The sequence below is a fragment of the Alteromonas macleodii genome, assembly GCF_903772925.1.
Classification (GTDB): domain Bacteria; phylum Pseudomonadota; class Gammaproteobacteria; order Enterobacterales; family Alteromonadaceae; genus Alteromonas; species Alteromonas macleodii_A.
Genome location: NZ_LR812090.1, coordinates 220,593 through 278,263, shown reverse-complemented (window position 1 = coordinate 278,263; position 57,671 = coordinate 220,593). Strand labels below are relative to the sequence as shown.

Below are 57,671 nucleotides of genomic sequence, written 5' to 3'. Positions count from 1 at the left end.
AAAAGCATGCCAGTGACGAAAAGGAACGGCGCCAAATAAGCCGGGTACATGCGCTGTTTTCAGTAGTTGATAAACAGCTACAGTTTGACTGGGATATGAAAAGCTTAAGTGAAAAGGCCCATTACTCTGCCCCCCACCTTCATAGGTTGTGCTTACAATTGTTTGGGCGAAGCCCAAAACAGCACGTTATTCATTTGCGGATGGCACGGGCCAAAAGCTTATTGTTAAGCACGCAGTGGCCCATTTCCTACATTGCAAGCTATGTAGGCTACACAAATGTATTTACTTTCTCAAAACGCTTTAAGAAATCGACAGGTCTCTCTCCTTCAGCGTTTCGAGAAAACGCGAGCTAGCTGCCCGCTATCTTCATTTGGTCGATAAGCACAGAGCCAGTTTGTACACTGCCGCGAACATCTTTTTCAGCACCAATAGCCACAATGCCTTTGAACATATCTTTTAGGTTACCAGCAATGGTTACTTCATGGACTGGGTATTGAATAATGCCATTCTCAACCCAGTAGCCTGCAGCACCGCGCGAGTAATCACCGGTTACACCATTAACGCCCTGCCCCATAAGTTCGGTCACAAATAGCCCTGTGCCCATTTCTTTTAGAAGCTCAGCGTCGCTATGACCTGTATCGCCTACTAGCCAATTGTGAATACCACCAGCATGACCGTTAGACCGAGTATTCAGCTTACGCGAAGAGTACGTCGTATAAAGATATGTAGCTAATTTACCGCCATCGACTATTGTCATATCTGCACAGGCTACACCCTCGTTGTCGAAGCTAGAGCTTGCTAAGCCGCCTTTAATAAACGGGCGTTCTTCAACGTTAAGCCATTCTGGGAAAACCTGTTTGCCAAGGCTATCAAGTAAGAAACTAGAACGACGATAAAGGCTGCCACCGCTGATAGCACCGACATAGTGACCAAACAAGCTAGATGCGATGTCGCGGTGTAAGAGTACAGGTACGTTCGCCGTATTAATCTTACGGGCGCCTAAGCGGTCTACAGTTGCTTTTGCAGCGTCAATGCCTACAGCACTTGCTGATTGCAACAAATCGGCCTTGCGGCTTACCGTGTAGGCATAATCGCGCTGCATGTCGTCATCTTGTGCGCCAATAACCATACAGCTTAAAGAATAGCGGCTACTAGGGTAGCCTGCGTTTATACCATGGGTGTTGCCATAAACGCGCATACCTAAATTTGCGTTATACGACGCGCCATCTGAATTGGTAATGCGCGAGTCGTAATTCATTGCTGCTTTTTCAGCCTCAATGGTAGTTTTAATGGCCTTTTCAGTATCTAATTCTTCGGGGTGATACAGGTCTAAATCTGGGAATTCAGTAGCAATAAGGTCAGCATCGGCCAAACCAGTACAAGGATCTTCACTGGTGTAACGTGCAATATCTACGGCTTTTTCTACCGCTAATGTTAACGCTGCTTTGCTTAAATCAGCAGTAGAAGCACTGCCTTTTCGCTTGCCTACGTATACGCTTATACCTAAGCCACCGTCGTTGGTAAATTCAACGTTTTCAACTTCTTGCATACGTGAAGATACGGCGATGCCCTGCACTTTCGACATGCTGGCTTCAGCTTGCGTTGCGCCTTTTGAAACGGCTAATTTTAGTACATCATCTACGACATTTTGAATGTCGGCTAACTGCTGCTCAATTTGCATAGTAAGTTTCGCTGTCTTAATTCGACTGTGATAGTTACAATTTAGCTAAAGTGTAACACTAATGAGTTTGAAATGAGTGATCAGAAATACAATTCTCCTGAAGATCCTTACTTCGAAGATGCGCAAGCAGATGAGTTCGAAGAGGAAGAGTTTGTCAGTAAAACTGAGCTGAAGCGTCAAGCAAAAGAGCTTCATAAGCTAGGCGAAACCTTGGTTAACTTAACCGATGCACACATTGCCACTATTCCTATGGATGAAGAGTTGGCCGATGCCGTTGCTATTGCCCGTAAAGTTAACAAGAAAAAAGATGGTTATCGACGACAGCTTCAGTTTATTGGTAAAGCTCTGCGTAATCGCGATACTACCGATATAGAAGAAGCGCTAGCAAAACTAACGCATCAACACCAAGCAGCAAACGCGGCTTTTCATGCGCTAGAGAAAGCCAGAGAAGCGGTAATTGAACAGGGCGACCCAGCTATTCAGAAGTTGATTGAAGCGCACCCTGAACTTGATCGCCAGAAGCTGCGTCAATTCCACCGCCAAATTAAGAAAGAGCGCGAAAAGAATGCGCCACCCAAAGCGTTCCGAGAGTTGTTTCAGTATTTGAAAGACGTTATTCACGAAGATTAACAAAAGTGCTTCCACACTAAATTAATGCGGCTTCTCAGCATGGGAAGCCTGCTTTTCGTAAACATTGCAAACGACAAGCAGGAAGTATTAACAGCTATCTACTTATTCCTGATTAAAGTTGCCTTTTACACTTTAATTGCCATCTTTTTGTTGGCAGCTAGCTTTAAAATGTTTGTTTAAAAAAGCAATAGCGTGACCGTGGTATTCGTTTTGAGGCACAAAATGGTCACCATCCGGTGCCATAATATGCTCGTACGGATAAGCAAATTTGTTTTCCACAAGTCGCTTAATGACTTTCTCTGACATTTCTGCAGATGGCCAAACATGATCATTTTCACCAGAAACTAGTAATACTGGGCCCTTTATATCCTCGACGCGAATTACTGCATTAACTATGTCCCTCTTCCCCTCTTCAAGCGCGACTTTATATGCTTCGCGAAAATCTCCGGTAAGCATGCTAGGGATAGCGCTATTTGGTATTTGAACAAAGGGGATGTCACGACCATTGTATTGAAATGAAGCGGTAGATGCTCCAGTCCTAAAAGAGGGGCTTGCAAAAGAAACATGGCTACCTGCGAACGCGACAGCACCGTCGATGTCGGGATATAGTGACGCTAGTAGCAAAGCCAACTCTGCTCCCTTAGAGCCTCCCATCACTGCAACACACTGAGAGTTAATAAAGGGCAATTGCTGGGCCTCTACTACTTTTTCGTAAATTGCATCTAGTGATATACGATCAAGTTCTTCAGGTAAGCCTAGCATCTTGAAATACCCTATCGCGAGAACGGCATACCCCGCATCTAAATATTTATTTCTTTCAGATGAATAAGAAGCCCTCGACATACTATTTCCACCTTCGCTGCCACCAAAATAAACAAGCAGCGGGCGGTTTTGTGACTCATCTGTGAAAAGCTCTGTGTTTACACTGCCATAGTTTACAATAGGTTTTGTGCTATCGAAGGAAAGCTGAATAAAGAGAGCATATCCAACAGCAGAGAGCACTAGTAGCAGTGCTGAGAAACTAAGCCATTTTAATAGGCGGATAATCACCGATAATTCCTTTTATCTAGACCGAAAAACTGTAGTGGCTTACGCTTGTGTAAGCCACTGACATGGCGAAGTTATTATGCCGTACCGCCCACTGTTAGCTCGTCAATTTTAAGTGTAGGCTGACCTACGCCCACCGGTACGCTTTGGCCGTCTTTACCGCATACACCCACGCCTTTATCTAGCGCAGTGTCGTTGCCAATCATTGAGATTTTTTGCATAACCTCAGGGCCGTTACCAATTAAGGTTGCCCCTTTAACTGGTGCAGTAATTTTACCGTTTTCGATAAGGTAAGCTTCAGCGCTAGAGAACACGAATTTACCAGAGGTAATATCTACCTGACCGCCAGCGAAGTTCGGCGCGTAAATCCCTTTGTCGATAGAGGCGATAATTTCTTTCGGATCGTGCTGACCTTCCAGCATGTAAGTATTGGTCATACGAGGCATAGGCAAGTGAGCGTAAGATTCTCGACGGCCATTTCCGGTAGGTGCAACGCCCATTAGCTTGGCATTGTGTTTATCCTGCATGTAGCCCTTTAAAATACCGTCTTCAATTAGCACGTTATGCGCCGTTGGGGTGCCTTCGTCATCCACTGATAACGAACCGCGACGGTCGCTTAATGTACCGTCATCAACAACGGTTACACCTTTGGCAGCTACGCGCTCGCCAATGCGACCGCTGAAAGTTGATGCACCTTTACGGTTAAAATCACCTTCAAGACCGTGACCCACAGCTTCGTGAAGCAATACACCAGGCCAACCGTTACCTAATACCACAGGCATAGCGCCTGCTGGTGAGGCCACTGCCTGCATGTTAACCCGCGCCATATGAAGTGCATCATCGGCTAATTGCTCGTAATAGGGTTTGCCATCTTCATCTTGCTTAAAGAATGAGTAAGCATATCGCCCACCAGCTCCCGCTGAGCCGCGCTCGCGTCTATCACCTTGTTCTAGCAATACTGAGCAGTTTAAGCGCACAAGCGGACGAATATCTGTGGCCAACGTACCGTCGCTACCAGCAACTAAAATTTCTTCATACACGCCGCTTAAACTTACTACCACCTGATTGGCAGACGGCTCTTGCTTACGGATATAAGCATCTACCGCTTTAAGCAATGAAATTTTCTCGGCATCTTGCATCGCAAGAATAGGATTATTTTCGGCGTAGCGCGCTTCAACGCTCTTGTGACCCAAGCCAGCAACTTGTTGGGTTCCGCCGCTTGGCGCAATACCGCGGGCCGCTTTGCACGCTTTAGTTAACGCTTCTTCACTTATTTCATCAGAATAAGCGAAACCCGTTTTTTCACCGCTAATAGCACGTACGCCTACGCCGCGCTCAATGTTATAGCTGCCTTCTTTGATAATACCGTCTTCCAAAACCCAACTTTCGTGTTGGCTCGACTGAAAATACAAATCGGCATAGTCGGTGTCGTGGCGATGAATGGTCGCTAGCGCGCTCTCTAGCTTTGTAATATCTAGGCCTGAGTCAGATAATAAATGACGCTCAACAGATTTAGACAAAGTGACTCCTGAATCGGTTATGTTCGGCAACCGGCATATTCTGTTTAATGGTTTCTCTTGCTGCAATATCTATGTTTGCCGATACCAGCCCTGTTTTTGAGGCTTGTTCGGCTAGGGTTTCGCCCCAAGGCGATAGGATAATACTATGCCCATAGGTTTCGCGGCCGTTAGCATGAACGCCACTTTGATTTGGCGCTACCACGAAGCACTGTTTTTCAATGGCTCTGGCTTGCAACAACGCATGCCAATGGGCCTCTCCAGTACGCTGGGTAAAGGCCGCAGGCAACACCAAAATATCGATATCGCCCATTGCAGTAAATAACCCTGGAAAACGTACATCATAGCACACCGCAAGCCCAATGTTGCCTATTGGCGTTTGAACAGTGACGACTTCGCTTCCTGCTTCCGTGGTAGCCGACTCTTTGTAGCTGCCTGTGTTATCGTTTACCGATACGTCGAACATATGAATTTTACGATAGTCAGCCAAAAGCTCGCCACTTGGACCAAATAACATGCATGCAGCAGAAAACTTAGCGGGGTTTTCGGTTTTAACCGGAAACGTTCCTGACACTATGTAGCATTGGTGCTGCTTAGCAAGTGAGGATAAACGACGCTGTATTGCACCATCACCTTTAACTTCAGCGACTTCAAGTTGACCCTTATCTTTTCCGCCAAAGCAAGCGAAGCACTCTGGCAACACCACTAAACTGTCCTTTTCTATATTGGCCGCCGCCATTTCGCTTGCAACTGTATCGAGATTCTCTTCTACATTTGGCGTAGAAGTCATTTGTAGTGCTACTAAATTAACCATCGATCACCTCCATTTTCAGCCTGCGTACGTCATCATCCGTTAATGGCCTGTCTTGTGGATTCGCTGGAACAGGCGCATTTTGGGCAGGTAAGCTAATGTCTTTACTGTTACGTTCAACTTCATCGAACTTAGGTTCTTTTATGGTACCCGTTACGCGATAGTTCACATTTGAAATGACTTTCGCAGAGGTCAACACTTGGTCAATGGCAAGGGCAGCTAATGCGGTAGGCGGCGTTGCTAAGAAATACACAAGAAACGGAAGGTTCCCGGTTACATTAGGCGCGAACGACACGTTGTAATTTAACCCACCCGTATTCAAGTCGGTGAAGCCGGTAATTTCTATTTCCCCTGCGCCGCCGTCAATTTCTGTATCGTCAGTATATGCTTTGCCGTTAACAATGCTTAAGGTGCCGCCCATGTCGTCATAGAAAAAGCCCTTGGCAAAAACGTCACGAAAATCTAGGCTTAGCTTTCGTACTAACGAATTTAAACTGAACAAGGTAAATATTCGCGACCCCTTGTCACTCAACTCCGTAAGATAACCATCAGACAGTGACCACTCTACATTGCCATTAAGCTGTTCAAACCCAAAGTCCATTGGCGCATTTGGCCAGTTAATGTCGAACTGCACGTTTGCACTGGAATCTTTAATACCCGATTCAACGCCATACTCTTTTAGCATTTGCCCAACATCTGGAGACGTCAAGGTTCCGTTTAACGCGCTTTTAACCTCGCCGCCTACGTGCTTCCAATAGCCCGTTGCGGTTACGTTGCTTTCATCAGACTTCACTAAGAGCTGGCGTATGGCTAGGCCGTCATCTTCTCTCGCTACGTCTAATGTTACTTCACCTAAATCAATACCATGCACGCCGCAAGACTGACAGTAAAAATAAATGGGCGGCAACGTGTTGGGGTCAATATTATACGGTGACTCATCTTCCTCGCTTGCAGCATTGCTAGTAGTGGCTACCACGGCGTCATTATCATTATCTGCTGTCGCAGATGCTTCAGGGTCAATAGGTTTAGCTAACGACAAGTAGTCGGCATTTACTTCAATGCCTTGCTCATCTAAATCACTGTTGATGCGAATGGTCGCCCTGGCCTGAGGGGAAGATAGATCTAAAATCCAATCCTTGTTGCGCTCAGTTGCGTTCAGTTCTGCTTTTTTAATGCTATGTCCAGCGAAATTAAGCATGTCGGCTTTAGCAAATATACGTGATGGCGTGCCGAACAAATTCGTGCGCTTGGCTTCAGGAGCCTTTGAATCGATAGATGGTTGAACATTAGTTTGCGCATAGGTGTTACCCGCATCTTTTCCTTTGCCAGAAAGTAACATATCGATTGTGGTAAACCACTCTTGCACATCGGCTTGAGCCAAATTTGCACTGATACTAAAACCTGTTCCAATATTGGCAATATCGCTTTCACCCAGGGCCAAGTGCGCCCGCGAGAACTGCATTTCTTTGTGAGGAAGCACACCGTCAAAACGGATATTACTGCCAAGGGTGGCTTTGACGTTCGATGCTTTGCCATCGCCAGTACTGATTATCTGTAAAGGTAAGCTACTACCCGCTGAAGTATCGAAGGGAGCAGGTAATATACTTTGTGTTGCGGTTAAATCTGCCGTGAGATTTGCAGAGTATTCAAAGCCGCTTTTAGAAAGAGTTAGGTCTACTTTAGTGTTCCAATCACTTTCACCATCGATATACGTGGTGAGATCCGTGTTTACATAGTTAGCCAGCGGATGTACATGCCAACGCCCACCTAATTCTACATGAAGGTCGTAGGTGTCGCTCTGCCTGCCAGACAGCGACAAATTCACCGGCTGCTGAAGAAATTGCGCAGTAAGATCCCCTGCATCTATATCTCCGTTAGTAAATGACACATCACCCGACGCTTTATCAAACAGCATGTTAGTTTTTGTGATATAGACAGGGTTGTTAGATAAATGCGCGGTACCCGATGCCACCACATCTTGGCCTTTAAAAGGTATATCTAACTTAATGTCAGCAGACAGCGGCCCACTAATTTGCACATCATCGTTCAATACCTTACCTAGCGAATTTTTAAGGGATGAGTCCATCATCAGCGCCGTTAGCGCCTCGCCAGAACCTGTGCCGGTAGCATAGATTGCCAAGCGGGCCCCAGGCTTAAAACTAGGTATAGCAGCCGACATATTGCTTATATTCACATCAGCCAGAGTTGCACTTGGGCTTTCCATCACTAAGGCATTGTTCACAAAATACAAAGACAAATCTAAGTTATTAAGTGCAGGCCAGTCAGGGGCAAAAAGAAAATCCCCTTGTTTGATATCAACATAAGCCTGGAAAACACCGGTATTGTCTTCAAAGGGAAAGTCACTTGTGCGGCCATGCCACAGCACACGCGCATTTGTGATTTGACCTTCGCCGGTAAACGCGCGAGTGAGATATTTGTCGGTATTAGCCCCCATTAAGGAAGCCGGAAACAGGCTACTTACTTCATTTAAAGCCAGCGGGCTCACATCGACATACAGCGACATAAACCCCGTGGCTGTATTCAGTTTAAACTGCGGGTGCAAATTAACAGCATCACTATCTAGCAGCATATCGCTACCTTTTACTATCCAATGCTTTGCTGCTTGGCCTGCTTGTTCTGGATAAATATAAAAACGGGATTTGAACTGGTTTATATGAATGTCTTTTTTGATGACACCATCAGCGCTTAACACGCTATCCTGACTTTCTAAGTAAACGGCGCCATTATTTTTATACCAAAACAGATCGGCGTTGAGGGAAGAAAGGCCTGGCACCTTATCTGTTTTATCCCACTGCACATCTAGCACTTTAGCGGCCAAAGACGGTTGGCCATTGTGCAGCTTTATTTGCAACGTGGCTAACTCGCCTTTCGGATTTAGCCCACGTATTTCCTCTTCACTGGTATCATCCATAAAAAGGGGTAATAACAGTAAAAACGGGTTAATTTGCACGGGCTTCATGGTGTTTATTAGCACATCACCATTTGCACTAATGCTACCAATAAGATCTGTGGTTAGGGTTTCATTACTTGAAGCAAGTACAAGCTGGTCAACTCTAACATTCCACCCGCCTTGTTTACTTCCATTGTTAGGCAACGCCTGTAAGCTACCACCGCTGATGCCGGTTACCGTTTTTGCACGGCCACTTCCCCACTCTAAAAGGCTTTCACTTAGTTCAGCTTGTATACTCGTGATTTCACTTTGAGAAAAGTTCGTCCATACCTCAAAGTTTGCACGGCTTTGGGCTAACGGGCGCTTAGTTTTTATCAGGTCGCTTACCCAAGGAGAAATATCAAGTTCTTCGGCTTTGGCGTAGAACACGCCCTCAAACTCTTCTCGCGTGCCCGTTATATCAATAATGAAAGACGCAGAGTTAGCAGCTAAATCTGCAACTTTCAGTTGTCCTAGCCCTTGGTGCCTCTCTTCATGGTTGTTCCAGGATAAGCTCTCTATATCGAAGGAATTGGTTTCGTTGAGGTGGGTCACGGAAACCACACCGTCTTCTAGCGAGAAGCTTTGCAGTTGCTCTAGGAAAAGTCGCTCAAGAGCCTTCACCACGGGAAAGTTATTTTTGCCGTCACCGGAAAGGCGATCTGCATCAATATCGAGTTTTAAGCCTCGCAGTTCAAAACGGTTGGATGAAATAAGCTGATGGCGTAGCGATTCCCAAAAATCTAGCTCAACGTAGATTTGTCTAATGTCCAACGCCACAGGAGATGCATCGCTTTTAGCCAACGACACAGAATTGAGCACAATGCTGGGGCCGCTGCGCTGCCAAACTGCATGCACACTTTTTATGGATAGATTTACACCATATTGCTCATTTATATAATTTTCCAACAAATGTTTGTTGTGCTCAATATGCGGCAGAGCATAGCGTGCAGCGCTCAATACAAGCGCGAAAAGTACAAGCAATACGGCAATTAGCAGCCAAAACTTCTTGAGTAGATAAGCGGCTACCGACGAAAAATTTGTCACATTTTGCCTTCGTATACGTTAATGCATTACATCATGACGACGTCGTACTTATCCTGATTGTACAGTGTTTCAGTTTGGACCTTGATCTGTTTAGACACAAATACTTCTAGTTCGGCCAGCATATGAGACTCTTCACCCATTAAGGCTTCTGCCACTTTTGGTGAGGCATAAACCACAAACTTATCTGCGTCGTAGGCGCGATTCACCCTTACAATTTCACGCATAATTTCAAAGCAAATGGTTTCAATAGTTTTTACTGTGCCTCGGCCTTTGCACACAGGGCATTCGCCGCACAGTATATGCTCAATGCTTTCACGGGTGCGTTTACGGGTCATTTCAATAAGCCCTAACGCGGTAAAACCGTGAATATTTATTTTGGCTCTGTCCTTGTTCGTCGCCACTTCTAATGAATGTAAGACACGTCGTTTGTGGTCTGGTTCAATCATATCGATGAAGTCGATAAGGATCATACCGCCTAAGTTACGCAATCTTAGTTGACGGGCAATCGCCTGCGTCGCTTCAATATTAGTGTTAAAAATTGTTTCTTCTAAATTTCGGTGACCAACAAAGGCACCAGTATTGATATCGATGGTGGTCATGGCTTCGGTTTGATCGATGATCAAATAGCCGCCAGATTTTAAGTCCACACGACGCTCTAGCGCCCGCTGCGCCTCGTTTTCAACATCATATAAATCAAAAATAGGTCTATCACCAGGGTAATACTCGAGCTTGCCGTTCATTTCCGGCACGTACTCTTTGGTAAACTGGTGTAGTTCGTTAAATGATAGTTTTGAGTCGATTCGAATTCTGTCTAGCTCTGTGCCTACAAAGTCTCGCAGAACCCGTCGTGCAAGCGGTAAATCTTCATAAAGTACGTTCGACTTGCGCTTTTTCATTCGAGACTGAATTTTATCCCACAGTCTTCGCAAAAACGCGGCGTCTGACTGCAACTCATTTTTACCCACGCCTTCTGCGGCAGTACGAAGAATAAAGCCGCCGTTCTCATCGCAAAACTCTTGTACAAGAGATTTTAAACGATCTCTTTCTGACTCTTCTTCAATGCGTTGCGATACACCAACGTGAGTTACCGAAGGCATAAATACGAGATAGCGGCTGGGGATAGTGATATCTGTGGTAAGGCGTGCACCTTTGGTACCGATGGGATCTTTTACCACTTGAACCACAATATCTTGACCATCACGCACCAGCTCGCGAATGTCCTGCTTCTGTATATGACTTGCCGAGACTTCTTCGGCAATTTCATTGTGAATGACAATGTCAGATGCATGTAAAAACGCCGCTTTTTCTAACCCAATATCGACAAATGCCGCCTGCATTCCCGGCAATACACGACTTACTTTTCCACGATAAATATTGCCAACTAAACCCCGTTTAGTATGACGCTCAACGTGAATTTCTTGCAGTATTCCGTTTTCAATAAGCGCTACCCGCGACTCTGACGGGGTAACGTTAATAAGCAGTTCAGCACTCACGACACAACTCCAAATGCATTAAGTAATTGGCGGGTTTCGTACAGTGGTAGGCCTATTACGGCACTTGCACTACCGTTGATAGAGACCACAAATTCACCACCAATACCCTGAATAGCGTAACTCCCTGCTTTATCAGCAGGTTCTCCTGTTTCCCAGTATGCGTCAATTTGCTCATCCGTCAATGCTGCAAAAGTCACGGATGTGGTAATGACTTGGGTCTGTTGCTGAGCGTCATCGAGTACACAAATAGCCGTAAGTACATCATGAGTTTTACCAGAAAGCATGGTAAGAATGCGTTTTGAGTCGGCTTTACCTTCAGGTTTACCCACACTTCGCCCGTTAAAAGATATAAGCGTGTCGCTAGCTAAAATGACTTTGTCTTTCGTCATTGCACGCTTAGTCACTAGCTGTGACTTCACCGCTTGGGCTTTTTCAGTGGCAAGCCTTGCTACAAGCTCCAATGGTGATTCATTTTCACGGGGCGACTCATCAATATCGGCAGGTTGTATTGTATGGGCTATGTTCATTTGCTTGAGCAAAGCAGTGCGTCGTGGTGAGGCCGACGCTAACACTACCGATTTTGTCATTGGCTTACCTTTGGTTTAATCGTGAAGGTGTTTATATTAAGAAATTGATAATTGTCTGCGCGTACGCCTAAGTAGCCAAAACACCCACGGCCAAAGCACCATAGACGTTAAGACTGGCCACAAGTAATCCACTTGGAAATAAATATCCGTTAAGAGGTGTTGAACCCAAAACGTCAATAAATGATATAGCGAAGCAAGTAGACCAATAATAATTGCCTGCTGCCATACAGAGTAATTTCTTAGCCTTTGGTAATTGGCAGCCAATACATAAACACAAATACTTAAACCAAAGCTGTGAATGCCCAAGGTTGTGCCAACCAGCACATCCATCGCAACACCAGTTAAAAAGGCCACACCTACATTTACTCTGTGGGGCAAGGCCATACTCCAGTATGCGAGCACAACTAGCACCCAGTCAGGGCGATACACATCTACTTGAGTGGGCAAAGGGACAATTTGCAGTACCAGCGCCACTAACAGACTCAACCAAATAACGAGGTTACGTTTACGCATCTGAAGACTCTTCCTCGTTGGTAGCAGGTGTTTTTACCTTTTCATCCTTACCAGACTCAGACTTTTGTGGCGAATCATCCGTACGCCATAAAAGTAGAAGATGACGAAGTCTGTCTAAATTCGCCATTGGTGTAACTATCACCCGAGCAAAAGGACGACTTTCATCTCTCACTACCTGTTTAACTGTTGCTACAGGGTAACCTTCTGGAAATACCTTCCCCAGCCCCGATGAAATAAGGGTATCGCCTTCCTGAATGTCTACGCTGTGCGGTACATGTTCAAGATATAACTCGTTAAGTGCGCCGCTGCCGGTGGCAATAAAGCGGATATCATTTCGAAGGGAGCGCACTGGGATGGCGTGTGTCACATCAGCAATCAGCAATACACGACTGTTGGTTGACCCCACTTCCATCACCTGACCGACAATACCTTTTTCATCAAGCACAGGCTGCGACAAATATACCCCATCTATTGCCCCTTTATTAATGACCACCTGCTGGCTATAGGGGTTCTTATCTACCGCCATCAGTTCGGCAACCATTTTTTGTGAAGATAGACGCACGGGAGCTTGCAGCAGCTCGCGAAGCTGAGCATTTTCTTTTGCGATAACATCGTACTGCTGAAGTTTTTCGCTCATTAGTAACAGCTGATTATTCAGCTTTTGATTTTCAGCCAGTAACTGTTCTTTAGAGGTAAGGCGCTGGGCGCTTTCGCTAAGCATTAACCCGGGGAGGTTAGCAATGTATTGAAGTGGGCTCATCAGAGAGTTGAGGTACACCCGCGTAGATTTGAAGCCATCCATTTTATGATCAACAAATATCAGTGTTACTGACAACACAAGCGCCAGCGTAAGCCTGATATTTAGAGAAGGGCCGCGAGTAAAAATAGTATCCATGATACAAATAAGGCAACCTTACGGTTGCCTTTCCTGTTTATTCGTAGCTAAACAGGTCGCCACCGTGAAGGTCAATCATATCGAAAGCCTTACCACCGCCGCGTGCTACACAGGTTAACGGATCATCAGCGATAACCACTGGGATACCCGTTTCTTCCATTAATAGCCTATCTAGATCTTTAAGAAGTGCACCACCGCCGGTAAGTACCATACCGCGCTCAGAAATATCAGAAGCAAGCTCTGGTGGAGACTGCTCTAGCGCCACCATAACGGCAGAAACAATACCCGTTAGCGGTTCTTGAAGCGCTTCAAGAATTTCATTTGAATTTAGCGTGAACCCGCGAGGTACGCCTTCTGCTAGATTGCGACCACGAACTTCGATCTCACGAACCTCTTCGCCTGGATACGCCGCGCCAATTTCGTGCTTAATACGCTCAGCAGTAGCTTCACCAATAAGAGAACCGAAATTACGACGAATATAGTTAATGATAGCTTCGTCGAATTTATCACCACCAATACGAACAGAAGATGAATAAACCACGCCGTTTAGTGAGATGATAGCAACCTCAGTAGTACCACCACCGATATCTACCACCATAGAACCCTGCGCTTCTGATACAGGCAAGCCTGCACCGATTGCCGCAGCCATTGGCTCGTCAATAAGGTAAACTTCTCGTGCACCTGCTCCCAAAGCAGATTCTTTAATCGCTCGGCGTTCTACTTGTGTTGAACCACAAGGTACACATACCAATACACGAGGACTAGGACGCAAGAAATTATTATCATGCACTTGCTTAATAAAGTGCTGAAGCATTTTTTCAGTCACATAAAAGTCAGCGATAACACCGTCTTTCATCGGGCGGATAGCGCGTATATTACCTGGTGTACGACCTAGCATTCGCTTAGCTTCTGCACCTACTGCCGCAACACTTTTCGGCCCGGCTGCGCGCTCTTGACGAATAGCTACTACTGAAGGCTCGTTTAGAACAATACCCTGGTCTTTTACATAAATCAGCGTGTTTGCTGTTCCGAGGTCGATGGACAGATCATTAGAGAACATGCCTCGAAGCTTTTTAAACATGAAGTGTGTATTCCTGTTTCTATGTTAACGCGTATTTGCAAAGGTGAGATGGCGACGCTTTAACGTGAAGTCGATATTTATTCGCACACTTTAACAATGGGGGCAATTTTGGGCAAGTGATGCTGTCACTTAGAGCCAAAATAACTACTTTATTAACAAGCAAATTCGGCGTCTGCCTCATTAAGGCTTAGAACCTACGCGTTAATTGATTGATTCCTACATTAGACTCACTAGTGACCCCATGAAAAATGGAAGGTTCAAAAAAACAATCTACCTATTGGTCCGGTTTTTTTAAGTACTGAGGTCGTGATGGTATTTTTAACGCACGGCGTTACGACCAAACCTCCCCCTTACTTTTCTAATTGTTGATTTGTTCGCGCTTGTAAATGATATTGTCGTTCCCTCTGTAAACACCATAGGTTAGCGTGGCGCTAGGCGGATTGTCAGCTTCGCCATCTCCATCCCAATCCCACAGCAACCATGCATCAGGGGTATAAGTCACAGGATAATTACCAGCCCCGTTTGGCGATGATAAACGCATGCCTTCGCCGGTGGTATACGCACCTTCACTTAGGGTTCCGTCTTCAGAAGAAACTAGCTCACCTGAGGCATCATTTATACTAGCATGTGCAAAATCCGTGCAGCTGTCGTATGTGTTTATGCGCCACGTTTGACCGTCCCAGTATTGGGTGCGAAGTGGTAACAGTAGGGCTTCATCTGCTGCGCCATAGTTGTTTATTAACGTGGCTCGGCCGTAGGCGAACATTAAATCGCTATCGATAGTCGCAACACAATCGCTTGTGCAAGAAATACCATTCACCGTAGCACCGTCAACAAAAGAAGACGCAAACGTTAGCACTAGCGACGTATCCTCAAAAGGTCCGTCTGTATCTGTTGCAGAACTTCCCAAACGCTTAAACGTAACGTCGTTGTCAACCATACTCAATACACCAGTAGCCCCGCTTTGCGGCCACGTGCCTGTATCATCATTAATAAGCCTGTCGAGCCTTATTAGCGGCGTGTCGTAGCCAACCTCAAGCCCCATAGCGTTCAACTTATCAAACCCGGCAAAGTAGTTCTGAGTAACCGAGCCCAAATGATTTGTGGCAGCAAGGGTATAGGTAACGCTTGGAATTGGCTGACCGAAATAAGTAAAGTTTTCATTTATATCGCACGCTGGGGTCACTTCACCGGTTAAGGTAAAGTTTGAAGGCGCAAATCGGCCAACGTTAGCTGCTAACCCTGTCACTGTAGAACTAGCAAGATAATTACTTGTAGCAGCGATACTTATTATCCCAACTTCACTGTAATTCAACGCTACATTTAATTCGCTCTCATTATCGAAGATCACACCGCTTTCAGCCCCTGCTAGAGTCCCGGTTGTTCCACCTGCTGGTAATGAAGTGGTGGGCGAAAGCGAAACGCTCCCAGAAAAATGCTCTGCCGTGCGGTTGTTTAGCAGTTGCCCATAATTATCGGGAATACCATCATCATTAGCGTCTTCACCATCAACCCACTGCACACTTTTTATTCCAAGAATAAAATCTTCACCTGTTAACTTAAGTAGTGAATCGTTAGCGCTGTTAGCATATCCATTGGGGTTCGTTGTATTGCCTGCATCGTCTAGTATATCTAGCGCAAAACCAAACGGCCTAACTATGAAAGTATTAGATGACCCAGAAATAGGACTTCGATCAGCAATTTCAGCACTAAGCGATAGTTCACCAGCATCAGGGTACTGAATAGAAAAAATAGCCTGCGAATTATCGTCAAATTGCAGTTGGAATGTATCTGAACTTGTTCCTAGCTCATATTCATTGCCATTATTTTCAAAGACCAGTTTATTTGAACAGGTAGACGCGCTTCCACAGTTGTAATTCAATTCAACGTCTACAAGCTTGTTTCTAAGTAAGTCTGTATCTCCACAAGCCTCGATAGCGTATTGCTTCCCGTTGAAGCCCACATCCGAAGGCTTACCCGATAACTGCGTGACTAAGGTATCACTGTTGTCTGTGAGGTTTTTAAAGGTAAGGCCATCAGCTTCAAAATTTACCTTGCAGCTGTTGAGGTTTACCTCGGAGCCACCGATAAAGCATCGAAGCTGTGACGAAGGCGACTCGCCTGAAGTAGCAAGCGTGGGGTCATTTCCGTTTAGGCTATCTATGGTAAGTGATGTTTGCCCGATGAAGGTAACACTATCGCTAGGTGACCATGTATAATTATTGGAGCTTGGTAATAGGCCTACTGTTGCGCTTTGGGAATATAGCAAGTCGCAGTCTACATCTGCACATGCCTTTAATGTCACTTCTTTCGCGGCGCAACTACTGCCCCTGTTATCCGCTAACTCAAATCGATAGTGATTTAATACCTCAATAACCTCACGACCGCATATGCCGGGTATATTGTTTGGAACCGTCGTTTCTTGAACACTCAACTCTGCTCGGGATTCTATACCAGCGCCAGCGGTAAACGAGCCCACTATAGTTTCGCCAGATACATTTACAAACGTTATACTTCCTGTTGCAAGCACTACAGCTTGCGGATTTGAACCATCAATCACGACATCGCCGTTAACATAGATAGCAAGGTAAGCGCCGTCAGCGACATTTATGCTTGCGTCTACCATCGAGAAAATCGTTGAAACCCCTAAAGGGTTATCTCCTGGGTTATCGACATAAATTCGCGTTGGCGCAATAACATTATAAATGCCCAATCCCATGTTGACGGTAGTTCGACTGAAGTAATAATCCCCGGCTAAATCCCCAGGAGTAATTTCTGGGCCGCCGTCGTCAATAGTAATGGAAGGTATAGCCCGCGCTTGAGACTCGCTTAGCGCATTTGTATTTGAAGGAAAACACGCAACAGCATTTTCACCACATTTAGGAAAAGCTTCTGCAGTATCTGCATCACTATTCACACCCAAGGAAGTTAATACCCCGCCGTTATCATCAAAGACTCGGCTATTCGCTCCTAGATAAATTTCACTGCCTCCGAAGGTAGCCAGAGCACCGGGAAAAGCAACTTCACAGCTAGGAAACTCACCACTAAAAACAAATTCCGAGGTCATCGCAATGATACTGGCATCCTCTGGGTCGTGATTTCGCTCATTATCTCGGCTTCTGTCCTCATCCACGCGAAGACCTAAGCGCGTGCTATTTACGCCACAGCTTCTCAACCAGCCCCCATCGCCACCATTGCGACTAATTTTACTAGCAGCAACAAGGGGCGTTTGGGCATAACTATTCCTATAAAAATTATACGTGCACCTGTCACTCCACCCCACTATTTGGTTATCGGCAAAGAACGCTTCCCAATCAACTTGCACCCCGTTGTCGTCAAAGAACACGCGGCCATCGCCTTCAGTGGTTGCCATATACGCCAGTGTCTCTGTACGCGTAACAGGTTCATAAAGCGTTTCCGACGCCTCTAGTGCAACAAAGTAAGCCTGGCTTAGCTGAGGAATAGGTGGTTGAGCATTGCTGCCAATAGCGTCGTATTTTGCGGCCACCGTTAAATAGGGAAGAAGGTATGTGTCCGGTGGAGCCTCCCCTCTCACATCGACCTGATTATTTACCGTTTGAAGCGAATGAAAAAATACCGGCTTTTCGGCAAAATCTGTTTGCAGTGGCACTTGTGCGTATCGTGCATCTTCTTCGCCAACTCTCAAAGGACCATTAGGTTCGTACCAAGGAGAGTTTACTGATGCTTGTATAGTAGTAGCATCTAACTCCATTTTTCCTACTTCAACAATGTCGCCGTCAGGGAATTCGTGAACGCCGTAGGCAATAGCCAAGTAATGCCCACCCATGGTGATATGAGGGCCATCTTCACCAGAGGGCTCAAGCGGTAATGCTTCAAAACCCGTTCTGGTAACGTTGCGGATTTTAACAATAGCAGGGTTACCCCCCTGATTTGTCGATAGCATAAACACAGCTGGAGGCTCGTCGTATACCTGCGAAAAGCTTATGGTTGTCCACTCTGCTTTGTTGTAGGTATTTTGAAGTTCAATGAACCTGCCTTCGATTTGGGGGACGGCAGAGGCCGGTAGTGCAAAACATAAAGTGAGAAAAAAACAAAACAGTGAAATAGACTTTAAGTTCATTATTGTTCCTGCCGTACTTCTACAGTTACCCTTCTAGAGGTATTGATTTGCCCGCTGCTACAGCTTGCCGTTGCGGTGAACTCGTAGACATCTATCTTTTCAGAGGCGACATCAGGTTCAATTACGTCCAAGGCGTCCTGACATTTAACGCTGATGACACAATTAGGGAAAGAAACCGTACTTTGCAGCGGAAGCACATATTCGTTTGGACACAGTGGGTCATTTAGTTCGACAAGCCGAGATACCATCATTTCAACACCGCTCTGCGCTGCTAAGTAGGCGCGAGCGCCATAATACTCAATGGATTGCTGACGTATGTTTGATGAAATCTGATTAGACAACGCAATGCCAAGCCCTAGAAGTACAATGCTAATAATGATTGCCACAATAGTGGTAGAGCCACGTTGTTTTGATAGAGTGCGAGAGAGCGATAACATATTTTGTCTTTTAGGGAACATTAGGGAAATGCACCTCGTGCGAGAAAGCTAACGATTCGTCATCATTACCGATGAGCGTCAAGTCTAATTTGACCAAAGCATTTTGACGCAAACTTACCGTTATTACGTCTGCACTCCAACTACTTACATTCGTTGCGATAATGCCTGTACTCACTCCATCTCTGCGGACCAAAGCCTCACCCTGCGCCGTTGTTTCCTTACACACTGACACTGGATTTATGTTAAACACAAAAAAACGCTTCCCAGGGGAGGATTGAGTGTTTACGGCTCCTAACTCAATTATGTATTGGTGATCTAAAACATTTCCTTCGTTATCGGTGGCGGCGTTATATCCATTATAGTCTACGCTGTTATCAATCACACTTTGCGGACTCGTTGGGTAGATAACTAATTTATCTCCAGATGCGGGGGCTTTCATTTTAAAAACGACAGAATGTAAGTCATCATCAAAAGGGTCTGCGGTATATGTACCGCTCATAACGATTGGATAGTAGGTTAAGCACCCTAAACTAGCGTCAAAGGAGACCGAGTTAGGCACAATATTTCGAAGTTCTTTTTCCAGTCGTAAAATAATGAAGCGCGCGTCTGAAACAAGGCGGGTACGCTCTGCACCTGTTATATAAATTTGCGCACTTAGTGAAATCACCTGCGCAACAGAAACACTAATTACACCTAAAATAGTGATCACTAGAATAAGCTCTATAAGTGTAAAACCGCGCTGGCGCTGTGCTTTTGATCGGGGCATCAATAGCTCCCTCGATAAGCGCTAAAGTTATAGATTTGTCCGTCAGGTGCCGTGACTACGATATCGATACGTTTATATTGTTTGTTTTCAGGAGGGATGCAGACATTAATAGGCTCTAATGGGTCAGGGCAATATACATCTGATTGAGGATCAGAAGTAACATCTATGGTAACATCTATCGACGAGTCATAAGTAACACCGACACTGTAAGCAAAGCCATTATAATTGCCGCCAATATTGCTAATAGCATAACCATTATAATCATCTACATCGTCATAAGCTTCTTCAGAGGTTTCACCAGCGTCGGGACCTAGAACGTCGGAACACAAGTTATCATTGACATTAGACGGATCAGGTTTATCGACGCAGGTGACAAAAGGCGGGCTTCGGTCGCTGTTTTCATCATAGGAGCGGCTTAGAATATCGTTCATTAACGATTGGCCCAACTTAGCTGCTTTTACTTGACGAAATGGTTCAGCCGTTTGTTCAGCTTGCGGCACAATTAGCGACAGCACTATTGTTAAGCTGATAGTGAATACAACAATACCAATTACCAGCTCTAATAAAGTAAAGCCTTCACTGTGTTTTTTACGCGTAGGAAACATTGTGCTAGCACGCATAAATGGCCCCTTCACTTTGCAAACACATGGTAAAGGTACTTATTTGAATTTTGCAGTTAGTTGAGCAGGCAATATTGTTTGGTCGGCCAAACCCGTCAAACTGAATTTGGGAAAAACTATCGCCGTTTTCATCTGCAGTTTGAAAAGTAAAATCAGTATTAGATGCGTTGACAACCTGATCGGCATCAAAAGCAGTGGAAAGAGCATTTGCGCAGTCGTGTCCAGCGGGGGGAGCAATAACTGTACTCGTTATTTTCACGCAGCTGCTGTCTTGTACGTTTTGCATGGCGCGAAGTTGCATATTGCGCACTAGTTGAAGAGTTCTGTCGCGAAGCGCAATAGCTTCTTCAGTGTCGCTACCAAGAAAGCGAGGTGCGGCGGTGACCGCCAGCACCCCAATAACCAATATGGTTATAATAAGTTCTACTAGTGTAAAACCGTTTTTCTTCACATTACTCTACACACGTGTTTACAGTAATTGTAGGGCGCTCGCCTTCAGCTGTTGAATTTGTGTAAGCAACAGAACAAGCACTAGTAGCAGCTGGAGACGCGGGTGCTCCATCGTATGCACCCGTATAGTATATAAGAATAGTATCATCACCCACTGCTGCAGTAGCGTAATCTCCCACTAAGTTGCCATCACCATCCACTGCATTAATGTCAGCATCAAGGATATTAGTGAAATTTGCAGCAGTTCCAGCATCTGGATATCCGTACACCACAGATACAGTAGTAGAATTTCCAATATTGACTGAATCCGAACCATCACTTGAAGCGGCTACATCATTGATGAGAGCTTTACCATAAACAACAGATGAAGCAGATTCTAGAGAACCAGCAATACCTTCCAATACAGAATCACGTGCATCGTCTTGAAGGTTCAAAAACTTAGGTGCTGCGGTTACCGCTAGAATACCCAGCAATACGATAACAATGATTAACTCGATTAGGGTAAAACCCTGTTGTGTTGATACTTTTTGCATAATCAAACTTCCTGAGTATTAATTAAAAAACAGTAACCTGGCCAGTGGCTGGGTTGTAAGTAAAACCGTCAAACGTGGTACCGTCAGGCGTGCCGTCTGCTGGTGCTGAAGTATTAGGTAAACCCATAGACTCAACTAAGTAGTAAACACAAAGCGTGTTTGCACCAGAGTCATCTGAACGTACCGCGTATCTGAAATCAGCAACAACCGTATCGTTTGTCGATGTGGTGTTGGTAGGTGCCGACTGTAGAATTAGGTCAAATGTGTTTTTACACTCGGTATTGTTAACCGTAGAAATAAGTGTATTACCAGTAGAGCTGCCGGTAGGGTAACCAATGGTACCGTCAACGCCCACTGGCGTTTGGTCGTAAGTAACCACTGTGCCGTTGCCGTTCCCGTTGTTGCCACTTGGGCGACCTTCTACTTCCCATTGCGCGCGCACAAGACCTACAGCAGCGGCAAAGCCCCCTGCTACACCTTCTACACTAGCTTCTCGTGCTTCATCGGTAACATCGATAAAACGCGGTAGCGCCGTAGCCGCCAGCAAGCCTAAAATAATTACAACAATGATAAGCTCTATCAGCGTAAAACCTTGCTGTCTCGTGTTCATAGCATCTCCTAGATTACAAATAAGCGCATAACTCCGACGCTTAGTTAACTTTTTCTTTCTCTTACTACGCCGCTACCAGCGTTGTACTCAAACCAAACTTTGTCTTGAACAAAAAATACACACTGCAAATATCCGTTTGCGTATTCATCGCTTACCGATATTTTTGACGACACATCGAATTCCCTTAAAGTCGCCAATGTGAACATGTATTCACACGCATTTCCTTGGTCCGGTTCCAGCCCCTCAGGCCAACCCTTTGTATTTACAAATAACTCTGCAGCCACTTCTTTTTGCTGCTTTATACTGCCACTGGCATCAAAGTCCGTTTCGTAAATCAAAACCCTTGATTGCTTGGACTTTATCCATTGGGCTCTGGCTAACATAACAACCCGTTGAAACTGAGCCACTGCGTTTTCTTTGTTTACTTGCTCAGCTTCTTCTATCACTGGTGATGCGTAATACACGTACGATGTAGCCAAAACAGCGAGCACCAGCCCAATCACGATAAAGTTAAATAACCCTGCTCTAGTGCTAGCCACATTTTACCCCACTGAAATAGCGAACCTATTACCCGCCTTTCACCGCCGACATCATGTTCCACATTGGTGTAAAGATGCCAAGCGCCAGTATCAACACCATGACCGCCACAAAACCAATTAAAATAGGCTCTATTTTGGCGGTTAAGCTCTTAAGGTCGAAATCGACTTCACGTTCGTAATAATCTGCGCTTTCTTCTAAAAGCGGCTCTAATCGACCCGTTTCCTCACCCACAGCAATCATCTGTAATACAAGTGTAGAAAACAGTTCGCTATTTTTCGAAACTCTCAGCAAACTTTCGCCTTTTTCTATGCCTTGGCGCATCTCTTTAATGCGCATTTGCATATGAGCGTTATCTACAGCATCCGCTGTTAGTGACAGGCCCGCAGTTAGCGGCACACCTGCACGCAAAATCATAGAAAAGCTACGGCTATATCTTGATAATAATGATCGCTCAATAATGCTGCCTACGACAGGCAACTTTAGTTTAAATTTGTCCCATTTAAGTCGTCCATTAGTCGAATTAACGTATTGTTTAGCCGAGAAAATTATTCCAATTAATACGATTAAAATTAGCCACCAGTAGTTTACAAAGAAGTTTGAAGTGCCTATAAGCACGCGAGTCATTATGGGTAGCTCGGTGTCGAACCGCTCGAACATCTGTGTGAAAACAGGTACAACGAAAAGATTCAATATAAACATAGCAATAGCGAGTGCTATCAATACAAAGGTGGGGTATCGCAATGCGGATTTAATGCGCTTTCGCGTTTCCTGTTCCCGTTCGAAATAGAGGGCTAACTGCAGGAAAACATCGTCTAGCTTACCGGTATTTTCACCTACTACGACAACAGAAATGGTTAACCGCGTGAAGACTTTTTCATACTTTGTCATGGCCGAAGATAAGCTTCTGCCTTGCTCAAGCTGATCAGCGATGTCCTTTAAAATTTCTTGGAAACGCTTATGTGAGGCGTTTTCACTTAGCCCTTTTATTGCCCGAATAATCGGAATACCCGCTTTAAGCAGCGAGTACATTTGGCGTGAAAAGATGATCATCTCATCTAGTCCGACTTTAGGTTCGAATAGACGCCCAACGTCTAGACCATCGCCCGCTTTTGCCGCTTTTTTAGTTTCTTCTATCGAAACAGGCACTATGTTTTTAGACAACAAAGCCTGCGCCGCTGCTTGCGCAGACGCAGCTTCAATAATGCCTTTTTGAGGGCCACCTTGAGCCGATTTACCCGCATAACTAAATTGAGGCATTAGTGATTCACCACCTCGGGTACAAATTCAGCCACCTTAAAGACCTCGTCTAACGAGGTTTTACCTTCTGCGGCATAATCTAGTGCCATATGTGAAAGGGGCACAAAGTCTTTGTTGGCCTTTGTCGCATCAACAAAACCTTGAGTATTATCGTCGCGCAGGGCCTCCATCATGTCTTCGTTCATTTCTAAAAATTCGAAAACACCTATACGTCCTTTGTAGCCTGTATGGTTACAGCTATTACAGCCTCTACCCTTGCAAAACGTTGCACTTGCTAGCTCTGGTTTTAAGAAACCTACCCATGCTTGCTCTTGCGCACTGGGCGCTCGCTCCTCTTTACAGTTTTCGCATAAGCGACGTACCAAGCGCTGCGCCAACACCCCACGCAATGAGGTAGCGACTAGATAGGGCGCCGCGCCCATATCAATAAGACGTATGGCACTGGTGACCGAGTCGTTTGTGTGAAGTGTACTTAATACCAAGTGACCGGTTAGTGCGCCTCTAAGCCCTATTTCTACGGTTTCTTGATCGCGCATCTCCCCCACCATAATAATGTCAGGGTCTTGTCGAAGGGTAGTACGCAAAATAGACGCGAAATCGAGACCAATTTTCGAGTTCACTTGTACTTGGTTAATACGAGGCAAGCGATATTCAATGGGGTCTTCTGCGGTAATGATTTTCAAATCGGGCTTATTGAGTTCGCTTAGCGCGCCATACAAGGTGGTAGTTTTACCCGAACCCGTTGGCCCGGTTACCAATATCATGCCGTGAGGTCGGTTTATGGCGGCTCGAAATTTTTCGGCCATTGCATCTGGCATCCCCGTCTGATCTAACGTCAAAAGACCTGCGGATTGATCTAGCAAACGCATAACCACCGCTTCACCGTTAGCGACAGGCATGGTGGAAACACGCACATCAAGAGTGTGACCTTTCACTTTAATATTGAAACGCCCGTCTTGAGGAATACGCTTTTCTGATATGTCGAGACCAGACATTAGTTTGAGTCTAAGTACCAACGCAGCGGCAATTTTTACCTGGTTTAGTGTATTTTCCTGCAGCACACCATCTACACGCTGCCTGATACGCAGAATATTCTCATCTGGCTCGATATGAATATCAGAAGCGCGCACCTGAACCGCATCTTCAAAAATAGAGTGAAGCAGTTTTACTACTGTGGCATCTGAAGTGGTATCGTCGAGAGCAGACAATTCAAAGTCGGCCTCATCGGCGTACTCTTCACCTAACTTTTCTGCAAATGACGCTATATCCTGGGTACGACGATAAACCGAATCAAACGCTTCTAACATCTGATTTTCTTGAACTATTGCCAGCTCAATATTGCGCGGCGCTACTAGCGGACCCAACTGATCAAGACCGCCTAAGTCAGTGGGGTCGCTCATTCCAATGAGCACTTCATCGTCGTCAGCTTCGAGTACTAGCGCGCGATAACGCCTTGCATAGGTTTCTGGGATAAGTTGTGCTTGCTCTGGATCTATTCGACGCTGTGTAATATCTAAAAAAGGAATATTGAGCTGCTGAGCAAGAAAGCGAAGAAGTTGCGGCTCGCTGATAAAGCCTAAGTCAATAAGCGTATCACCAAGTTTTCGCCCGGATGCGCGCTGTGCCGATAGCGCATTATCAAGCTGCTCGCTGGTAATGATATTTTCGTGAACTAATAAATCGCCGAGGCGCATCTTTAATCGAGGACGCATTAAGGTTGCTCCTGTAAATCGGTTAGGCGGGCACTAGCATATTGCGATGATGTAGAAGAGAGGCCACCAATCGCAAGGGCTCTGGAATATGAAGATATGGCTAAACGCTTGTCAGACAGTGCATCGTAATTAACCCCCAGTGCCAACCACCATTTTGCATTATTTGGTTGTAGCGAGGTCATGGCGCTAAACGCCGAGATAGCTTGTTCTGGTTTATTAACTGTTTGTGCAGAGGTCCCCTTTAGTATCAGATAATCGATACGTTTTTCAGCCAGTGCTTTGGCATCTAAGCTGTCTGGCATAAGGTTCAGAACTTCTTCAAAACGGCTTTCTTGAACCAAAATCTTAGCCATGAGTTCGCGCCACACTAACGATTCTGGCGACATTACAACGCCTTCCGAAAGTACCTGTAACGCTTGTAGGTTGTTATTTTGACCAAAATAAAGCGCGGCCAATTGTTTGCGAGCCTCGGTATTTTGCGGGTAGGTAGACAGTGCAAGAGTAAAGCTTTTTTGGGCGTCGTCGAAAATACCAAAATTGTAAGCTTTAAGCCCTGCCTCTAAATGAACGGCGCTTTGTTGCTCTGGGGATTTAGGCGTAACGTCAATCGCAGGCTCACGTGAAATAATGCTGTCTGGCTTAGGCGAGCTCAATTCACTGCTTGTTTTAACGTTTGCTCCAAGGTTTGTCTTGTTGGTCGTTTGTATGTTTGCTTTTTCTTGGGTTAAGCCTGAGGCTTTCACTACCGCCGAGCTGGTTTCTTCAGTCTCTGCTAATATGTTTGCGGCTGATATGATTTCGTCTTCAACTTCGGCTGCCTGTTTATCTGTCTTTTTATCTGACTGGGCATCCGAGTTTGAGCTTGAAGAATTAGCAACTTGCGTACGTTGCCTATATTCTGCTTCGTCGTCGGCTACCGTTTCATCAATACTGTTAAATACAATCTCGGCCACATCTGACGGCGTATTTTGATATGCCAAGTCTTCTTCGGATAACGGCGTAGACTTCATGCCTTCTAACTGTTGTTCGGCACTATCGACATCTTGCTTGGAAGTACTTTCATTGTCAGTTGTAATGGACTCATTTTGCACCGAGTTCGCTGCTGTATTCGGTACATCGACTTTTGCAACAGTATCACGGCTACCTGTATTAGCAGCACTCTTACTATCCCCTGACTCAGTTACGCTATTAAACACCAGCCAGCTAAATAGCCCTAGTGCGATGAGCGCAATTAGCGCTTTTGGCCAAAGCGAGCGATTTTCGACTTGAACTGTAGGCGGCAAGCCAAAATCTTCGTTCTGGTTTCGCTCATCTAGCGATTTCAAGGTGTCATTTAAAATGCTCATAAGCCAGGCGCCCCGTAAAGGTGAAGCGCACTTGCTACAGCAACCGCAGCTATGGATAAAATAACAATGCTTTGCCTAGGAACAAGCCTTCGTTTACAGTCGTCAGTATCAAACACTGCGTTTATCGTATGTTTCCAATTCGCTGCGCTTTTACCCTGACCGTAAGCACGAAGAAGAATTTTGTGGCAAACAATATTGACCAACCGTGGCGTACCTCGGGTGACTAATGCAATAAAACCCCGTAAACCTTTAGAAATTAACTGCTCGCTTCCGCCCGCCGTTGTTAGCCTATGCCCTATGTAATAATCCACTTCTGCCGATGTCATTGTGCGCAGCGTGTACGAAAAGCTGATGCGCTGGCGGATTTGCCTAACCTTGGGGGTTGACAGGTTAGCGTCAAGCTCTGGCTGGCCGAATAAAACGATTTGAAGCAGCTTACTTTTCTCAGTTTCTAAGTTGCTAAATAAGCGCAGCATCTCAAGTGCATCCCAGCTTAACGATTGCGCTTCATCGATAATCAGTACCGCTTGCCGCCCCTCTTGTTTAAGCGCTAAAAGCCTTGACTCTATGGCACTGTGTAACCCTTGAGAAGCTTCATTTTTACTGATATCAATACCTAATTCATTGGCGAACGCTATACGCAACTCGTCAGGGCTTAGGTATGGATTCGGCAAGTAGCAGGCTACGAATTTGTCCGAAAGGTGGTTTATCAGTTTGCGGCACAACAGGGTTTTACCTGTACCTACTTCACCGGTCACTTTAATAAAGCCCTCAGACATACTTAATGCAGACAAAATGACTTTTAACGCTTCATTGTGCGGCGCCAGCGCACAAAAGAAATCCGTGTTCGGCGTAAGCGAAAACGGCATTTCTGTGAAATGATAAAAGCCTTGGTACATAATTAGTTTCTATACCATTGATCAAGTAATGACTGAGTGCGAAGGCGCTGCTTTTCCCATGTATCTGGCTGTACCACCGAAGGTCGAATAAGAATAACCAATTCGCGTTTGCTCTGGGTTTTCGCCTTGTTTTTAAACGCGTTACCGATAATAGGGATATCACCTAACAGCGGTGTTTTAGATTCTTGCTCGCTGGTAACCGTTTCCATTAAGCCGCCTATCACCACAATTTCACCGTCGCGAGCGCGGATCACGGTGTCTGATTCACGAATATTGCTTTGTGCTAGCGGTAACAAAATTTGTTGGTCACCTACTTGGATAACCTTTGTCTGTTCCGCCGTTTCTGTTACTGAAGGGTGAACATGCAGTATTACAGAACCACTTCTGTCTATTTGCGGTGTTACATCCAGCGCGATACCAGAAAAGAAAGGAGTAAGTTCGATGTCATTCTCGTTCTCTGTGCTTGTTGTGCTTTGATCTTCACTGGTCGACACATCGGTAACAAAGTACTCGTCTTGCCCTACTTTAATAACGGCCTTTTGGTTGTTAGTTACCGTAACGCGAGGGTTACTTAGCATTTGCACGTCACCCTGGGTTTGAAGCATATTGATAACACCATCAAAGTCGCCGCGAGAAATACGTAGCGTTGATACTCCACCGATATCGGTAGAAATAGTATTGCCTATAGCATTAACCGCATTAATAGCTGGGTCGATTCCCGCTGCAGTGTTTGCTGCAAAATTAGAAGCAAGCGCCCCGCCGCTAAACCCAAAATTGAGGCTCCCCGTTAAGCCGCTAGCTATACGGTCCCATCTAACGCCTTGTTGGTAACCATCATTTAGCGTGACTTCAATAATGCGAGCTTCTAGAACCACTTGACGTTGCAGGCTTTCTTGGCTTTGATTTAAAAAGTCTTTCACCACGGCAATTTCGCTTGGTAGCGCGCGTACCGTCACTAACCCCGCCTGCGGTGAAACCACCACCTGACGACCTTCAGTGGGTGATACCAGTACTTTTAACGCTTCTTTTAGGTCAGTCCAAAAATCGTTTTCACTGGTAGTCTGAATATTTGAACCGTTGAGCTGCTGTATATTGTTGCCGCCAAGACCACTTTGACCACCAAAGCCGCCTTGACCGCCCAATGCGTTACCGCTGATATTGTTGTTGCCGTTAATACCGCCGTTGTTACCACCGTTATTCTGGTCTTGTTCGCTTACTCCACCTGCAATCACGCTGACGTTCGAAACACCAAAACGCTTGATCATTAGGAAGTTAACCGGGATAGATTCTGTCTTTAGTTGCGACGGCATCACTTGGATAACTTTACCTTCTAAAAATACATCCAGTGGATACATTCTAGAAATAATCGTAATCACATCGTCAAGGGCCACGTCTTTAAGTGTTAAGCTGATTTGGCCAGACACCGCTGGATGCACAGCCACGCTATAAGGCGTATCTTCCACCAGCGCATCGAAGAACGGACGAACATCCACATTATTAGCGGACACGGCAAACAGCTTCTGAGACGTAGGAGCCGGTAGCGACTGATAGCGAGCCACTTCTGACAGCAATTCTTGGTTTAACTGCGGTGGAGGCGCTGGTTTGGTTACAGGTACATTTTGGGAGCGATTGAGCTCATCGCGTATATGCGGTTTCACTTCCTCGCCAACACCATAGGTTTGACAACCCGCGATAACAAACGCCGCAGCTAGCATCAGTGCGTTAGAAATAAGGCTATTTTTTAATTTCATATGCATACATTCTTAGTATTTTCTGCTGACGACCGTCAGTTATAATCACGTGTTTAGGGGTTATTTTGGACACAGTAAATTCATTCAGCGTGTCACCCTCTCGATAAGACTTGCCAGATATGATCGCGCTGTAACCGGAACTGCGTTTAAAAATTGACTGCAGTGCCAATGCGCCATCTAAAAGGTTGCTTTCGCTTGCACTCGCCCCTTTGAACTGGGCAGGTTTAGTTGGGTCTACGGCGGCTATTGCAGGTTTGAAAACACTACCTACTACCAACAAACTAAATATGAAGCATTTCATTGTCTTCACCTAGGCTCCCTAAAGCGAAATGAAGGTAGCGTTATTGCTTACTGTCGCTAACCCCAATGTCAGTGATGCACTGGGATATTCGTCGACGTTATAAGCGAAGTCCGTCACAATGACTTTTTCTGGTGCCGCTTGAAGACGCGCAAGATAACTGCGTAAGTCGAAGTAACTACCCTCAATCACTAAACGCATATTGTGACGATAGAATGATGTACTTTGCGTTTCACCTTCACCAAAACGAATGGTTTGAGTTGGTTCTACGTTAAAGTTAACCAAGCTCACATTGTTTTCTTCATTCAATAGCGTCATTAACAACTCGGGCATCCTGTCGGCAGCCACGAAGCCTTCGTTCAACGAAAGCAACGCATCGTCAACGCTCAGTAGCGCTTTTCTCGCGTTATCTAACTCCTGTTGCATCCGCTGCGTGTAATCGACAGACAATGCTTGCTCAATGGCATCTCGCTGAATGACAAGCGCCTTGTGCTCGCTTTCTTTTCGAGTAGCGGTTTTGTCAGCGGCAGACATGTCTTCCAGCGCTGGCGATATGCCAAACCAAAAGAACAGATAAACGATAAGGCCAAAGCTCACCCACAAAATAAGCTGCTTTTCTCTGTTTTCGAGCGCAGAAAACTTATCAGAGAGCTGTTGATACTGACTCATCAGCGTCTCCTTCAAAATCAGTTGATATTAAAAATTGCTTCACGTCTTCAGCCCCATCTACTTCGTCGAACTTCACTGACGAAAATGATTTACCCTGAAAGAAAGGTGATTGCTGTAATTTCTTTAACCAAATAGGGATAGACGACGGTGCCACCGTTTGTCCTGACAAACGAATTTTCTGGGTATCTATGTTTATGCTGGTAAGCCAAAGGTTCTGGTTGTGATAGTTAGCTAAATCGTCCATTACTTCGCCATACTTGGTTGCATCAAAAGACAGCTCTCCGCTTTCTAAATAGGCAAGTAATTGCTTTCTGTTTTCTATCTTTACGTTTACTTGCTCAAGCTGCTGCTGAAGCGTTTTGGTATCACGCTTTTTCTCCAATGCATTATTCAGCGTTTTAATTTCATTATTGATTTGGCGGGTTAACGCTGATTGCTGTTCTATTTTTTCTTGTTTAGCGTTTAGTAATACATTTAAAGCAACAACGGCGATTAGCATTACTCCAAACGCTACGCCGTTTACCCAAAGCACCTTTGATAGAGGTAAGCGCTCTTTTTTAGGCTTAAGCGAGGGGTGATAAAGGTTTATCGTGCGTTTCACTGGGCCTCCCTCGCTGCAACAAGCGCACTAGCCAAAGCAAAGTGGCAAGTGGGGTCAACAACATCAGCTAATTCGAGCTGCGCAGCGAATTTTTTCATAGCCGCAGGCTGAAAGGGCTTTAAGCGCTCTATAACAGGCTCGCAATCAAACTGTGTTCTGAACAAGATTTCTTTTAGCGGTGGCTGTTTTAGCTGTGACTCATAGAAATCCATTGAACGTTGAATTTCTAAACCAAGCATGTCGCTTAATTGGGCTAAATCTTCTGGGGGGGAGGATTTTTTAACAAATCCCCTTAATCGACGCGATAGCCAAATAGCACGCGATCGCACTATCATCAAAAAAGGTTCGCTATTGGGCTCTTGAATAATAAGTAATCGCGCGTAATCATCATCAGGCACCATTTCGGTAGCCAGCACTTCTTTAGCGTGAATATGGGTGAGTTTAACCTCTTTCTTTTTCGATAGACTTTGAACCAGTGCAGAAAGCGATGACTTTTCGGCAGCAAACACATCTATTTTCTTGCCGCCGGTCCGTGTTTGAACCGGGTAATCGATGTAGTCCAAAACAATATTACTAGAATCGAACGGAACCAACTCGCCAAGTGTCCAAGGTAGTGCAGTCGTGATGTCCTCTTCGGGTACATCAGGCTTTTCCACTTGAACCATATGATACATTTCTTGAGAAAGCACAATGGATACTCGACATGCCTCTTTTTCAAATTCTCGCAAGGCCTCGCTTAATTGCTGTTCAAGAGGTTGTCGATTGTCAAAGGGAACAGACGCAAAAGAGTTGAGTACATAGCCACTGTCGCTAAAATTAACAGCGGCAATATGTAACTCAGCCGCACTCACAGACACACCTACCGTGAGCGTTGTATTGTTCTTTTGCGAAGAGAATAAGCTAGAGAGCATATGTCTACTTAATTCGTTAGTGTCGAGTATTATCTTGTTATCAACAATACCTTAAGGTGCCAATTTGTGACATGGCGCTAACTCAAAAGTAGACTAATTATCTAAATAAACCAAATACCTACATAGGTAATTATTTATATTAATATGTTAATGGTATGAAGACCTTACTAGTCTTCCAAGGCAGTTACCGAACCGCTTGCGGGGTAATAGTCGAAGTAGGCTCCTCTACTCAAGCTAAAGCGACACCAGTAGTTATCTTCACTTGTTTCAAGCTCGGCGAAGTATCGTGCATGCACTTTGAATCCGTCGACACGTAATGGGGATGCCACTATTGATGACCAAATTTTTTCACATCCAGCATCCGACATATCAGCGGTCGGCCACCCATTGTGGTTCATACGAACTGGCGTTCGGTTCATTTCGCTGCCAGAGTCGTCATAGTGAATAAGCATTATCATAGTGGTAGGCTGACGTACTCGCCATTGCCAATGTGAAGAAATCACATGCCGCTTGAACGTCTCTAAACGCTCTGCAAAAACTTTTGTAGTGGTATCTTCTTCGCCAATATGAAAATGGTTAATTGCTATGCCTAGCGAGAGTGCAAAAACAACGGCAATAGAAGATTTAATAAGGTTTTTAGTGGTCTCGGTATCTTTATTATTTTTATTCATCTGTGGCTCCTCAGCTTATAACTGAAGTATTAAACCTTGTTTGGCGTGGTGTTTGTCGCTATTTGGGCAATATGAAATTGCTATAGCTTCGAAAACAACTTCGTTATGTTGTTAGTTTATCGGCATTTTGTAGGAAATATGAAGTAATACCAGTCCGTATAAATAATTAACCGAAACCTTAAGCTTAGCGCGTTTTCAAGTATCCATGATTAGCAGTACGGCTCTTGGTTAACCGTTTTTTTGCAAAATAGTAATGCCCCAGAAATCACTGTCTTTTTGCTTTAGCTGCCACCCACTTTTCATTAGCGCTTTTCGCGTATAGTAGTTCGTCATCCCATGCCCAAAAAGAACCACTCTGGGGTGTTTTTCGCTAAGTTTATTAATATGCAATGAAAGTTTTTCAACCCGTTTTTTAGCAAATTTAAAACTTTCGAAGCGGCCTTTAGTTCCCATAAACCAAAGAGCACGGCTTAGCAAAACCCAGTGCCAACTACGCAAAGTGAAAGGCAGCTTGTAGTAAGGTATATCCATTTCTCTTAGTTCCGGTAGCTCTTCATCAATTGAAGTTGCCCCATATTGAGCTGCTGTTAACCTTGCTCTTAAAAGCGGACTGACGGCGATGTAGCTACCGGTTATATCTATTTTTCGTTTTGGTTGGCTGGCTGGGTCTAGGGGGGATTTATTATAGTTACGCACCCAGCTTGCATAATCTGCAGCATTCACTTTCTCATTGTGGGCTGAAAGTGGCTTTCCATGGCGAATGAAAATAACTTCTTTCACTGTGCTTTCTTTTATGACATCCGTGTTCATATTGAATCCGATTAATTCAAGCTTGCGATCTTGTTAGTGTAAAGAGTTATAAAAAACAGTATCAAATTGATAAGACCGAGGGTATACGAAAATAAAGGGCGTTGTATTAGAGGAAACGCCCTTTATATATGTCGTATCTAATTAATAAACTTACGCACTTGCCAACACTGGGTCAATAGCTTGTTGCTCGCTATGAAGGGAGTGCGCTTTTTGTTCGATGTATTGCGATAGCACCTCTTGTTGCGCTTTGGTTAAACGCAACCCATGCTTAGTTCTGCGCCAAATTACATCTTCCAGCGTACATGCCCATTCACTCTCTATTAGATAGTCCACTTCTGCGCAATACATACCTGCGCCAAAGTCTTCACCCATCTCAGCAATTGACGATTTTCCTTTTAAAAATTTGTAGCTTAAAAGGCCATACTGACGCGCATAGCGTTGAGCAATATCTTTGTTCAACCACGAGAACTCACCAATTAACTTATTTACAAGCTTGTCTTGGCTTTCGAATGCGCCACCTGGTAAAGGCACATCTTTAGTCCATGCTTTCTTGGCTTTAGGGAAACATGTAGTCAGTTTGTCTACCGCATGCTCAGCTAATTTTCTGTAGGTCGTTATTTTCCCACCAAAAATATTGAGCAGTACTGGCTTTCCTTTTTCACCTTTCAGCTCAACTTTGTAGTCTCGCGTTAACTCTTGAGCGGAAGCATTCTTTTCTTCCAGTAGAGGTCTTACGCCACTGTAAGAGTGAACGATATCGCTTAGGGTGATTTTTGATTTAAAGTATGTGTTTACCACATCTATCAAGTATTCGGTTTCTTCATCCGATATAGCAGCATCTGACGGATTACCTTTGAAATCTTCATCAGTAGTACCTACCAGCGAGAAATCCCCTTCATAAGGAATAACAAAAACAATACGCCCGTCTTTGTTTTGCAGTATGTATGCTTCATCAGTATCGTAAAGTTTAGGCACTATGAAGTGGCTTCCTTTCACCATACGCATAGCATTTGGGTTGTTAACATTTACTAAACGATCTAAGAAGGATACCGCCCAAGGCCCTGCAGCATTGACAATAGACTTCGCTTTTACTGTAAACGTTTTCCCTTTTGCTGTTCTAAGCTCTACACTCCACAGGTTGTCTTGCTTTTCAGCTTTAACACATTCAGTGCGGGTGTAAATTTGTGCGCCTTGATCTTGTGCGGCTAGTGCGTTCAATACCACTAAGCGTGCATCGTCTACCCACCCGTCAGAATATTCAAAACAGGTTGTAATATCGCTAACTAAAGGGCTTTCGCTGGTTGTCGACAGCTTACGTGAGCGAGGTAGCATGTTGCGTTTCGCCAGAGAATCGTAAAGGAACAAGCCAATTCGAATCATCCACGCTGGGCGTAAATGCTTTTGATGCGGCAAGCGAAAGCGCAAGGGCCACATGATATGAGGCGCTTTTTGAAGCAGTACTTCCCGTTCCGCCAATGCTTCTTTTACTAAACGGAACTCGTAATGTTCTAAATATCTAAGGCCGCCGTGAATAAGCTTGCTACTTGATGAAGATGTAGCTCCAGCAAGGTCACCTTTTTCACATAATGCTACTGAAAGCCCACGTCCTGCAGCGTCCAGCGCTACGCCAACACCGTTAACGCCGCCGCCAACAACTAAAACGTCTACTGTTTTTTCAGATTCATTGCTGTGACTCATAGTTTGCCCCTGCTCGTATTCACATTTGCTTTATCTAGTTGTTGGCTATTTGACAACCAAAAGGAAAACATGTCAACACAAAACGAACATTATCGAACATTAAAGAAAGTTAAATGAACCCAGTTATGCGTTAACTTGCTGGTAAATAACACAAAGGAAGAATAAAGGGTTTAGCTAATCTATATGCGCTTAACCGCATATCTGTAAGTACAACTAGACGAGTGAATCAATACAAAACCATGTGCAAGGATTAGTTAGCAATGCAGCAACACACAACATTATCGAGTGATAAGGCTAATGCAGAATTATGACAGATTCTTGATTTTGACGATAAATGAGTAAGACAAACTATAATTAAGCTTTTACAAAAGTGATGTTATTTTCTTTGATAATTTTGCTTATGCTTGGCGGTGGTGTTTTCTCACAAACTAAACAGTCGACTTGTGATATATGGCCCTGTTCAACCATAGCGCGGCGTTCAAATTTACTGTAGTCGGCAGCAAGGATGACGTGTTGAGTATGCTCTAAAATAGCTTGTGAAACTTTCACTTCTCTGAAGTCAAAGTCTAATAACGCGCCGTCTGAACTTATACCACTTATACCGATGATGCCGTAGTCCATACGAAACTGACTTATAAAGTCACAGGTTGCTTCACCAATAATACCGCCGTCGCGATACCGTACTTCACCTGCGGCAATAATCACCGAGAAGTCTTCTTTAGCAGATAGGATTGTCGCTACATGAATGTTGTTTGTTACTACATGTAGATTTTTATGATTTAGCAGCTTAGTAGCGATAAGCTCAGTCGTAGTTCCAATATTAATGAATAAGGACGCACCATCGGGTATCATCGCCGCAACAGCCTCAGCAATTTTTTCTTTTACTTCACTGTTTTGTGTTTTACGTTCTTGATACGGTGTATTTTCCCAACTTCTGTTTAATCCAGCGCCACCGTGATAACGACTGACTACACCGTTTTCAGCCAGCTGATTTAAATCTCTTCGAATGGTCTGTGGCGTCACTTCACAAGCACTAACCAAATCATCAATAGACATAAAACCATGTTGCTTTATTAACCCAACAATTTTTTCGTGTCTTTGCGTTTGGTTCATCACACATCCTCAAAAGTAAAATCGACAATAATTATACGTGCTTAATAACAAACTTCACGCGATAAAACGAAAAGCAAATGTTCGTTTTCGAAAATATGGCATTGTTAAACACCTGTAAATGATGCAAACTCTATGAAAATTATCTTCAGGAGTGACCTTATGGGACAACATATTCTTGCCATTGATCAAGGCACAACAAGCTCTCGCAGCATTATTTTCTCTGCAAAAGGCAGTATAGAGGCCATCGCTCAACAGGAGTTTTCTCAAAAGTACCCTAAAGATGGCTGGGTTGAACACGATCCGGAAGAAATTTGGGAAAGCGTTGTCGCTACCCTGAAGGAAGTTTTTGATAAGTGTAGCGTAACCCCGTCTGACATCGCCGCTATTGGAATCACAAATCAGCGCGAAACCACGCTAGTTTGGGATAAACAATCAGGAAAGCCTGTCTACCCTGCAATCGTTTGGCAAGACAGACGTACAGCGCAATATTGCCGAGATTTTAGCGAAGACGAAGAATTCGTTTCGTACATAACAGAGTCGACAGGGCTTTTACTTGATCCTTACTTCTCAGCAACGAAAGTTGCATGGATACTAGATAACGTCGAAGGCGCCCGAGAGAAAGCAGAAAATGGCGAGCTTCTGTTTGGTACCGTGGATACGTATTTGATTTGGCGCTTAACGGGTGGTGAATCACATAAAACTGATGCCACAAATGCGTCTAGAACCATGTTGTTTGATATTCATAATCAGCGTTGGGATGAAAAGCTTCTTGATAAATTCAATATCCCAGCTTCAATGCTGCCAGAAGTTATGGACTGTGCCGCGGATTTCGGGGTAATCAAAGAAGACATCATCGGAAAAGCTATTCCTATTCAAGGTGTTGCAGGCGATCAGCAAGCTGCACTTGTGGGTCAGGCGTGTTTTGAAAAAGGCATGGCAAAAAGTACGTACGGAACCGGCTGCTTTATGATCCTTAACACCGGTGACGCCCCTCTTCAGTCAAAGAACCGCTTGCTTACAACCGTGGGTTATCGCCTTGATGGTAAAACAACCTACGCCCTCGAAGGCAGCATCTTTATGGCTGGCGCCACCGTGCAGTGGCTTCGCGATGGCTTAAAGCTTATTGATGATGCGGCAGAATCTGAAGCTTTAGCGCAACGCGCTAGAGAAGATAACGGTGTATTTTTAGTTCCTGCATTTACCGGCTTAGGCGCGCCATATTGGGACCCAGATGCGCGAGGCGCCATTTTAGGCCTTACTCGTGATACAGGAATAAGCGAAATCGTTGCCGCAGGCCTGCAATCGGTTTGCTATCAAACCAAAGACCTTCAAAAAGCGATGGAAAGCGACGGAGCTCGCCCTACGAATATACGTGTAGACGGCGGTATGTCGCGTAACGACTGGGTCATGGGCTTTTTGTCAGATATATTGGGTGCTGAAGTAGAGCGACCTGAAATTACCGAAACAACTGCGTTAGGCGCAGCCTTCCTTGCCGGATTACAAGCAGGTGTGTTTAGCAGTATTGATGATCTAACTCAGTGCTGGAAAAGTGATAGCGTTTTCACCCCAAGACTATCGAAGCAAGAGCGTGATCAGGCCTATGATGGTTGGAAGGCCGCTGTAGACCGTATCCGCTGCAGTTAATTTCTCCTTATTTTTCCTATTGTTAATAAAGTGCGGTTATATACCGCACTTTTTTTATACAAAAAAATTTTTATAACATTGTAATTACATTGTCATTTTGTGCTAGTATTGGATCTAAGGTAAACGTTTCACCTTTTACCTTAAAATAGAAACGCTATATTTTTCATAAAGTTACAAATAATAATCGAGAAAATATAACGTTAAATGTGTAAAAGTAATGTTAATAAGCTTGATCCGCACATACTAAAAACGTAATTTAAGTGCAAAGTACGTTAAAACGTAGCCTACTCAAGGAGAAAACACAGTGACACATAAAATTAACACATCACAGTTAGGCCCAATTGCGAAACGCTCACTTTTAGGTGTTGCTATCGCCTCTGCCCTACACGCACCGGTAGCATTTTCTCAAGATGCTGACACTCAAAGTGTAAACGATGCACCTGTTGAAGTTATTGAAGTTCGCGGCATTGTAAGCAGCTTGAAAAGAGCAATGTCTGATAAGAAAGAAAACCTTGCTGTTTCAGACGGTATAGCAGCGGAAGATTTAGGTAAATTTCCAGATCTAAACGTTGCTGAATCACTTCAGCGTATCACTGGTGTCTCTATTGACCGTAACGGTGGTGAAGGTCAAAAAGTTACGGTACGTGGTTTCGGCCCACAGTTTAACACTGTACTTGTAAACGGTCGCCAACTCGCTACTGACGACGCTGGCCGCGCATTTAACTTCGACGTACTTGCTGCCGATCAAATTACTGGTGCAAATATCTACAAAAGTGGCGTTGCCAACCTTCAATCTGGTGGCATTGGCTCTACCATCAACGTATCAACTGCTCGTCCGTTCGACTATGACGGCTTCCAAGCAGTAGGAAGCGTGAAAGGTGTGTATGAAACCCTTTCAGAAGAAACGTCTCCACAAGCCTCTTTCTTAGTTAGCAACACATTTGCTGACGATAAATTTGGTTTGCTACTTGCGGTATCTCATCAAGAGCGTCAGGTTCAAATTAACCGTATTCAAACAGCGGGCTGGCGTCCGGGCCTAACACTTTCTAACCGTGGCGATGGCGAAACGGCTGAGATTATTGCTACTGATGTTTATTTGCCTCGTAACTGGGACCAAGTTGTAGACCAGCAAGACAGAACCCGTACTAACGCATCACTTGTTGCTCAATTTGCACCATCTGATGATGTAACCATTACCTTAGATGGCTTTATCTCTAAGTTTGAAGTTGATTCACAGGTTACTGACCTCGCGTCATGGTTTGAACCAGACCGCGTAGGTTCTGCCACTATTTCTGAGTTTGGTACAGCTGTACAATTTACGCAGGAAATTGACTTACACCAAGGTAGCGGTAACCCAGCATCTGACTTCGTATCATCAACCCGTGGTGTACGTGATGTAACTAACAAAGGGTTCGGCTTAAACGTTGATTGGCAGGTAACTGACGCCCTTTCAGCAACTTTCGATGTTTCAACATCTGAAGCGGAAAACGACGTTGCTGGCGAAGGTCGCTTTAACGTTGTGGGTATTATCAACAACTACGAGTTTGACAGCACAGGTGGTACACCTACTGTAATTCACGACGGTTTCGGCAATGGTCAATTACCTGATATTTCGCTTAACCGCCTTCACTATAACGACTTAGGTAACGTAGTTGCGTCTGAAGACGAAGTAACAGAATACAAAGCAGATTTCACTTACCTTGCTGATTCTGACGTTTTCCGTAAAGTTGATTTCGGTATTTTGCGCTCAGAGCGTGAGAAGTTCGTTTTCCAAGAGTTTGCGTCACAATGTGCGTTCTGTGGTTATGGCACAGAAGCGCCAATTGATGAACTTAATATTCGCCCATTTACTGCAAACAACTTCTTCAGCGGCCTAATTGATACTTGGTACACGTACGATGGCGATGCATACCTAGATTACCTTGCTTCTCAAGGTGCGCCAGTAGTACCAACGCTTCAGCCTAACTATTACAACATCGAAGAAGACGTAACCGCACTTTACGCTAACTTCGAATTTGGTTATGACATCGGTGATATGCCGTTAACCATGAACTTCGGTGCCCGTTACGAAGAAACCAGTGTTTCAGTTTCTGCAGTACAAGCACTTATCGCTGACGTTGTTCCTACCACTGACTTAACCTTGTTCTCGAATGTTTTCGCACCAGCAGAAAACATCACAGGTTCATCTTCATACGCAAACCTTCTACCTAGCCTGAACGTTAAGCTAGAAGTACAAGAAGATATGATTGTTCGCTTCTCTCGCTACGACTCTTTGACACGCCCTACTATGTCTCAGATGTCTCCAGCGACCACTTTCAACGAGCCTCGTCGTCAAAACCTACAGGCAAGCGGTGGTAACCCTGACCTTAAGCCATTTAGCGCTGAAAACTGGGATCTATCATTTGAGTGGTATTACAGCGACGATTCTGTGTTCTCGTTTGCCGTGTTTAGCAAAGAAGTAGAAGACTTCATTGTTACGCTTTCTGGCGATGAAACTTATACCATGACGAACCGTCTTCCAAATGACTATCGCTGTGCTGCTGAAGACTGTGCGGTGGGCGTATCGCTTGACCCACAAGACCCTGAACGCGACGTAGTGGCTGACACAGAAGAGCTTAATGGTGCAAGCGAAGTTTACACTGTTACACGCCCTCAAAACGGCGAAACAGCAACGGTTAATGGTTACGAAGTAGCGATTACCCACGTATGGGATAACGGCTTTGGTGTAACCGCTAACGCGACTGTAGTTAACAGTGATGCGGAAGTGTCTGGTGATACAACACAGACGTTTGCGCTAGCAGGTCTTGGTGATTCACAAAACCTTATCGTGTTCTACGAGCGCGATGCGTTCCAGGCACGTGTAGCGTTTAACAACCGTGAGTCGTTCCTATTTGCACTAGACAACACTGAAGTTGGCGGCGCGACAGGCGAGCCAATTACTACTGAAACCTACGGTCAGTGGGATGTAAGTGCAAGTTACGACATCAACGAACACCTTACGGTATTTGTTGAAGGTATCAACGTGACTGAAGAAGAGCTTACACAAGTAGGCCGCTTCCCAGACCAAATTTACTCAATTGAAGACAATGGTGCTCGCTACTCTGTAGGTATCCGAGGCTCATTCTAAGATTTGTGTGTGTTTTGGCAGGGGTAAAACCCTGCCTTTTATCCATAAGCCTATTGGCAAAACGAGTACGTTTATGGATAAATGTAGAAAACAGTCATAATTCCATTTAAGCAGTGTTGTTTCATGAACCATTCATCTCATACATCTCAAAAACAGCGTATTGTCATCGTAGGTGGCGGCACCGCTGGTTGGCTTACAGCCGCCATCGTCGCGGCTAAACATAAGGTAGCAATGGGTGAATGTGGCTTAGACATAACTTTGGTCGAATCCAGTGACATTCCTACTGTCGGCGTAGGTGAAGGAACCTGGCCAACAATGCGCAACACGCTGAAAGACATTGGCCTGTCTGAAAAAGAAGTATTTCGACGCTGCAGCGCTGCATTCAAGCAAGGCGGTAAGTTCGTAAATTGGGTAAATGGCGACGGCGACTTTTATTACCACCCGTTTACCGTTCCGCTAGGTTATGGTCGCGTTGAAATGGCCCCCTATGTAGGCGATATTGCAAATTTTGCCAACGCCACTAACTTTCAGCAGCACGTGTGTGAGCGCAATATGGCGCCTCGCACGCTTAATGAACAAGAATACAGCAGCGCACAGTCGAACTATGCGTATCATTTAGATGCTGGTGCATTTGCTGACATGTTGCGAGACTTCAGCAAAACGGAGCTAGGCGTAAAACACATTGTCGCCACTGTAGAAAGCGTAGCCGCAACCTCAAACGAACATATCGAAAGCGTTACGCTTAACAACGGCATGGTTTTAGACGCCGATTTATTTGTAGACTGTTCTGGCTTTCGCTCCCTATTGCTTGGCGAAACTCTAGGTGAAAGCGTTGTCTCCACAGATGACGTGCTATTTAATAACTCTGCACTTGCTCTTCATGTACCCCACGAAGAAGACTTCGAAATAAAGCCCTATACCCAAGCTACAGCACAAGAAGCAGGCTGGATTTGGGATATTGGTTTATCGTCTCGAAGAGGTGTAGGCCATGTTTACTCCACCGAATTTACCACCGATGAACGCGCCGAAGAAGTATTGCGTCAGTACGTTGGTGACCAACACGGTGATTTAAAAGCGCGCACCATTCGCTTTAACTCTGGTTATAAGAAGCGTATTTGGAAGGGTAACTGCATTGGCGTGGGTCTGTCCGCTGGGTTTGTAGAGCCATTAGAGGCAACAGCCCTAATGCTTATCGAGATTTCAGCACGCTATATTGCAGAGCAAATGCCGCTGCCAGAATCAGCGATGCCTATCGTTAGCCAGCGCTTTAACAAGCAAATGAACTATCGCTGGCAGCGCATTATCGACTTCTTGAAACTCCATTATATTTTCAATCAACGCAGTGAACCTTACTGGGTTGCCAATCGCGATCCTTCAACTATTCCCGACTCTTTAAAAGAAGATTTGGAAATTTGGAAGTATCGCGGCCCTCAAATTGCTGATTTTTCAGCGGCAATAGAGCTTTTTCCTGCCGCCAGCTATCAGTACGTACTATATGGAATGGGATTTTCTCCAGACTTTTCTTTGCAGTCTCATTTCTACAACGAACGTGACCTAGCTGATAAAGTGATTCAACAAAATCAGCTAATCACGCAGCAAAAACTAAGCAGCTTACCTAATCACCGCGACTACATTGAGCAGTGGTTGGCAAGCTAACGAGAACTATAATATGCCAACATTTGAAACCTTATCGGCTGATACCCACAGCGCTCTTACTATTGATGAGAGCAAGCTTGCTAGTACTTATTCGAAATTTCATCTTCTCAACATTGAGATAAAGGAAGCCGTTCAAGCATCTAGCGACTTCCCTCTGTTTTTCAGTAAATCTACTGAAGCACAGTATTGGACAATATCGGCCCTGTGCGGCCTAGCTCCTCAAGAAAACGTGTTTGAAACACAAGGTACATGGCTTGGTCACTATGCACCGCTTAGTCTTCGCACCTTACCTTTTATCGTACGATTGGGAAATGATGCTCAGCAGCAAGAAGTTTTAGTTGATGTCGACTCGCCAGCTGTTTCTTCTCAAAACGGTGAAGCACTCTTTTTGCCTTCCAAGCGCCCTACTGCGTACTTAGATAATAAAAAGAAATTGCTAGATGAGCGCGTTACCGCCATGCAACAAACCGCTGTAATGATGAATCAAATTAGCGAGATGGGACTCATTCATACTGTTGACTTGATTATAGAGTACAAAGACAACACCAATCAGCGCGTAGGCGGGCTAGCTACGGTGAATGAACAACGCTTGCAAAACCTTACGGGCGAAGAACTGGCTAGTTTAAATCAAAAGGGCCTGCTCAACGTGCTTTTCAATATTCTTGGTTCTATTTTGCAAGTGAACCGCGTTATCCGTCTTCATAACACTAAATTCCCTGATCGCGCTGTAAACAACATTAAGTTCGAAACCAGCAAGTCATAACTGTCCTTTAGGAGTAAAACATGTTTTCCAGCACTATTCAGGTGTCTGTTTTTGTCTTTGTGACTGCTTTAATTGGTTTTCTTACCTATTTAAGTTGCCGCGGACAAAATAGAAATGCCCAAAACCAAAACCGCGAATACTTTCTTGCAGGCGGAGGTCTAGCTTGGTATTTCGTTGCAGGTAGTATCACGCTCACCAACCTAAGTACCGACCAACTAGTAGGTATGAACGGTAACCAAATGGCCTTGTTAGCCCTATGGGAACTAGCAGCCGTTGTAGGACTTTTCGTACTGGCAAAAGTATTTCTGCCTGTGTATTACAAGTTCAAGTGTACAACGACAACAGAACTTCTAGAACAGCGCTATCACGACAAGCACATACGTGCAGTTATTAGTGCGCTCTTCTTCGCAGGCAGTGCTTTAATATTTTGCCCGGCAGTAATCTATTCCGGTTCTTTGTTCATGCAGTCTATGTTTAACGTTGAACTGCCGCTAATGTACATCGCAGTTATCTTCGTTATCGTTGGTGCTCTTTACGCTATCTTCGGCGGCCTTCGCGCAGTAGCAGTGTCTGATACCTACTCAGGCGTACTTCTTTTAACCATGGCCGTATTGGTGGTTATTCTGGCGCTTCAAGCCATCGACTATAACTTTGACGGCATTCCGCAAGAGCGACTTACGTTAATTGGCGATGATGAGTCTCCAATCCCTTGGCATACCTTGCTTACCGGGATGATCTTTATCCAAATGTTTTACTGGGGTACTAACCAAGTTATTACTCAACGCGCAATGGCGGCACCTTCTTTGAAAGAAGCGCAAAAAGGCGTATTCGCTGCGGCCGGTATCCGCTTGCTGATTGTACCTGCCATTATTGTTATTCCAGGTATCGTTTCGTACAAACTATTTGGTGATATAGGTGATAGTGCTTACGGAAAAATTGTCGCAACGGTATTGCCTGATTGGCTTTCTGGCGTATTCGCAGCGGCCATGGCAGCTGCGGTATTAACCACGTTTAACAGTAACCTGAACTCTGCTACTGCGCTTTACGTGTGCGACATTCATGAAAGCTATATCAACAAAACACCTAACGTACCTAAGTTAAGCGGCTACGTGACTATTTTATTGTGCTTAGTATCGCTTGCGCTAATCCCCGTATACCAACAAGCTGATAGTATTATTAACCTAGTCCAGAAGCTTTACGGTCTTTTAAGTATGCCTATTCTTTCGGTATTCATCGTAGGCTTACTGTTTAGAAACGTGCATGCATTCGCGGCCATTGGCGCAGTGTTGTTCGGCGTTTCAATTTACGCATTAATGAGCTTTGAAGCTTCACCTCTGTATGCACCATTTGGACTTCATTACATCCACCTAATGTTCGCAACTCTTATTGGCTGTGTCGCCTTTGCTCTTACTGTGAACCGCTTGGTGTTTAGCCAAAAGGCAGAGTTTTCGTTAGAACTTTATAAGAAAGAAGCCTAACAAATTAGTTACATGTCGAAAAAGGATGTCTTTTGACATCCTTTTTTGTTTTTAACAATTAATATCGTCTATATTTTACAACTATTGGTCAGACTTCATTTCCTTCGCAATGCAGACTACCATTGAAAGTAAAACGTTTACCCTAAAATTGTAGAATAGGTATAGTGAACGTGATTTAATATGCGAAATTATGCCGTAAGAAGTCACTACTTACGTTGTAAAAAAGTTGTATCACCACCTAATTTACGTTTTATTAACGCTGAGGTTTTTATGTCGTCACTTTCTCAATTCGTACGCCTGTCGAACGAAAAAGTCACCTTAATATTCGACTGTCAGGGTCGTATGCCAAAAGTCATTTACTATGGTGCGCCATTAAGTGACAGCACAACGCCTGAAATGCTTAGCGTTTTAAATACACGCCAAGAAGCTAAGTGTGCGCCAGTAATAGAGCCACCAATTACTTTAGTACCAACCCATGGTGAAGGTTGGACAGGTCAGCCAGGCCTTGAAGTTTCCGGTGATGCGGACCAGTGGTCAGCAGGCTTTAATTTAGTAGAGATAAATCAAGACGCTCAATCGGTTGCCTTTATTGCTGAAGATACGCATCGCGGTATGCGCCTTATTACAAATGTAGAGCTTGATACCGCGACCAGCGTTGTAAAATATGTTTCTCGTGTAGAAAACACCGGCAGCAGTGCACTGAACCTCAATTACCTGAATGCTGCTAGCCTTCCACTTCCTACAACGGTTAGTAAAATCAAAACATTCGAAGGTCGATGGTCTGCTGAATTCCAAACCAAAGATCACGACTTATTCTTTGGCAGCTACGTGCGTGAAAACCGTCGAGGCAAAACCTCTCACGATACTTTTCCCGGTTTAATTGCATTTCCAGATGGAACAGGCGAGCTTAACGGTGAGTGCTTTGGTTACCACCTTGGCGCTTCAGCAAACCATAAGCTTCGCGCCGAACTCATGGCTGATGGCAGAAGTTATGTTCAGTTCGGTGAATTACTGTTTCCTGGTGAAGTGGTACTTGATGCAGGGAACAGCTACACATCTCCGGTGCTTTATACCGGCTATGGCTGTGAAGGTTTCTCATCCCTATCGCAGCAGTTCCACAATTTTATACGTAGCAACGTGCTAAACCATAGCGCTGAATCTAAGCCTCGCCCAGTTCACTACAACACGTGGGAAGGCATTTATTTCGATCATAACGAAGACGAACTTAAAGCCTTGGCTGACAAGGTAGCACCGCTAGGTATTGAGCGCTTCGTTTTAGACGATGGTTGGTTCAAAGGCCGCAGAAACGACAAAGCTGGGCTTGGTGACTGGTTTGTAGATGAAGCCATCTACCCTGAAGGGCTAGACGGATTAATTGACCATGTTACTGGTCTTGGCATGGAATTCGGCATTTGGTTTGAGCCAGAAATGGTTAACCCAGATAGCGACTTATATCGCGCGCATCCCGAATGGGCACTTCAAACTGAAAACAACCCTCATGTGCCATTTAGAAATCAATACGTTCTAGATTTAACCAATCCAGAAGTGGTTGAGTACCTGTATAAAGTTATTACTGATGTACTCAAAGCCTATCCAAAAATTAGCTACATCAAATGGGACATGAACCGCGACGTAAACCACCCAGGTAACCTTCAAGGCAAACCGGCAATGCACGGCCAAATGGCAGCGCTTTACGGCTTGATTGACCGTGTAAAAGCGGCCAAGCCAGGCATTGAAATAGAAAGCTGTTGCTCAGGCGGCGGACGTGTAGATTTAGGCATATTGCCACACACAGATCGCTTCTGGACGTCAGATTCTAACGATGCACTAGACCGCTTATATATTCAGCGCGGCTGCTCTTACTTCTTCCCATCTGAAGTAATGGGCGCGCACGTAGGTCCGCGTGACTGCCATATTACAGGTCGTAACCTACCTATTGAGATTCGTTCAGCAGTAGCCTTGTTTGGTCATATGGGCATAGAAATGGACCCACGTGAACTGACAGACCACGAGCAAAGCGTGCTAACAGACGCCATTTCGCTTTATAAGAAATATCGTCATATTACCCACGGCGGCGACCTATTCCGCATGGATGATGACGGCATGAATGTGAAATTTGGTTATGTGTCGAAAGACAAGCAGGAAGGTATTTTTGCATATAACAGTGTTACAGAAACCGTACGCACTACGCCTAACCGTTTCTACTTCGCAGGGCTTGACGCTAACAAGCAATACACCATTGAGCGTGTGTGGCCTGAAAAGCTGAAAGAATACACTCCTTCAATTTTGCAGCAAACTGAAGGGCAAGTGTTCTCTGGCGAAGTCTTGATGAAATACGGTATGCAGCTGCCGGTACTCTTCCCACAAACAGCCTTAATTTATACTGTTAAAGCCCTGTAGTTTTATAAACGCTATGGCTTTCTAAGCTCTGCCTAAGGAAAATTAGAGTAAGCGAGCTACGCGGTATTACACCGCCGCTCGCTTTTTTAGTGCCTTTTTGATTTTTTTGAGTGTCTTAGCAAAACGTTCATCTTTCTCTTCTTTTATTGCCTCAACAAGGTTTTGCGCTTCATTTACCCTATCTGCATTAAGAAGAAGTTCAGCTAAGCGTAGCTGAGCCCAATTAGCTGTTGGTAGACCTTCAGTATCAATGGTCGCAATCTGGTAGTCCTCCAAATAGCTTTTTAGCGCGTTTATACCTGAAGTTGTGTACTCGCCACTTTCAACGGCAACTTGCCCTAAGCGATACTTTCCATACATAAGACTGGCTTTACGCTTTTGATAAGTATCCCAAGCCTCAGTATCCGCTTTCGAAACTGCAGCCACATCTGTATCTGATAAAGGCAACAAAGTATCGTAAGATGCCGCGTACTGCTCATTACCTAAATAGAAACTACCTAGCTCAACCCTAGCGCGAATTTGGGTACTATCGTCTTCAATTAAAGAGGCAAAGATCGCTTCTGCTTCTGCCTGGTTATCTTTCTCCAAATAAACCTTAGCTAAGGCAAACCGACCTTCGGTAGCATCTAGTTTTGAAATTGTTTGCGCAAGTGTCATGGCTTCATCCATGTCCCCTCCTGCAATAGAAGGAGCCATTAAGTGAAACTGCATTAAGGCTTGGTAAACAGCAACCTCTTCTGGGGCGATTTCCACTGCTTTTTCTAAACTCTCTTTTGCTTTTTTCGCATAGCCTAGGGCTGAAAATATACTACTTGAGGCTTGGGCTCCCATCACGCTTGCGTGTGTATGGTAAGCCTTATAGTTGTCACTGTAATCCTGAACAAACTGCTCTGCTGCCTCCTCGGCATCGTCTAAATCTATGTTCATCAGGGCAGAAATAAGCATGTTGTGCTGTTCTGGCGATTTACCTTTAACGGCTTCGAGGGATTCTACAACGTATTTAAAGTCGCCTTGTTTGAAGTAGGCCTTTAACGTTGCTACCTCATCGGTGTTCGCTGTAGCAACGTCTTGTGCTGCTGCATGGCTTTGGGTAATAGCCGCTGCTGGCATTAACAAAATAGAACACGCACATAGTGCTGACACAGTAGATTTACGCATTTTCACTTCCTTATGGTTTAGTTTATGGGTAGCCCGAAATACCGTTTTAAAGCGCTTTTTACTATCAATGATTGATAGAAGCAGTCTTACATTACGCCACTATGCGTTACGATAGAAAATAAATATGTAACAAAATTAAAAAAGGATGCCGAAGCACCCTTTTCAAACTTTTATTTGCTGTCCATCTCTAGACCCAATGCCCATCGGTCGTCGAATCCCTTCCAAGGCTCTGGCTTCTTACCGTCTACGGGTACTTGGGCACTACTGCCGCTCACGTTCAGGTATTTACAATCATCTTCTAAACCTTTCACATGACAATTCATAAGCGCTAACGCGAAGTGCTCGTTGATAGCATTCAGCTTTTGCACTTCCCACGCAGGTTCAATGTAGCTGCCCAAATCAAACTCGCTGCCATAGGCTTCTTTCGGGGCGGGGTGAGGTGCGACATTATGACGCGCATTTTTAACAGTAAGTAGCTTAGAACCTTCACTGCCGGTATTTTCGAATAACCATTTAATACCATCGTAACCAGAAATATCGTCGTTATCACCCGCCACATAAAGAACAGGTACCTTGATATTGTTAAGTGATTCAACGTCAAAAAGCTGATGTTGCCCGCCCCATGGGGCAAGCGCTAGCGCTGCTTTCCAAGCTGGCAGCACATCTTTGCTACTTTCTTCGCCACCGGCGCAAGTATTTAGCGCGTCTTTAACAAGGGCTGCCACTTTAGGGTCTTGTGTACCGGTAAAGGTTGCTGCTGTTTGATCGTTAAATGCATAGCAACCACCGACTGTACTTACCGCGCCATAGCCTCCCATTGAATAACCAATTACCCCTGCTTTACTTGCGTCAACACTCTCTTTGAAAAATTCGTTTTCGCTGATGCTGTTTAAAGTAAGTACTTGGTCTCGTGAGCGGTTTAGTAATGTGCTTGGAAAACCTGAATATGGGTTTTCTGCAAAATTAACATCTTTATTCGTAGAATCTGTGTGGTCGATTGCTGCTACTACATAGCCGTGAGACGCAAGGTGTTCACCTAAATAATACATAAGCGTGCGATAGCCAGTATACCCGTGAGATATAACCACCACCGGGTAACCAGATTCTGCTGCAGCAATGGGCGCATCGCGGCTTGCATCTCCCTCAATTTCAAATACTTGACCACTTCGTGTTTCATTCACATACGTTGCCGTCTCAGCAGCACTTGAAGCTGGATACCAGACCTCTAGGGTCAACCTACGCTCGACATCATTTCCAGCAATATCTTTTACTTTTTCAGGATACGTGGCTTCAATAGTTTTTACGCCAACTGTATGTGTACCTTTCTCACTGAGCGACGGCATCACGTCGGCAGGAAAAGGTTTATACAGCTTTTGAGCAGCTGATACTGTGGGTGAAACGATGGCAGCTGCTGAAACCAAAGCGATGGTACTAGCAAGTAGGGATAACGTTTTCATGGTGATAGGCATTTTTCTAATTAGTTAATAAAATAATAATACCTTTTAACGAGTGAGGAGCAAGATATGCGCTATTTATAATGGTAATTAGAAACAATAAGAAGCAATGATTGTAAAGGTGAAACGTATTACTTTTTCAATTTATGACGCTTCCTTGAACAGTCACTTATTAATCTAAGAATTTCAGTTTCATTTGCAGTCCTCAAAAAAAGTGCGACTTACTACAACCACCCTAGTGCTGACTGTACTGCTTTCAATTAGCCTGCTAGCAGGAAACACAGGCTTTAGGAAAGTAACATCCAAAAGCCGCGACCAGCTCACTAGTGTACAGTGCAGCAAAAAAAGAGCGAGAATAAAAAACAAAAAACCCAGCTTTTACACTGGGTTTAAATAGTATTTAGGATCAAAAGTGGGTTTTATCTACACTTTTAAAATATACATTTCCTAGAACGGAATGTCGTCGTCGAAGTCAAAGTCTGGCTCAGCCATTGGTGGGTTCTTAGGCTGACCTTGGTTACCACCTTGAGGCGCTTGATTATAGCCGCCACCTTGGTTTTGATTGTAACCACCTTGTTGACCACCGCCTTGCTGTTGCGCTTGGTTATAACCGCCCTGCGCTGGTGCTTGGTTGTAACCACCTTGGTTGTTTTGAGGACGTTGGTAACCACCGTTACCACCACCGCCTTCACCGCCGCGACCGCCAAGCATTTGCATTTGGTCTACGATAATTTCGGTAGTGTACCTATCCTGACCTTGCTGATCTTGCCACTTGCGCGTTTGCAGTTTACCTTCAACGTAAATCTGCGAGCCCTTTTTCAGGTACTCTCCGGCAATTTCTGCTAAGCGACGGTACATTGTAAGGCGGTGCCACTCAGTGCGCTCTTGAACCTGACCTTGTTGGTCTTTCCAGCTTTCGCTAGTTGCTAGGCTTAAGTTCGCAACGGCGTTTCCGTTAGGCATGTATCTAACTTCAGGATCATTGCCAAGGTTTCCAACAAGAATAACCTTATTAACGCCTTTCGTTGCCATTGATGTCTCCTGTAACGTTTTTAGTGGCTTGCTGATGTCTTCATTAACTAAGACATCAGCAAGCGCGAAAGTTCATCGAATATTAGCCGGTTAGTATATCGTATTTTATGTGGGAAATTTGAAATTTTTCGCCTCACGTTTACCTCACTAACTGCAACACGTTCTAGAACTTAACAAAATTTGTTGTCAGCGTCTTCTGAACTTTCGCGTTGTTTTGAGCAGAGCTTAGTTAGGGCGTTAAGATTAGAAACGCCCTCTTATACTTGCTACCACCACGTAATATAAAACGCTGCGGTCAAAATCACTACGGCGATTGACGCTACGTTAAACCCACTTGTGGTTTTGAACCGCACTTCATTCAGGTCAACCGCATTTTCACTAATGCCTTTCTTCTCTAGCAGAGAAACAACCACAGCTAAAGCAACACAAAGCAGGAATACGAGCCCAACACGGTCGATAAACGGCAATTCAGGCCAGAACTGTCTAAACACAATGCTTAATAAAAATGAACCTAACGCTGCAAGCAGGCCACCGTTTGCCGTGGTTTTCTTCCAGAACATACCCAATACGAACAGCGCGCAGATACCTGGAGTAAAGAAACCGGTAAACTCTTGAATGTATTGGAATGCTTGATCGAAATTGCCTAAAAGTGGTTTAGCCACCACCATTGCTATGATAAGCGCTATCAAGCTTACAATTCGTCCTACTTTAACGTAATGTTGCTGCGACTCGTTAGGGCGCTTATCTTTATAAAGGTCCATAGTAAAGATAGTAGACACGCTGTTTGTCATTGAGGCTAGTGATGACACAATTGCCGCCACAAGCGCGGCAAAAATAATACCTTTAAGGCCCACAGGCATTAGCGTCATCAAGCTTGGATAAGCTTGGTCAGGCTTAGCTAGGTCAGGCACAATTAGTACCGCAGCTATGCCAGGCAACACCACAATTAACGGCATAAGTAACTTAAGGAATGCCGCAAACGCGATACCTTTTTGGGCTTCTTGCACACTTTTTGCCGCCAATGTACGCTGAATGATGTACTGGTTAAAGCCCCAGTACGACAGGTTCATTATCCACATACCACCAACCAGTACAGAAATGCCCGGTAAGTCCATATAATGCGGATTGTCTTTTGACAAAATCATGTCGAATTTTTCAGGTAGTTTATTGGTTAAATCGACAAAACCTTGAATAACACCGTTTCCATCGCTGATTAGGTTTAAAGCGGTATACGACAGGAACAGCCCGCCAATGACTAACAGCACCACTTGAATAATGTCGGTTAACGCTACCGCTTTCAGGCCGCCATAAAGTGAGTAGGCTAGCGAGAAAAGACCTAAGAACATCATACCGTAAACCATATCTACACCGGCAATAGTGTTAATAGCCAGAGCACCCAACCACAACACAGCAGTAAGGTTTACGAATACATAAACGCCTAACCAGAATATTGCCATTACTTTGCGCACGCGATGATCATACCGCTGCTCTAAGAATTGAGGCATGGTGTATATTTTATGTTTTAAAAAGATAGGTAAAAAGAATTTGCCCACAATAAGCAGTGTAATGGCGGCCATCCATTCATACGACGCTATAGCAAGGCCTAATTGGTAGCCTGAGCCAGACATACCAATAATTTGTTCGGCGGAAATATTGGCGGCAATTAACGATGCGCCAATCGCCCACCATGGCAAGCTTGAGCCTGCTAAAAAGTAATCATTTGTGTCTTTCTGATGCCCCTGCTTTTCGCGAGAAACCCACCACGCAATTGTGACAAGCGCGACGACGTATATCACGAATAATGTGATATCTATTGATGCTAATTTCATAATTTTCCCAAAGTTTTTATTTTGGGTGCGGCGATTATTATGCAGGGTACACAGGTGAAAAATTGTTTTTATTATTTTATTGGTTTTTGCCACACCAGTGTCACGTATCAATACGCGTTTTTCGCATTCTACGATAAACCGTCAACCGGTCAGAAAACCACCGATAAACGCATCGTGTTATTGCGGGTAGTATTAGTAACACACTTTGTTGATCTTTTTTAACAAGAAATGTGCAATTTTGTAAAAAAAAGCCGCTACCTATGGAAGCGGCTTAAGGGACACAAACAATTCTAGCGAATAGGATTGTTTAGAAAAAGGGAGTGATGTGTATCTAAAATCTTTGTTCCTGCTGATTTATCTTTAGGCAAATGCGCCTTGTGTTGCAGTGCACACATAGATGTCTGCATGATAGCCAGTTTCGTCAAAGTATTTGTCTGCTACTACTTTCTTCACAGCATCAACTTTGTCTGTAGGGGCAAGCGCCACTACGCAGCCACCAAAACCACCGCCCGTCATGCGGACACCTCCAGATTTACCAAGTACTTCACCGATAATCTCAACCAAATAATCAATTGGGCCTACGGTAATTTCGAAATCGTCACGCATAGAAACGTGAGACTGCGCCATAGCGTCGCTTACCGTTTCAATATCACCAGACTTTAACGCCTGACTTGCTGCTAAAGTACGCGCGTTTTCAGTAATGATATGCTTTGCTCGGCGATAAACCACTTCAGGCATGTGTGCTTTAGCTTCTTCCAGCATCTCCATGGTTGCTTCGCGCAACGATGAAACACCCAGTAGCGATGCTCCTTGCTCGCACTGCTGACGACGCAAGTTATACTCGCTGTCTACCAAGCCACGTTTCACATTCGAATTGATAATCACGATTTGGTGCGAATCTGGAAGCGGTGAATGCTCGATGGCTAATGACTGGCAATCAAGCAGCATTGCCATACCTTCGTTGCCCATGGCTGAGATTAACTGATCCATGATTCCGCACGAACAGCCTACGAAAGTGTTTTCTGCTTTTTGACCTAATAGCGCAGCTTGCACACCATCAAGAGGCAATTCATACAATGCGCTTAAGGCTTTTAGTATTGCCACTTCAAAAGACGCTGAAGAGCTCAAACCGGCGCCTTGTGGAACATTACCCGTTACCAACAAATTTGCGCCGCCAAAATCTGGCATAGCCTCTTTTAGTACTTTCACTACGCCGCGAACATAGTTTGCCCAACCTTGTTCCTCGTCGTAATTAATGTCTGACAATGAGAACTGGTTCTGCTGATTTTCGTAGTCCATAGCAGTAACTAGAATGTCATTATCGTTGCGCTTCGATGCCGCAACCCAAGTACCAAAGTTGATAGCAGCCGGAAAGACGAACCCTTCGTTATAATCGGTGTGCTCACCGATTATGTTCACTCGGCCAGGGGCGTGTGCTATTAGCGTTGGCTCATTGCCATAATGCGCTTCAAATTTTGAAGAAAGTACTTGGTTATCCATTAGTATTCTCACGTTGCTTGTAGTGCACCGTAGGCAGTGCTTTTAATCTGTCTGCCGCCTGTTCAGGGGTCAAATCTCGTTGTGCTTCGGCCATCATTTCGTATCCAACCATGAACTTGCGGACACTTGCTGAGCGCAATAGCGGCGGGAAGAAATGTGCATGAAGCGTCCACTCAGGGTGTTCTTCATTATCAAATGGCGCACTGTGCCAACCCATTGAATATGGGAAAGACGTCTCAAATAAATTGTCGTATTTCGCTGTTATCTCACCAATTATTTTGGCAAGTGAAAGAGATTGCGAATCAGATAGCTTATGCAAAGATTGAACATTAAAACGTGGCAGTAATAACGTTTCAAATGGCCATGCAGCCCAATATGGAACCACAACCACCCAGTCATCGTTTTGGCATACTACGCGCTCTTGCTTAATCACTTCTTGCTCTGCGTAATCTAACAACATAGGTGCGTTGTTTTCACCAAAGTACTGCTTCAGCTGTACCAATTTTTTTGCTGGGTCTGTGGGAATATGCTGCTGCGCCCATACCTGACCATGCGGGTGAGGGTTTGAACACCCCATCATTGAGCCTTTGTTTTCAAAAACCTGTACCCAACGATAGCTTTCACCCAGTTCAGCGGTTTGTTCTTTCCACGTCTTAACCACATCTACCCGTTCTTCGTCAGTAAGTTCAGGAAGTGTTTTACTGTGATCAGGAGAAAAACAAATAACGCGACTACAGCCTTGCTCTGTTTCAAATTGGAACAGGCCTTTTTTCTCACTGGCTTGCTCAGTGTCTTGCTTGAGCGCAGCAAAATCGTTTTGAAAAACAAACGTCCCTTTATAGTCGGGATTTACTTCGCCGTTCACACGCGTGTTAGACGGGCACAAATAGCAAGTAGGATCGTAAGATGGCTTTTGTTCGTTATTCGGCTCTTCAGAAGCCCCCTGCCAAGGACGCTTAGCACGGTGTGGCGATACTAGCACCCACTCGCCCAACAACGGGTTATAACGGCGATGTGGATCATTGGTTGGGTCGAAAGGGGTTCCCATAATCACTCTCTCTGAATAGGCCGGTTAAGCTCTAGCATAACGCTTTTGCATAACACTTAAGGGTTAAACGTTTACCCTAGCAATAATATAGCAAGCAATGCTGTTTATCAATTAACTAACAAAGAAAATTAATTGTTAAATTAATAACAATTAATTTTCTTTTGGTAATTCAGTGAATTTACTCAGCGCTGAACTTATATCGAATCGTTTCTTCATAAGTTTCACCAGGCTTTACAAAACAATTTGGAAACGACGGTTTATTCGGTGCATCAGGGAAATGCTGAGGCTCTAAACATAGGGCGCCTAGCTGATCGCTGTCTTTTAAACTTCCCGTATAAAACTGCAGCCCAGGAAGGCTAGTGTATAGTTCCATTGTAACGCCGGTATCCGGTGCTTTAACCGTAGCTTGTGGGGCGTTTCCTGAAGCTGCTTGAAGCACATAGTTGTGATCGTAGCCGCCTACTCGGTCAAACAATGGATGCGAATTGTCTTGTTTAGCCCTTTCTTCTATTTTACTAAGTGAAGTGAAATCAAAGGGTGTATCAGCAACATCAACTAAATCACCGGTTGGCAACAGCGTACTATCTGCATCCGTCACCTTTTTTGCATCGATATGTAGCAGTGTACTACCCACTTTTTCATCGTTACTTAGCGTAAAGTAAGCATGTTGGGTGAAACTAAGGGGTGTTTCTTCATCTGTCGTTGCTTTAATTACAAGGGACAACTCGTTGAACTGATCAAGTGTATAACAGGCTTCAACATTAATATTTCCAGGAAAGCCACCCTCGCCGTTTGGGCTAGATAAGGTAAATGTCACACTGGCACTATCGGGTGATTCTTGAGTACTAGCTTGCCACAATTTTTTGTGAAAGCCGGCATGCCCCCCGTGAAGATTATGCTCTCCGCCGTTTTTATCTAACATGTATTGCTGGCCGTTTAAAGTAAATGTGCCATTCCCTATTCTATTAGCGTAGCGCCCTACAATTGCACCGCGATAGCTAGGGTCATCAATATAGCCCTGCAACGTATCAAAAGTTTGAACACAGCTAATCAACTCGCCCTTCGCGTTGGGAAAATAGAGTTCCTTGATAATTCCACCATAGTTAAGCAAGGTAACTGACATCCCGTTGTCATTGCTTAAAGTAAAAGCATTAACAGCTTTGCCGCTTACTTCACCAAATGTCGATACGTTGATTTTCATAACAATTATTTTACCTTATCGGGTGCTCGATTAATTAATCTCGGGCAATTTTTCGTGCTCGCCTGAAAAGTTTTAGAATCGGTAGAGCGTTCAGAATTGCTAAAAGGTTATACGTTTTCCGTTCTTTTTGACAGGGGTTTGGCGAGGAACTGTGTATGGTAAAACCACTTGATAGTTTTATCTCTTGCTTGAGATGTGCCGCCATAGCACAGAAAGTGAGAATTTTACCTTTTTATGTAAATATAATGTACGCTATGCCAATCAGACCCCAAGGTCTTCAATGCATTAAAAAAACAAAGTTAAAGAGAAAATGGCAACAATAAAAGATATAGCCCAAGCCGCTGGCGTTTCGTTAGCCACAGTATCCAGGGTTATCAATAACGGCCCAAAAGTAGGCAACGATACTCGACAACGCGTTAAAAAAATCATGGAAGAAATGGGATACCGTCCCAACGCAAATGCGCGGGCTCTTGTAACTAAACGCAGTGCCTCATTGGGTGTGGTTATTGCTGAACTGCACGATCCATTTTTCGCAATGTTAGCCCATGGTGTTGAATCAATAACGCGCAAAAATAACGTTCAAATACTATTAAGTGCTGGGTCAATTGAAAAAGAAACAGAACTTCGCGCCATCGAAACCTTATTAGAACACCGTGTTGAAGCCATGGTAGTGCACAGCAAAGCCCTTGATGATAAGACTTTGATTGGCTTTGCTAGTCAAGTACCAGGTTTTGTTTTAATAAACCGTTACATACCAGAAATAGCAAATCGCTGCGTGTGGCTTGATAACGTGACCGGTGGTCGCCTAATGGCAGAGTATGCAATTAACCAAGGGCATGAAAATGTAGCGGTAATAAGCAGCCAATACCGTATTGACGATCCGAATCATCGTCTTGAAGGGATTAGAAACGCTATTGATAGCGCAAAGCTCAGCTTACCTGAAAGCATGATTGAATACGCCACGCCTGATCAGGAAGGTGGTGAATTAGCTATGCAGAACCTGCTAGCCACCGGCGCAAAATTCACCGCTGTATTGGCTTATAATGATGCGATGGCATCAGGTGCAATGACCATGTTACAGGACCACGGCATCTCAGTGCCCGAACAAGTGTCTGTAATGGGGTATGATGATGTATTGCTAGCTAAGTACTGTCGCCCTAAATTAACCACTCTGCGTTACCCTGTCGAAATGATGGCCGCAAAGGCCGCTGAGCTTGCACTAAAGTACGCGTCGGGGAGTAAACCAGAAGAAGGCTTAACTTTTAAATATACACCCACGGTTGTTAAGCGAGATTCCGTAGTGCGAGTGTAGTCTTCGCTAACATACTACCAGTC

Annotated in this window: 47 protein-coding genes (1 of these 47 only partly in view); 9 read left to right on the top strand and 38 right to left on the bottom strand. The window is 44.6% G+C overall.

From position 1 onward, the window contains the following. On the top strand, positions 1-353 hold the 3' end of the coding sequence (locus tag PCAR9_RS01215; RefSeq protein ID WP_179982066.1) for an AraC family transcriptional regulator. Its footprint begins 502 nt before the window's first position; the window shows 353 of its 855 coding nt (coding positions 503-855); its start codon lies off the left edge, out of view; its stop codon occupies positions 351-353. Here PCAR9_RS01215 and pmbA read toward each other — a convergent pair. Further along, the gene (pmbA, locus tag PCAR9_RS01210) at positions 350-1,681 is read right to left on the bottom strand and encodes a metalloprotease PmbA (RefSeq protein ID WP_179982065.1); all 1,332 of its coding nucleotides are present in this window, start codon (positions 1,679-1,681) and stop codon (positions 350-352) included. The two genes, PCAR9_RS01215 and pmbA, sit on opposite strands and share 4 nt — an antisense overlap. 72 nt (positions 1,682-1,753) lie before the next feature. Here pmbA and yjgA point away from each other — a divergent pair, with 72 nt between their 5' ends. Further along, positions 1,754-2,311: a ribosome biogenesis factor YjgA gene (gene yjgA / locus PCAR9_RS01205; RefSeq protein ID WP_179982064.1), complete on the top strand. Its 558-nt coding sequence runs from the start codon at positions 1,754-1,756 to the stop codon at positions 2,309-2,311. A 132-nt stretch (positions 2,312-2,443) separates the two neighbouring features. Here yjgA and PCAR9_RS01200 read toward each other — a convergent pair whose 3' ends face one another. The 30 genes from PCAR9_RS01200 to PCAR9_RS01055 form a co-directional block, all read right to left on the bottom strand. Beyond that, a complete protein-coding gene (locus tag PCAR9_RS01200) occupies positions 2,444-3,361 on the bottom strand; it encodes an acyl-CoA thioester hydrolase/BAAT C-terminal domain-containing protein (protein WP_179982063.1) in 918 nt (305 codons plus the stop codon). Between the two features lie 74 nt (positions 3,362-3,435). Next, positions 3,436-4,878: a metalloprotease TldD gene (tldD, locus tag PCAR9_RS01195; protein ID WP_179982062.1), complete on the bottom strand. Its 1,443-nt coding sequence runs from the start codon at positions 4,876-4,878 to the stop codon at positions 3,436-3,438. Next, positions 4,871-5,689, bottom strand: a complete 819-nt coding sequence (locus PCAR9_RS01190) for a carbon-nitrogen hydrolase family protein (RefSeq protein WP_179982061.1) — start codon at positions 5,687-5,689, stop codon at positions 4,871-4,873. Before PCAR9_RS01190 ends, tldD begins: the two co-directional genes overlap by 8 nt. Continuing rightward, positions 5,682-9,683: a YhdP family protein gene (locus PCAR9_RS01185; protein WP_179982060.1), complete on the bottom strand. Its 4,002-nt coding sequence runs from the start codon at positions 9,681-9,683 to the stop codon at positions 5,682-5,684. The genes PCAR9_RS01190 and PCAR9_RS01185 overlap by 8 nt, the downstream gene beginning before the upstream one ends. 26 nt (positions 9,684-9,709) lie before the next feature. Continuing rightward, positions 9,710-11,176: a ribonuclease G gene (gene rng, locus PCAR9_RS01180; RefSeq protein WP_179982059.1), complete on the bottom strand. Its 1,467-nt coding sequence runs from the start codon at positions 11,174-11,176 to the stop codon at positions 9,710-9,712. Next, complete coding sequence (locus PCAR9_RS01175) at positions 11,173-11,763, bottom strand: Maf family protein (protein ID WP_179982058.1); 591 nt, start codon at positions 11,761-11,763, stop codon at positions 11,173-11,175. The genes rng and PCAR9_RS01175 overlap by 4 nt, the downstream gene beginning before the upstream one ends. Positions 11,764-11,799: 36 nt before the next feature. Then, positions 11,800-12,276 (bottom strand): rod shape-determining protein MreD, encoded by a 477-nt coding sequence (gene mreD / locus PCAR9_RS01170; RefSeq protein WP_118490591.1) that lies wholly within the window; start codon positions 12,274-12,276, stop codon positions 11,800-11,802. Next, a complete protein-coding gene (mreC, locus tag PCAR9_RS01165) occupies positions 12,269-13,171 on the bottom strand; it encodes a rod shape-determining protein MreC (protein ID WP_179982057.1) in 903 nt (300 codons plus the stop codon). The genes mreD and mreC overlap by 8 nt, the downstream gene beginning before the upstream one ends. Positions 13,172-13,208: 37 nt before the next feature. Then, positions 13,209-14,252, bottom strand: a complete 1,044-nt coding sequence (locus tag PCAR9_RS01160; protein ID WP_118490596.1) for a rod shape-determining protein — start codon at positions 14,250-14,252, stop codon at positions 13,209-13,211. Positions 14,253-14,610: 358 nt separating this feature from the next. Next, entirely contained in the window at positions 14,611-18,354 is a 3,744-nt protein-coding gene (locus PCAR9_RS01155) for an H-type lectin domain-containing protein (protein WP_232091085.1), read from the bottom strand. Continuing rightward, the gene (locus tag PCAR9_RS01150; protein ID WP_230633726.1) at positions 18,354-18,791 is read right to left on the bottom strand and encodes an agglutinin biogenesis protein MshP; all 438 of its coding nucleotides are present in this window, start codon (positions 18,789-18,791) and stop codon (positions 18,354-18,356) included. Before PCAR9_RS01150 ends, PCAR9_RS01155 begins: the two co-directional genes overlap by 1 nt. A gap of 10 nt (positions 18,792-18,801) precedes the next feature. Continuing rightward, complete coding sequence (locus PCAR9_RS01145) at positions 18,802-19,557, bottom strand: PulJ/GspJ family protein (RefSeq protein ID WP_232091084.1); 756 nt, start codon at positions 19,555-19,557, stop codon at positions 18,802-18,804. Further along, complete coding sequence (locus tag PCAR9_RS01140; RefSeq protein ID WP_179982055.1) at positions 19,557-20,177, bottom strand: type II secretion system protein; 621 nt, start codon at positions 20,175-20,177, stop codon at positions 19,557-19,559. Before PCAR9_RS01140 ends, PCAR9_RS01145 begins: the two co-directional genes overlap by 1 nt. Continuing rightward, entirely contained in the window at positions 20,167-20,628 is a 462-nt protein-coding gene (locus tag PCAR9_RS01135) for a type II secretion system protein (protein WP_179982054.1), read from the bottom strand. The genes PCAR9_RS01140 and PCAR9_RS01135 overlap by 11 nt, the downstream gene beginning before the upstream one ends. Position 20,629: 1 nt before the next feature. Beyond that, positions 20,630-21,160, bottom strand: a complete 531-nt coding sequence (locus PCAR9_RS01130) for a type II secretion system protein (protein ID WP_179982053.1) — start codon at positions 21,158-21,160, stop codon at positions 20,630-20,632. Between the two features lie 22 nt (positions 21,161-21,182). Next, positions 21,183-21,770, bottom strand: coding sequence for a prepilin-type N-terminal cleavage/methylation domain-containing protein (locus PCAR9_RS01125; RefSeq protein ID WP_179982052.1), 588 nt, complete (start codon positions 21,768-21,770; stop codon positions 21,183-21,185). A gap of 44 nt (positions 21,771-21,814) precedes the next feature. After that, positions 21,815-22,309 (bottom strand): hypothetical protein, encoded by a 495-nt coding sequence (locus PCAR9_RS01120; protein ID WP_179982051.1) that lies wholly within the window; start codon positions 22,307-22,309, stop codon positions 21,815-21,817. Between the two features lie 28 nt (positions 22,310-22,337). After that, the gene (locus PCAR9_RS01115) at positions 22,338-23,567 is read right to left on the bottom strand and encodes a type II secretion system F family protein (RefSeq protein ID WP_179982050.1); all 1,230 of its coding nucleotides are present in this window, start codon (positions 23,565-23,567) and stop codon (positions 22,338-22,340) included. Beyond that, on the bottom strand, positions 23,567-25,279 hold the full coding sequence (locus tag PCAR9_RS01110) for a GspE/PulE family protein (protein WP_179982049.1): 1,713 nt from the start codon (positions 25,277-25,279) through the stop codon (positions 23,567-23,569). The genes PCAR9_RS01115 and PCAR9_RS01110 overlap by 1 nt, the downstream gene beginning before the upstream one ends. Further along, positions 25,279-26,625 carry a tetratricopeptide repeat protein gene (locus tag PCAR9_RS01105; RefSeq protein WP_179982048.1) on the bottom strand — a complete coding sequence of 449 codons (1,347 nt, stop codon included), beginning with the start codon at positions 26,623-26,625 and terminating at the stop codon, positions 25,279-25,281. The genes PCAR9_RS01110 and PCAR9_RS01105 overlap by 1 nt, the downstream gene beginning before the upstream one ends. Further along, positions 26,622-27,524, bottom strand: a complete 903-nt coding sequence (locus tag PCAR9_RS01100; RefSeq protein ID WP_179982047.1) for an ExeA family protein — start codon at positions 27,522-27,524, stop codon at positions 26,622-26,624. The genes PCAR9_RS01105 and PCAR9_RS01100 overlap by 4 nt, the downstream gene beginning before the upstream one ends. 2 nt (positions 27,525-27,526) lie before the next feature. After that, positions 27,527-29,275: a pilus (MSHA type) biogenesis protein MshL gene (gene mshL / locus PCAR9_RS01095; RefSeq protein WP_179982046.1), complete on the bottom strand. Its 1,749-nt coding sequence runs from the start codon at positions 29,273-29,275 to the stop codon at positions 27,527-27,529. Further along, positions 29,259-29,576: an agglutinin biogenesis protein MshK gene (locus PCAR9_RS01090; protein ID WP_179985115.1), complete on the bottom strand. Its 318-nt coding sequence runs from the start codon at positions 29,574-29,576 to the stop codon at positions 29,259-29,261. The genes mshL and PCAR9_RS01090 overlap by 17 nt, the downstream gene beginning before the upstream one ends. An 18-nt stretch (positions 29,577-29,594) precedes the next feature. Then, entirely contained in the window at positions 29,595-30,242 is a 648-nt protein-coding gene (locus tag PCAR9_RS01085; RefSeq protein WP_179982045.1) for a type II secretion system protein M, read from the bottom strand. After that, positions 30,217-30,843, bottom strand: coding sequence for a PilN domain-containing protein (locus PCAR9_RS01080; protein WP_179982044.1), 627 nt, complete (start codon positions 30,841-30,843; stop codon positions 30,217-30,219). The genes PCAR9_RS01085 and PCAR9_RS01080 overlap by 26 nt, the downstream gene beginning before the upstream one ends. Next, positions 30,840-31,754, bottom strand: a complete 915-nt coding sequence (locus tag PCAR9_RS01075; RefSeq protein WP_179982043.1) for an agglutinin biogenesis protein MshI — start codon at positions 31,752-31,754, stop codon at positions 30,840-30,842. The genes PCAR9_RS01080 and PCAR9_RS01075 overlap by 4 nt, the downstream gene beginning before the upstream one ends. A gap of 167 nt (positions 31,755-31,921) precedes the next feature. Next, positions 31,922-32,425 carry a hypothetical protein gene (locus PCAR9_RS01070; protein WP_179982042.1) on the bottom strand — a complete coding sequence of 168 codons (504 nt, stop codon included), beginning with the start codon at positions 32,423-32,425 and terminating at the stop codon, positions 31,922-31,924. Positions 32,426-32,653: 228 nt separating this feature from the next. Further along, complete coding sequence (locus tag PCAR9_RS01065; protein ID WP_179982041.1) at positions 32,654-33,235, bottom strand: phosphoglycerate mutase family protein; 582 nt, start codon at positions 33,233-33,235, stop codon at positions 32,654-32,656. 150 nt (positions 33,236-33,385) lie between these two features. Beyond that, positions 33,386-34,933, bottom strand: a complete 1,548-nt coding sequence (gene glpD, locus PCAR9_RS01060; RefSeq protein ID WP_179982040.1) for a glycerol-3-phosphate dehydrogenase — start codon at positions 34,931-34,933, stop codon at positions 33,386-33,388. A gap of 354 nt (positions 34,934-35,287) precedes the next feature. Further along, a complete protein-coding gene (locus PCAR9_RS01055; protein WP_179982039.1) occupies positions 35,288-36,046 on the bottom strand; it encodes a DeoR/GlpR family transcriptional regulator in 759 nt (252 codons plus the stop codon). Positions 36,047-36,205: 159 nt separating this feature from the next. On the opposite strand from PCAR9_RS01055, the gene glpK reads away from it, so the two are divergent. The 6 genes from glpK to PCAR9_RS01025 all read left to right on the top strand — a co-directional run bounded on the left by glpK (position 36,206) and on the right by PCAR9_RS01025 (position 47,114). Next, positions 36,206-37,690, top strand: coding sequence for a glycerol kinase GlpK (gene glpK / locus PCAR9_RS01050; protein WP_179982038.1), 1,485 nt, complete (start codon positions 36,206-36,208; stop codon positions 37,688-37,690). A 304-nt stretch (positions 37,691-37,994) separates the two neighbouring features. After that, entirely contained in the window at positions 37,995-40,817 is a 2,823-nt protein-coding gene (locus PCAR9_RS01045) for a TonB-dependent receptor (RefSeq protein ID WP_420000778.1), read from the top strand. Between the two features lie 123 nt (positions 40,818-40,940). Continuing rightward, entirely contained in the window at positions 40,941-42,473 is a 1,533-nt protein-coding gene (locus tag PCAR9_RS01040; protein WP_179982037.1) for a tryptophan halogenase family protein, read from the top strand. A gap of 13 nt (positions 42,474-42,486) precedes the next feature. Further along, a complete protein-coding gene (locus PCAR9_RS01035; RefSeq protein WP_179982036.1) occupies positions 42,487-43,236 on the top strand; it encodes a SapC family protein in 750 nt (249 codons plus the stop codon). A 20-nt stretch (positions 43,237-43,256) separates the two neighbouring features. After that, positions 43,257-44,714: an SLC5 family protein gene (locus PCAR9_RS01030; RefSeq protein WP_179982035.1), complete on the top strand. Its 1,458-nt coding sequence runs from the start codon at positions 43,257-43,259 to the stop codon at positions 44,712-44,714. Between the two features lie 270 nt (positions 44,715-44,984). After that, positions 44,985-47,114 carry an alpha-galactosidase gene (locus tag PCAR9_RS01025; RefSeq protein ID WP_179982034.1) on the top strand — a complete coding sequence of 710 codons (2,130 nt, stop codon included), beginning with the start codon at positions 44,985-44,987 and terminating at the stop codon, positions 47,112-47,114. Positions 47,115-47,180: 66 nt separating this feature from the next. On the opposite strand, the gene PCAR9_RS01020 is transcribed toward PCAR9_RS01025, so the two are convergent. The 7 genes from PCAR9_RS01020 to PCAR9_RS00990 all read right to left on the bottom strand — a co-directional run bounded on the left by PCAR9_RS01020 (position 47,181) and on the right by PCAR9_RS00990 (position 56,336). Then, entirely contained in the window at positions 47,181-48,272 is a 1,092-nt protein-coding gene (locus PCAR9_RS01020; protein ID WP_232091083.1) for a tetratricopeptide repeat protein, read from the bottom strand. Between the two features lie 170 nt (positions 48,273-48,442). Further along, a complete protein-coding gene (locus PCAR9_RS01015) occupies positions 48,443-49,729 on the bottom strand; it encodes an alpha/beta hydrolase family protein (protein ID WP_420000777.1) in 1,287 nt (428 codons plus the stop codon). A gap of 444 nt (positions 49,730-50,173) precedes the next feature. Continuing rightward, positions 50,174-50,758 carry a single-stranded DNA-binding protein gene (locus tag PCAR9_RS01010; RefSeq protein WP_179982031.1) on the bottom strand — a complete coding sequence of 195 codons (585 nt, stop codon included), beginning with the start codon at positions 50,756-50,758 and terminating at the stop codon, positions 50,174-50,176. Positions 50,759-51,024: 266 nt separating this feature from the next. Continuing rightward, on the bottom strand, positions 51,025-52,587 hold the full coding sequence (locus PCAR9_RS01005) for a sodium/sugar symporter (RefSeq protein WP_179982030.1): 1,563 nt from the start codon (positions 52,585-52,587) through the stop codon (positions 51,025-51,027). A gap of 360 nt (positions 52,588-52,947) precedes the next feature. Continuing rightward, positions 52,948-54,087 (bottom strand): galactokinase, encoded by a 1,140-nt coding sequence (gene galK / locus PCAR9_RS01000; RefSeq protein WP_179982029.1) that lies wholly within the window; start codon positions 54,085-54,087, stop codon positions 52,948-52,950. Beyond that, positions 54,080-55,135: a UDP-glucose--hexose-1-phosphate uridylyltransferase gene (locus PCAR9_RS00995; protein ID WP_179982028.1), complete on the bottom strand. Its 1,056-nt coding sequence runs from the start codon at positions 55,133-55,135 to the stop codon at positions 54,080-54,082. The genes galK and PCAR9_RS00995 overlap by 8 nt, the downstream gene beginning before the upstream one ends. A 178-nt stretch (positions 55,136-55,313) precedes the next feature. After that, a complete protein-coding gene (locus PCAR9_RS00990) occupies positions 55,314-56,336 on the bottom strand; it encodes an aldose epimerase family protein (RefSeq protein WP_179982027.1) in 1,023 nt (340 codons plus the stop codon). Positions 56,337-56,646: 310 nt separating this feature from the next. On the opposite strand from PCAR9_RS00990, the gene PCAR9_RS00985 reads away from it, so the two are divergent. Then, positions 56,647-57,648, top strand: a complete 1,002-nt coding sequence (locus tag PCAR9_RS00985) for a LacI family DNA-binding transcriptional regulator (protein ID WP_179982026.1) — start codon at positions 56,647-56,649, stop codon at positions 57,646-57,648. The last annotated feature ends 23 nt before the right edge of the window (positions 57,649-57,671 follow it).

Bases quoted from the DNA above. Each gene is read 5' to 3' on its own strand.
- pmbA (WP_179982065.1), bottom strand. From the start codon at position 1,681: ATGCAAATTGAGCAGCAGTTAGCCGACATTCAAAATGTCGTAGATGAT.
- yjgA (WP_179982064.1), top strand. From the start codon at position 1,754: ATGAGTGATCAGAAATACAATTCTCCTGAAGATCCTTACTTCGAAGAT.
- PCAR9_RS01190 (WP_179982061.1), bottom strand. From the start codon at position 5,689: ATGGTTAATTTAGTAGCACTACAAATGACTTCTACGCCAAATGTAGAA.
- PCAR9_RS01175 (WP_179982058.1), bottom strand. From the start codon at position 11,763: ATGACAAAATCGGTAGTGTTAGCGTCGGCCTCACCACGACGCACTGCT.
- mreD (WP_118490591.1), bottom strand. From the start codon at position 12,276: ATGCGTAAACGTAACCTCGTTATTTGGTTGAGTCTGTTAGTGGCGCTG.
- mreC (WP_179982057.1), bottom strand. From the start codon at position 13,171: ATGGATACTATTTTTACTCGCGGCCCTTCTCTAAATATCAGGCTTACG.
- PCAR9_RS01160 (WP_118490596.1), bottom strand. From the start codon at position 14,252: ATGTTTAAAAAGCTTCGAGGCATGTTCTCTAATGATCTGTCCATCGAC.
- PCAR9_RS01155 (WP_232091085.1), bottom strand. From the start codon at position 18,354: ATGAACTTAAAGTCTATTTCACTGTTTTGTTTTTTTCTCACTTTATGT.
- PCAR9_RS01150 (WP_230633726.1), bottom strand. From the start codon at position 18,791: ATGTTATCGCTCTCTCGCACTCTATCAAAACAACGTGGCTCTACCACT.
- PCAR9_RS01145 (WP_232091084.1), bottom strand. From the start codon at position 19,557: ATGCCCCGATCAAAAGCACAGCGCCAGCGCGGTTTTACACTTATAGAG.
- PCAR9_RS01140 (WP_179982055.1), bottom strand. From the start codon at position 20,177: ATGCGTGCTAGCACAATGTTTCCTACGCGTAAAAAACACAGTGAAGGC.
- PCAR9_RS01130 (WP_179982053.1), bottom strand. From the start codon at position 21,160: ATGCAAAAAGTATCAACACAACAGGGTTTTACCCTAATCGAGTTAATC.
- PCAR9_RS01125 (WP_179982052.1), bottom strand. From the start codon at position 21,770: ATGAACACGAGACAGCAAGGTTTTACGCTGATAGAGCTTATCATTGTT.
- PCAR9_RS01115 (WP_179982050.1), bottom strand. From the start codon at position 23,567: ATGCCTCAATTTAGTTATGCGGGTAAATCGGCTCAAGGTGGCCCTCAA.
- PCAR9_RS01110 (WP_179982049.1), bottom strand. From the start codon at position 25,279: ATGCGTCCTCGATTAAAGATGCGCCTCGGCGATTTATTAGTTCACGAA.
- PCAR9_RS01105 (WP_179982048.1), bottom strand. From the start codon at position 26,625: ATGAGCATTTTAAATGACACCTTGAAATCGCTAGATGAGCGAAACCAG.
- PCAR9_RS01100 (WP_179982047.1), bottom strand. From the start codon at position 27,524: ATGTACCAAGGCTTTTATCATTTCACAGAAATGCCGTTTTCGCTTACG.
- mshL (WP_179982046.1), bottom strand. From the start codon at position 29,275: ATGAAATTAAAAAATAGCCTTATTTCTAACGCACTGATGCTAGCTGCG.
- PCAR9_RS01090 (WP_179985115.1), bottom strand. From the start codon at position 29,576: ATGAAATGCTTCATATTTAGTTTGTTGGTAGTAGGTAGTGTTTTCAAA.
- PCAR9_RS01085 (WP_179982045.1), bottom strand. From the start codon at position 30,242: ATGAGTCAGTATCAACAGCTCTCTGATAAGTTTTCTGCGCTCGAAAAC.
- PCAR9_RS01075 (WP_179982043.1), bottom strand. From the start codon at position 31,754: ATGCTCTCTAGCTTATTCTCTTCGCAAAAGAACAATACAACGCTCACG.
- PCAR9_RS01070 (WP_179982042.1), bottom strand. From the start codon at position 32,425: ATGAATAAAAATAATAAAGATACCGAGACCACTAAAAACCTTATTAAA.
- PCAR9_RS01065 (WP_179982041.1), bottom strand. From the start codon at position 33,235: ATGAACACGGATGTCATAAAAGAAAGCACAGTGAAAGAAGTTATTTTC.
- glpD (WP_179982040.1), bottom strand. From the start codon at position 34,933: ATGAGTCACAGCAATGAATCTGAAAAAACAGTAGACGTTTTAGTTGTT.
- PCAR9_RS01055 (WP_179982039.1), bottom strand. From the start codon at position 36,046: ATGAACCAAACGCAAAGACACGAAAAAATTGTTGGGTTAATAAAGCAA.
- glpK (WP_179982038.1), top strand. From the start codon at position 36,206: ATGGGACAACATATTCTTGCCATTGATCAAGGCACAACAAGCTCTCGC.
- PCAR9_RS01040 (WP_179982037.1), top strand. From the start codon at position 40,941: ATGAACCATTCATCTCATACATCTCAAAAACAGCGTATTGTCATCGTA.
- PCAR9_RS01035 (WP_179982036.1), top strand. From the start codon at position 42,487: ATGCCAACATTTGAAACCTTATCGGCTGATACCCACAGCGCTCTTACT.
- PCAR9_RS01030 (WP_179982035.1), top strand. From the start codon at position 43,257: ATGTTTTCCAGCACTATTCAGGTGTCTGTTTTTGTCTTTGTGACTGCT.
- PCAR9_RS01025 (WP_179982034.1), top strand. From the start codon at position 44,985: ATGTCGTCACTTTCTCAATTCGTACGCCTGTCGAACGAAAAAGTCACC.
- PCAR9_RS01020 (WP_232091083.1), bottom strand. From the start codon at position 48,272: ATGCGTAAATCTACTGTGTCAGCACTATGTGCGTGTTCTATTTTGTTA.
- PCAR9_RS01015 (WP_420000777.1), bottom strand. From the start codon at position 49,729: ATGAAAACGTTATCCCTACTTGCTAGTACCATCGCTTTGGTTTCAGCA.
- PCAR9_RS01010 (WP_179982031.1), bottom strand. From the start codon at position 50,758: ATGGCAACGAAAGGCGTTAATAAGGTTATTCTTGTTGGAAACCTTGGC.
- PCAR9_RS01005 (WP_179982030.1), bottom strand. From the start codon at position 52,587: ATGAAATTAGCATCAATAGATATCACATTATTCGTGATATACGTCGTC.
- galK (WP_179982029.1), bottom strand. From the start codon at position 54,087: ATGGATAACCAAGTACTTTCTTCAAAATTTGAAGCGCATTATGGCAAT.
- PCAR9_RS00995 (WP_179982028.1), bottom strand. From the start codon at position 55,135: ATGGGAACCCCTTTCGACCCAACCAATGATCCACATCGCCGTTATAAC.
- PCAR9_RS00990 (WP_179982027.1), bottom strand. From the start codon at position 56,336: ATGAAAATCAACGTATCGACATTTGGTGAAGTAAGCGGCAAAGCTGTT.
- PCAR9_RS00985 (WP_179982026.1), top strand. From the start codon at position 56,647: ATGGCAACAATAAAAGATATAGCCCAAGCCGCTGGCGTTTCGTTAGCC.